Consider the following 54,590-nt stretch of genomic DNA (forward strand, 5'->3'; position numbering starts at 1 on the left):
GAGTCAGTTCGCGATCGCATGGAGGCGAGAAACCCGGTTTCTACGAAAATAAAAGGTTTAGTAAGGAGAAATATATGAAGAAACCGGGTTTCTGAGATTTGCGCGCACAAGTCATAAGATCGTAAAACTGTCATAAATGCCAGCGCTTGTTTCCCTTCGATCGCATTGACATACTTTATGTATTTTCACTGATGTAGGGTTCGCCGTGCAGACCTTACTTAAATCTAGGGTGTACCGTGTTTCCTGCAAAATTTACCTCTGATATTAAATATTATTAATATCAAACCAAGTATCGCTTAAGATGTAATTATATAGTTAAAACCAGGAGTGACAAGATGTTTTATAAAGAGCGAGTTCAAGTAATTAAAAGATTAGGTCTAGTTATAGCTGGCATTAGCGCGATTCCCTTCGGGATAGCTTCGCTTCACGGCTTTTTGACTCCCCCAGCAGAAGCAACAGCACTAAATCAACCCGCATCTTCCAGTTTACCGCATTCTCGATCGTTCCAAATTGCTCAAGTTGAGGGATGTCCCAAGGCCGAAATGGTGGAATCTTTCGCAACAGCCAACTTTTCCGTATACATTTGCAAAACCCAGGAAGGCGCTATTTTTTACCGAGGCCTCAGCAAAAGAAATGGCAGCCAAATTAATGTGATGCAAGTAACTACAAGTGACGACGGAACTTATGAAGCGACTAACGGCAATATTATCTATTCGATTAACCCCGATCGCCTGCAAGTCCGGCAGAATGGTAAGCTAATCTTGACCGAAGCTGTCATCAAGTAACGCGAACTGTTATTCAACGATCGGATAAATTTAGGGTGCATTTGATTCAATTAAAAATTTCAAGACAAGCAAAAACCGATTGATTCCTTAACAATCAAAGAGAATCAGCGGTAACGGTTATACAATTGACTAATTTTTGTTCAAATATCTTTCAATTAGGACGATCGCCACTATATCATCTACAGGCCGCGGCGGAGTCCGCATTCCCTGCGGAATCAAGCGAGAAAGTCCCGTCGGAGGGTACATTTCCCAGTAGCGCTCCTTTGCTTCTAGACTGCTGAATCTCTCATCAACTCGCACAATTTTGAGCGAAGGCGGCAAACTCTGCGTCAGTTTTTGTTTCCAACTCTTAGAAGTAGTTTGATCTCCCATCACCAATAACTCAACGGGAAACTGTTCGCACAAAGATTGAATAGTCGAAATTGTACTTTCGGAGGGTACAACTTGATGGTAACAGATGTTTCTGTCTCTACTCACGACGGCAATGCCGCACTTGTCTTTACCCGGATCGAAACCTAAAATCATATTTATTAGTTCTGTATTAATAAGTTTGTAGTTGCGCTGTTGTAGTCGAGGAAACCCAATCGCCAACCTATATCTAATCTGACACTTGCATTCTTGAATGTCTCAAAATCTTTTTGGGCGATCGCACTTATTTTACTTGACTTTTTTGCAGGATTGACATATTATATCATCATGGGAATCCGTGCGGCCATATAATGGCTTAAATCAAAAGCCGGGTTTTTGTCACAATATTTGCTTCCCCGTTTTGATTTATCGAAAAAACCCGGTTTCTTGGACTCCCCGCGCACAAGTCAGAAACCGGGTTTTTGTCACAATATTTGCTTCCCCGTTTTGATTTATCGAAAAAACCCGGTTTCTTGGACTTCCCGCGCACAAGTCAGAAACCGGGTTTTTGCCACAATATTTGCTTCCCAGTTTTAATTTATCGAAAAAACCCGGTTTCTTGGACTCCCCGCGCACAAATCAGAAACCGGGTTTTTGCCACAATATTTGCTTCCCAGTTTTAATTTATCGAAAAAACCCGGTTTCTTGGACTTCCCGCGCACAAGTCAGAAACCGGGTTTTTGCCACAATATTTGCTTCCCCGTTTTGATTTATCGAAAAAACCCGGTTTCTTGGACTCCCCGCGCACAAGTCAGAAACCGGGTTTTTGCCACAAAGTCGATCGCACTTATTACTTAACTTTCACATCTGAGCCGCCCGGTGGTTGTTGCCCGGTGCGGAAAACCACGGCTCCGTTTGACAAAGCAACTAAATCTATCTTAAGCGGGCCGGCGATGTAGGTGACATCTGCGGCGATCGCCCGAACTTCCAGGGATTTCTCGTACTGCTGCAATCGATCGATAAAACCAGCCAAAGTTTCAATCCGACTGTCGGCAACTTGGACTCTACCGCCGACAATACCGATCGATCGAGCGCGAAATTGAGAAGCTTCGATCAATTGCAGCAACTGCTGCCGCACCTGTTCGTCTGTCAAACTCACCGGATCGATAGCAACCCCTGCAATCACATCTCCAGCCCGGAAAACCACTCGATTGATTTCGGCTTCTGCAAATACCTTAATCAGCTTTTCTTGCCGCAGGTAATTAGCGCCGGCGACTATTCGCACCACGTAGTCTTTACCGTCTTCGATCTGACTGATTAATCGATCGATTTCCGCTTTAGTAATTTGAATCACCTGTTTGCGAAGCTTGGTATTTTCCGGCTGCATTAGTTCGACGGTGGTTTTATTGGCTTCTTGCAACAGTCGATCGAGCGCGCGGCTTGCCGTACCCGGTTCCAGGATGCGAACCACGCCAGCAGCTAAAATTTGACCGCGCCGGACCGCAACTGTTCCCTCGCGGATGGCTTGAAAGTCCCTTTCCAAAACCTGCACTTGCTGCTGCAAGATATTTTGTTGCTTTTCGAGTTGAGCTTGTTGCTGCGCGAGGGTTTCTAAGAGTGCTTCCCTCTCGGCAATTACTTTGTCTCTCTCGACAATTATGCGATCGCGCTCGGCAAGATTTTGCGCCCGCTGGGCAATTTCCTTGTCCCGCTGAGCAATTAGTTCGTTGCGATCGACAATTGCTGCATCTCGCTTGGCAATTGCTGCATCTCGCTTGGCAATTTCTCCCTCTCGCTGGGCAATTTCTGCGTCTCGCTGGGCAATTTGAACTTTCACCTGCTCTCGCTGCTCGATTAACTCTTGGCGTTCCGCTTGCAGTTGAGCGATTTCCGAGCTCAAAGTTGTTTTTTGAGCAGAAACTGTTTTCAATTGGTTCTCAGTGCGATCGAGCTGAGCTCTTGTAGTCGCTCTGGCAGTTTCCACAAGTTTCAACTGTGCTTCGGTGCGGGATTTAGCTGCTTCCACCGTAGCAAGCTGTTCTTCCGTTTCCGATTTAGCTGCTTCTACCTGACTTAACTGCTCTTGGGTTTTAGACTTTGCTGCTTGCACGCTGTTGAGCTGGGCCCGCAGCGAGTTTAATTTTGCTTCTGTCTGAGCTTGCTCGGCATTAGCAGTTTGCAGCGATTGATTAATTTGCTCTAATTTGGCTTTAGCTTGCCCTTGAGCGGCTCTGGCTCCATCTAATTCAGTTTCAACTCGTTTTTTTTCTTGAGTGGTTTCTTTGAGTTCTCTGCGGGCTTGGTTGAGCCTTTTTTGAATCTCGTCTATTTGAAAAACCCCGGTTCGCAGAGGCTTGCTGGTAGCAAACAAAATGGCCAAAGTAATTGCTGACAGGATGCTGCCGGCCATCACTGTCACCACAACAGCAGTGTCGCGGGGGCGAAGTTTGAACAAACTCAACCTTGCCTTGCCGACTTTTGTCCCAAGACGATCGCTGACAGTGGCGATCGTACCCCCCAACACTAAAATTACAAATACTAAGATGTATCCAGCAGTCATTCCGATTTTAGATTTGGGATGGTGGATTTTGGATTGAATCTAAAATCCAAAATCCAAAATCCTATACTTTCTCGGCATCAAGTGAATTGCTGGCTTAAGGCCACTGGGTTGTGGACTGTGATCTTTTTCTTGTGGATCGAAATCATTGTTTCTTGTCTGAGATCCCCGAGCAAACGAGTCACAGTTACCCGCGTCGATCCGATCGCTTCGGCGATCGCCTGGTGGGACAGCTTCAAATCAATCGTAATCCCATCCGCGCCCGGCACGCCAAAATCCCGGCACAGAATTAGCAAAAAGCTGACGAGTCTCGAACCCATATCTCGGTGTGCGAGCGTTTCGATCATCATCTCGGTTTGCAAAATCCGAGAAGAAAGTCCCCGGAGCAAAACCATAGGCAATTCTGCGTCTTCCTTGAGAGCTTTCTCGACTTGTTCGATCGGCAGCGATATCAATTCTACCGGCGTAAAAGCTACCGCGTGGTAAAACCTGTCCGAGCGGTGTCCCGTAATCAGAGACAGCACGCCGAATACACTGTTTTCCCGCAGCAGCGCCACGGTAATTTCTTCCCCTGCTTCATACACCCTAGAGAGCTTCACAGCACCTTTAATGAGAACGTAGACACGCTCAGCCGGGTCTCCAGGGAAAAAAATTGTCTTGCCCCGTTCAAAGTTTTCCACAATGGGCGGAAACGCCCCGCCACTGATTTGGCGGAACACGGCTGCTAGCGGTCTATCATTTGTCACGACTAGATCCTTTGTACTAATCAATAGTTTGTAACTTGCCGATTAAGCTTATTGAGTAAATATACTGACCGACCTCCAATGTCTAGGGATTCTGTTACTGCCATCTAATGTTAAGGTAAACACACGCTGTATGATATTAAATCTAGCCTTTCTCTTAACTTTTTCAATTCCGCCCCGATCTAGCTCCACAGCAAAATTAATCTCAATTGCGTCTCAATTGTGTCTGAATCAGTTAAATCTGAATCAGTTGTGTCTAAACTGGCGGGGTTGTCGGATCTAGCGAATGAGAACGGTGCAAGTTGCTGAAGAGAAAAAATACAGATGATAGATTTGACCGGAAAAAATGCTCTTGTTACGGGCATTGCCAACAATCGCTCGATCGCCTGGGGCATCGCTCAGCAGCTCCACAAAGCAGGGGCCAACCTCGGCATAACTTTTTTGAAGGACGAAAAAGGCAAGCACGAGCGCAAAGTCGCCGAACTTGTAGAACCGCTCAATCCCAGTCTGTATTTGCCCTGCAATGTCCAAGACGAAAGCGAAATCGAGTCTACTTTTAAAACCATCGCCGACAAATGGGGCAAGTTAGATATCCTGGTTCACTGTTTAGCCTTTGCCGGCAAAGACGAACTTTCAGGAGATTTCACCAACACCTCCCGCCAAGGCTTTTCCAATGCCTTGGATATTAGCGCATACTCGCTGGTGAGGCTTTGTGCTGCTGCTAAACCGCTGATGGTAGAGGGCGGGAGTATTATCACCCTGACTTATTTGGGCGGCGTGCGGGTAATTCCTAATTATAATGTGATGGGAATTGCTAAGGCAGCTTTGGAGATGAATGTTCGCTATCTGGCGGCGGAACTGGGCCCGTTAAATATTCGGGTAAATGCGATTTCTTCGGGCCCGATTCGGACTCTGGCTTCGTCAGCAGTTGGCGGCATTCTGGACATGATCCACCACGTTGAGGAAGTGGCACCGCTGCGGCGGACTGTGACTCAGCAGGAAGTGGGAAATGCTGCGGCTTTTCTATGCAGCAATCTCTCTAGCGGGATTACGGGTCAGGTTTTGTATGTGGATGCGGGTTACGAAATCATGGGAATGTAGCAGTTGACAGTTGACAGTTGTAGGGTGCGTCGCTACCAACCATCGCAAACAAAAATCAACCATCGATGAGCGACGCACCTGACAGTTGACACTTGACAGTGAGGTTTTTAGAAAGTTGACAGTTGACAGTCAGGTTTTTAGACTCTCGAAAAAACAGTCCGCTGTTCGGTTTCGACTGTCTGCTGAAAAAGTGCTAATCCCAAATTACTAATTATCAATAACTATGAATGACCAATTGGGAATTATGGAAATAATCGATCGCCCTCCTCTTCCTCCTACAAGTTCGGTTCAACCAGCCAGGGCCGCGTTGGTGAAACGCACAACATTGGAAACGGATGTCAATGTCAGCCTGAATCTCGACGGTTTGGGAACTTGCAAAGCGTCTACGGGGATTCCGTTTTTAGACCATATGTTGCACCAAATTGCTTCTCACGGATTGATCGATTTGGACGTACAGGCGATCGGCGATTTAGCGATTGACGACCACCACACCAACGAAGATGTGGGAATTACCTTGGGCCAAGCGCTAGCAAAAGCTGTCGGAGATCGATCGGGCATTTCTCGCTTCGGACACTTCATCGCCCCGCTGGATGAAGCATTAATTGAAGTAGTCCTAGACTTTTCGGGACGGCCTCACCTAAGTTACAACTTGGAAATTCCCACCCAGCGGATCGGCACCTACGACACCGAATTAGTCAGAGAGTTTTTTTCAGCGGTGGTGAACCACACTCACATGACGCTGCACATTCGACAGTTACAGGGCGGAAATTCCCACCACATTGTAGAAGCCGCATTCAAAGCCTTTGCGCGAGCTCTGCGGATGGCCGTAGAAATCGATCCCCGACGCGCCAGTCGGATTCCGAGTTCTAAAGGAGTTTTGTAGTTTGGGGTTTTGCAGTAGCGCAGAAGCGCTACTGCAAACTTGTAAATCAAAATATATCTGCTATGTAGTTAAAAACACCTTGACTTCCCTCGCCGTACTTGCCGATAAATCGATCGATTAGTCGATCGCTACATTTTTCTATAGCATCAGCAATAGAACTTTGTGCTAAAACTTGACTGGCAGACTGACGCAAAACTTCAAACAGATTCACAGTAAAATCAGTATCTTCACTGACAAAATCCCACAGTTCTCGATCGATCAAAGTGCTCATTTCAGAATTCGGCAGAAGTTGCTTCAGCAGACCAAAAGTTACAGTTTTATTAGTTCTCTTGCCGTAAGCTATACCAATATAAGCGCGATCGCCTGCATTAATTTTTTCCTGAATTTTGTCAGCCCAATATACTATCTGGTCTTTATCCATATCATTCGGACCGCTTTTGACCTGTATCCAACAGCGATCGCCATCAATGGTAGTTTTGATGGCATCCCATCCTGACTTACCGGGCGGACTTTCTGCACTTTCAGAACAAGATATCAATAGTTTTTCAATAAAAAACCCCATAGAAGTAACAATAGACCTAGTGGCTGCCATATAAACATTAATTCTGACAACTTCTGCTGGAGTATCGAGATTTAACGCCCTAATTAAAAAAGGGTTGGGATGAATTTTTTCTAAAGTCAGATTTTCCACCATAGCTAACTGCCGCCTTGTAAAGTCCCGACAGATACTAGCTAGAAAATTTTCAGCTATAGTAAGTTGCAGCGAAAGCTTATCTGAAGATATAAATGCTAAAATGCGTTCAATCTCATCGGAAGTAAATCTGAGCAGTCTTTTGCCAGAGATGCTGCTGATGCCGTTTCTGAGTATTTCTGCTTGTAAGTTTAAAAATTCTTCTAACTCCGCAAAGTGACTGGCGAAAGAGCGAGACTTGCTGGCAGGCATTCCCACTTCTTTTTCTAAAACAAATGCTAATAATTCATGAAGTTGCTCTGACACTTTTATTTCTCCTAAACTCGGCTTTAAATATTACTTAAATTCAAAGAGAAACCTGAGAAGAAACTCGTACTTTACTAAAATCCAAAAGCCAGAGCATCAAGCATATACTTACCCTTCTCCCGTCCGACTTCTTGATATATATCCAAAAGTTCTTCATAAGCAGTCTCTCCCCCTATAATATGCCAAAACTCATGCCCCATAATGACAGCTTGTTCAAAAGGCGTATACATCCTGGCCACTGACCATTTATAATCAGAACGATTTGGCCCGTAAGGATTGTAAGCCATAGCATAATAACATTGAGCATCGGGGCGAGACTGCCCGCACAGTAAATGATATCTCAGCAGCCGTTGAATTACCTCCAAACATTGTCCTTTGTTGGGTTTCGATCCTTTAATTTCAAAGAAAAACTTGCTCCCGTCACGGGATAGCACGTACAAATCTGCTTTGACCGATCGCCTAACTAAATGATTGTTTTTTTGAGCCTCAAGAACAGCTTCGATCATTTCGTCAAAACTAGGTTTATTGGCATTCTTGTCTGCTGACTGCTCAAATAGCGCTATCTGACGCTCAATTTCATGGATAGCCTCTATGCTAACTTCGCCATAAATTTCATAGCTTCTGCTTGCTTCTTGGTGATGTTCCAAAGCAATCAGTTTTGCACATTCTTCATAAGTTGTGCCCAAGCTGCTGATGCAAAATCTTTCAAACTCGTTAATCCGCAGCAACTCTGAGGGCATAATAGCAGCCTGAAACGGTTTCAATTGACCTTGAGAGGATTTGCATGATAAATATGCTGCTGGAATATCAAGTTTCGGTATTAGCCGTCCTCTGTATTCATTGACAAGATTTTCGATGAAAACTTCTAAGTATGCTTTGATGATGGCGCGTGTAATTGAGCTAATAGCTGACATTATTTTACTGCAAATATTCAGTTTACTTGACTTGTTGAAAAGTGTAATACCAAATCAAGCTTAAATATCCCCCCTTATTTCTTAGTCCGCGGAGGCGGACTTTGTTTTTGTAGTTGCGGTTTCAACCGCCGAACTATCTCAATCTATCCAAACTTCGTCAAGAATCGGAAAGCATCCAGTACGTGACTCGCGCAAACGTAGGGCGAAGTATTGTAAAATCCTTGCCACGCCGCCGCCTTATCTTCATCGTATTTATCCGTTCTTTCCGGGTGTTTTCCTTGCCAATTCAAGCGCACCGCGTGACCGATTAAGACATCTAAAACGATGTACTCTTCAACTTTTAATTCAGGATTGCGCTGGCCAATTGCTGCCAACTCCATCAGCGCCTCAATATTGACTTGTCGGTATTCTGGTGCCACAATTTTATTCAGCAAATGCTCGATTTGGAGCGCAAAATTCTTTTCGCCTGGGGTCATCTCCGATAAAATTATATCGCTATCTAACCGATTTCGACGTTCTAATTTATCGCCAATAATCAAGCCCTTGCAGTGCCGCAGCAGTCCCCAAACACTCGGATAAAAATCCTTCGGCACGCGATTGACAGTACCTTCCATCTGCCGCTTCCGCCGCCATCCTCCCGCAGGCATTTGCGGTTCTTCGGAAACTGGCGCTACTACCCATTCAATATCTTTTTCCGGCTGTTTGACGCGCAGGGATTCTTGCTGTTTGAGAATTTGATTCATTTCCTCGTATTCTGTCAATACTTGGCGCAGCCGATTTTTAATTTCAAAGGGACTTAGCTGCATTAAATATTCGTAAGCTTCATTTTGCGTGACTCCCAATTCGCGGGCTAATTCGCTGGTTAACAACAAAATAAAGTAGCTAACTCTCAGTGTCAGAAGACCTTTAAACAACTGCGGTTCGGATTTAATTAGGACGCTGAGATAGATAATAATTTCTTGGGTGAGAACTCTGTCGCGAACATCTTCTCCGCAGAATTCCCGAATTTTGTCCATCACTTCTGTATAAGAACCAGGCCGCGAAATCACCGAATCTTCGCTGTAGGCTTTCCCCACAGCAATCTGTTTTTGCCGCACCAAAATATCTGTCACGCCATCTGACAAGCTGATATCAACTTTGTCGAGCAAACCTGCGGCATAGCGGATAACTGCCCATTGGATTTTTGATTGCGAACTTTCGCCGGATTTTGTATAAACTTCGTTCAGCAAATCCACAACTTGTACTGTTGCTGCCGCACCTCCAAATCCTGTATCGAAATAGAGTCCTTTGAGGCGAACTAACGTGTGCAGCAACTCAATTTGTTCGTACAAGTTTTCTGAATCTCGCAGGCTATCTAGCAAGAATTGAGTATTGGTTTCGCACTCTAATTTGAATTCTTGGGTGTGACCCAACGGCCAAGTCTTTTCTGGATTGTAACTCAGATAGCTGCGGGTTTCTGCTGCACCTGTCACCGGAGATTCCGTGAATTTAAAATCGTGCATGAAATCTATTCTTTCGGTGCCTGCGGTCAGCATTAACTGCTTGAGATTTCCCAATTTGACTGGGGTGTTGTTGCAGTGTCCGTCCCGGAGTTCTTTCATCAATTCTAACAAGGCTTCGGGGCCGGTTTCCAGCATCGTGCGAGTCAGCATCAGCGTTACCGTGGGGCGTCCCAACTGATACCAGTGGCAGTGAATGTGAGCTATTTCGCTCTTAATTTTAGATACTAGAAAATGGTAGTCTAAAGTTAGGTAAAACTCTTGTCTGTCTAAGAATGAAGGGAGAAATACGATCGCCTCTTCGCGAATTTTAAACACCCGGGAAGTTGTCAAACTCCTCAGCCTGCGGACGGGGCGGCCTGTTAAGCCTAGTGGGTCGTTGCGTCCGATTTGCGTGTAAATAGCTGATAATTCTTTACTCTGGCGGACTTGAATTGGTTCTAGCTGTTTGGGGGTTTGTGTTGCAATGTTATTAGTGGCTAATTGTGCTTGCAAATCTTCGTCTTCTGCTAATAGGGCAATTTGCACTAAAGGTTCTCTGTGTTGGCCCACTGACAGGTGCCTTCCCAGCGGGTCAATATCACCAACTGCGATTAATCCTTCGTTAAGCAATTGACCGAGAAAATACAAACTTTGCGCCCAAACTAGGGGAATATTTTCATTGGGAAAGCGCTGCTGGCTGCGGGGGTTTAATTTTTCTGCTTCTATATTTTCGGCAGGAACGTAATACAATTCGGGTAGTAGTGGCAAACCAGATATATCGACTGCCAGAGATGCCAAACGCTGCTGGTACTCTTCGATTTGGGCTTGATTGTTTTCAAATATGCCGTCCAAGAACAAATAAGTGAAAAATAGCGGCCACTCGCATTCTATATGCTCGAACTGCTTTAATTCTGTGGGTTCGTAATGCAGGCGATCGACATCTTCTAAAACTGTTTGATGTCCGTCTCGCAAAAATCGCTTGCAGCCATATTTTCCTTGCAATTTGTCAATTATCTTATTTCTGGTTCGCGCTACTAATTCTTTGTCTTCAACTGCAAAAGCCGGAAAACTAATCGCGCTCAATAAAGCTGCGTCTACTTCTTTTGAACTAGATTCGCGAGGCAAAAGCGATTCCAAAGTTACGCGGCTTCTGGCAATTTCATCCGGCAAAACATGAATTACCGATGCTTGAGAACCGTTAACCCCGAACAAATCCAATCCATTTATTGCTTCGAGGGCTGCTTTTGCCATGCCAACGGAACTAGCATTCAATTCGGCATTACCGCGATTAATTTTATTGCCTCTTTCCCAAATTCCGTAATCGGGAGTGCGGTAAGTTCTGCCAATGTAGTAAACTAAATTTTGCACGAAATTGACTTCATCAATTGTAAAAATTATATGCAATCCTGAAGCCGTCATTTGAGCCAAAATTAACAAGAAAATAGATGTAGCGTCTAGCTGCAAGTGTCCCCACTCGTCATCGCCAACAACAATACTGCCAGTTTGAGTGTTGTATTTAGCGTGCAGGGCGTCTAGCGGCAACTGAGTATTTTTAAAACTTTCGACTTTGGTCGATTGCTGCATCATCGCAAACAGCAAACCCCGCATTAGTTTGACTGTGCTGTGTTCGAGTTCAAATGTTCTACCGCGATCGCCGTCGATTTTCCGGTAAGCTAAACCCAAACCCCAAACTGCCAAAATACTGTACACGTTATCGCGCACCCAAGCATCGGTGTAGTCGCCGTGAGCGTTAACAGCCGTACTCGCCGGCAGCAAACCAGTAATTGGGTTCTGGCGCTTGAGGATGACGTTTTTGATTTGCTGGTAGTAATAATCTAACCTGGTTTGCCGCTCGGTTGTTGCGATCGCCATTTGGTTTTCCTTGGTTTTCCTGATGCAAGCAGAATTGCTGTGAATAGACTTTTAAATATATCAGAGATTACAGGATCTATCAAGTTCTGCAAACAAAACAAGGTGATTGCCATGTCTAGCCGCAACAACAATAATAACCAGGTTTCTTTTGTAAAAGTTGTTTACTCTACAGTGAAAATTAATGGCAAAATTGAGCTAGTACCGATGGCATGGTACGCTGACGGCTCTGTCAAGAAAATTGAACGTTAATGAGCGATCGCGCCGTCAGCATTATAGCGCTAGGCATACCAAAAATCCTGTTTTTTGGCCAGAGAATGATGACTTAAGCTGTCGGACAAATAAACATTGTATGTTCAGGGCGGGCCCGACACCCCACCAGACTTTAATTGTGGTTTGACATATAATTTAGATGCGTAACAGCTTAGCAGACTGTTGGTGGGAGAAACCGGGTTTTTTGGGTCCAAAAGTGGTCTAGCATCGATCGCCAAACTAAGCTAATTTAAACAACTAGGTGTGTAGGAATCTCACAGAAAGAAATATGGATCGATCGCAGCCGCAATTTTCAGTGCTGGGACTACCAGTTCACATATTAGACGATTACGCAGGTTTGCTGATAGAGCGCCTGCATCAAGGGTTGGGAAGTCACGTCGTCACGCTGAATGCTGAAATGGCGATGCAAGCCGAGAAAAATACGGCTTTAGCTGATGTAATTCGCAAAGCAGAACTCGTAATACCCGACGGATCGGGAGTAGTGCTGTACTTGCGAATGCGCGGCAAATCGGCAAAGCGCTATCCGGGAATTGAACTAGCAGAATCGCTGCTGCAAGAAGCCGGAAAATTGCCGGATTCGGAACCAATATTGTTCTTTGGGGGTTCGCCGGGAGTGACAGCGAAGGCGGCAGAAACTTGGCAGCAAAAAGTTAACGGCTTGTCGATTTCTGCTCAACACGGCTATCTGACAGCAGATGAAGAAAAAGACTTCCGTGATAGCCTCAAAAAAATGCAGCCAAAACTAATTTTTGTCGGCTTGGGAGTGCCTCGCCAAGAGTTTTGGATTGCCGAGAACCGACACCTTTGTCCGCAGTCTATTTGGGTGGGAGTTGGCGGCAGTTTCGATATTTGGGCGGGAACAAAAGACCGCGCGCCGGCTTGGTTTTGCGACCATCATTTAGAATGGTTGTACCGGCTTTATCAAGAACCTTGGCGCTGGCGACGGATGTTGGCTTTGCCACAATTTGCATTGAAAGCTTTGGGGAATTTTCGAGGTTAAAAGATCGGGCGGGGGTCTTCAAAATCCCAAGCCAACAGCCAATCTGCGTCGGCATTACCGCAGCCGATCGAATATATTTGGCTGTGTTTGAAATGCTGGAAAAACTCCTGACATTTTAAATAAAACAAATTTACTGAATTAACCGCCCAACGATCGCTAGGCTTGTCCGTGCGCTATCATGGAAGGATTCACAGAAAAGCCTAGCGATTGGGAGTCAACCTATGCAAGCAATCCTTTTAAGCCGTGAAGAAGTTGCGAAACGTGCCTATCGAATCTATGAGGGTGGAATTCGTCAGAAGGTTGAGATAGAGGAAAATATTGGCAAAATGGTCATCATCAATGTTGAGACAGGTGACTGTGAAGTCGATGCAACAGGGCTACAAGCAGCTAAAAACCTCCAAGCAAAGTCTCCGTATGCACGACTCTTTGGCATCCGCATCGGCTATAATGTAGCGGCTTCTTTCGGCGGTGTGATGGAGCGGGTGAGTAGTGATTTCCGGTATCGTGACTGATAGACACGCGATCGTCTAGCTGACATTTCTCTTGGTGAATGGCGCAACTTTTCCGATCGAGTTTGTCATCGATACAGGCTTTACGGATCATCTTTGCCTCCCGCCAGAGGCTGTAAACTGGTGTGGTGTTGTATTAATAGAAATTCAAATCGAACAATTAATCAAGATGAGCGATTGAGTATCAATTCGGGTCTTTCCTCTTCTTTGATAAAAAAATACTCGATTACTATCATTATCTTGATCGTATTAAGCGTACTCAGCATTTTTCTTAAATCGGATAAAGTTAACAGCAATATTTGGAGTTTTTCAGTTGAATTAAAGGTTACATCGCTAACTTTAGTTCTTCTCTTTCTTTTTTGGCTTCCTATTTTACTTCCTTGGACTCTTTCTCAAGTTCCGCAAGTGCAAGGTTCTCTAAATTGGTTGCGCGAACAAGGCATTGAGGAAATTGAGACTAATCTACTGAGAATTAAACTAAAATACGGTGTTCAAGAAGCATCAGAAAAATACGAAGAAAAAATATCAGATATTGGGGCTATAAATCTAACATCTCAGGAAACGCAGCAGCAGCTTGAGGGACGCTATCGAGAGGCCATAGCTTTAGTTGATGCTGCGAGCGATATAGATTCAACGGAAGCATTGAACCGGATAGATCAATTGGCTGGCTATTACGATAGGGTTAGAGATGAAATGCCCTTTGGACGTAACCGTACAAAATTAATGCACGAAATTTCCTCAACAATGTGGACTTTAATTCCTAAAGTTATAAATTTTCCTGTTCATGAAAGATTAAATAGCTACAAGGGGGGAGAGCGTTTGTCTGCTTACCAGCACATTGAGTGGAACACATCAACTGATTATATAAATTTGTTAGTTTCTAGAGCAGTTGGTATTCTGGAGAGACCCTACACTCAATACAGTGCTTTATTGGCACTAAGAAGAGTGGTAACAAACAATCAATTTGCTCCCAGTCAATCAGCAGAAATCATAGATATTTTGAACTGGTCAGCAAATCTTGATTATATCAAGCCAGATCGCCGAGAATTAATGATTGAAATTGCCTCGCTACTAAAGACAAAGGCATAAAGCCTGCTAGTTCCGCCGTATAACAACTCACTTGCACCAGACCGAATCAACTTTATCGGGTTAGGCACGAAAGGTTATTGGCAGCCGCTGAAAAGCAACGTTAGAACGAGCGACGCACCATACCCTCGATCGCGACAATAGCTCACCCGGATTTGGTATTACAAACCGCAAAAACTGCAAAAAACCCGGTTTCTTCAAGAAACCGGGTTTTTATCTATTCGATATCATAGGAAATAAAGGTTGCAGGTGCGATCGCACTCTACCCTAAGTTTTCGATCGCGTATCATAGAGTTAGTCTTAGGAGAAACGTAGAATATGACTCTGGTATCAAATGAACAAGCAGCGATCGTTCGCACAGAACGCGGGCTGACGATCGCAGGTACACGCATTACGATTTACGATGTGATGGACTACGTGACTGAACACTATCCATCAAAGTTTATTCGCGCTATGCTTGATCTTACCGAAGAGCAGGTGGCTGCTGCGCTGTCTTATATTGATTCCAACCGTGCAGAGGTTGAAGCGGAGTATAATCTTGTTGTTAAGGAAGCAGAAGAACTACGGCAGTATTACGAAGAACAAAATCGGGAGCGTATTGCCCGCATTGCTGCTAAGCCTCCAAAACCAGGTACAGAAGCTATTAGGGCAAAACTTAAAGCGGAAAAAGCCAAGCTTGCATCACGAGCATGAATTTTCTAGTCGATCATAATTTACGCGGACATTCTGTTGTCCTAGCTGGAAGTTTGGCTGCAAGCGGTTGGCTTGAGTTGATATCAATTCGATTTGTTCTGTTTGAAGAGGTTGGGTTAGCAGTCACGAGCGACGACCGTGTTGTTTGGCGGTATGCTCAAGCTAATCAAATGATTTTAATCACCGCCAACTGAAGCATGAAGGGCAAAGATTCTTTGGAGCAAGTGATGCGCGAGGAAAATACTCCTACATCATTACCAGTTGTCACGATTGGCAATATCGATCGGCTACTTGCAGATCCAGATTATCGGAATCTTTGTGTCAACCGTTTGGTTGACATTGTAGTTGATATCGAAGATTACCAGGGCGCAAGGCGTATCTTTATTCCGTAACACTTAACATTAGAATAGTAGGAGTCGTATCTGTGGAGACATGGCATAGCAACGCAGCGAAAAGGAGCGTCAACCTCAAATCTCGAATCGATCGAGGTAATTTACGTAAGTTTACAAAATCGTGTCACTTTTTCTTGCCGACAGGGCGATCGGTAAGGTTTATTTTTTGAATTAAAGCAGACAACAAGCTGTTCAGAATGTTCGGAGTTAAACCGCAGATGTGCGGTATAATCCAACTAGGAATAGTATTGTACCGCATCTGCGACACAATTATAAGTTAGGCCTCAAAATCCTAAATCATAGGATCGATAAAGATGGAAGCCTCGACAACAATTAGAAAAATGATGGCTGGCAACAAAATTGTTGTGCCGACTTATCAGCGGGCTTACTCGTGGGATACTCCCTTTCCAAAATCAGATCGAAATACTCAAACAAATGTATTCCTGGAAGACTTAGAAGAATACAGTAAGAGCAATGCAAGCACCCCCTATTATTTTGGACACTTCCTTTTTGAGGAGAGAAATAAGGAATTCAATGTTATAGACGGACAGCAACGCCTCACAACTATTGTCATTTTCCTATCTTCTCTTTTTGCAAAAATGAAAGATATAAGAAATCTTACAGATTCAGAAGAAATTTGTTACGAAGACATGGTGAAGAGGCGTGACGTAATACGCTTTTCCACTGTTGATTACGACAACCAATTGTTTATTGACTATGTAATTGAACGAACTAAAGTTGATCATAATGGTCTCGACACAGAATCATCAAGGCGGATTGTTAGGGCATTTGATTTTTTTAATGAACGACTTGCAAGCAAAGATGAAGAATATCTGACTAAAATGCTCTCAATAATTAGTGAGGCAGCTTGTAGTACCCATCCGGTTCAAAGTGAATCGGAAGCAATCCAAATGTTCATATTTCAAAATAATAGAGGAAAGCGACCTTCAAATCTGGAAATCATAAAAGCTCAATTTATGTACAATGTCCATTTGCACGGCAATGAAGATAGAGATGCGCTTACAGTAGAGATTAAAAATCGCTTTGAAAGAATCTACAGGTCTATATCGTCTATCGAATATCGTATTAATGAAGATGATATTTTACTGTATACTTTGCGAGTTCATTTCAACTCACTTTGGGAAGTGAATTCGATAGAAAGAATCAACAAGATTTTGACAAGTGGAGATCCTATCGATTTCATTAAGTCCTTCACAAGATCTCTCTCAACAAGTTTTGAACATCTCTCTCTTTTTTTTGGAAGACATGAACGAGAGAATTTCGCAATCCATTCCTTAATCACACTTGGCAGAATTGCGATTGCACTTCCGTTTATCATAAAGGCATATAAATATGCCCTAGCTACTGATGAAATTAGTGTGCTGTGTTCTTCTTTGGAAGATTTGGTGATTCGTCATCGGCTGATCGGTACTCGTGCCGATATGACCTCAAGAATAAATGATGTTTTTGAAAAGTTTACTGAAGAGAATAAAAAAACTTCTCCGATAATTGAACGTATAGAGTGGATGAAAACGACATCAGAATGGTGGTGGGCTTATTGGAACAACGAACAGCTTAGAAATGCTCTCCAACGTGGAATAGATCATGCAGTCGCCAAATATCTGCTTTGGAAATATGAAGTACATTTAGAGCAGCAAGGCAAAAGCGGTTATTTGCCTACTCGGTTTGACAGAATCATCAGTCCAGAAGTTGAACACATCGCTCCGACAACTGAACCTGAAATCAAGCCTCATGGCTATGGCAATTACGATGAAGAGTTCAGGAATCAATATTTGAATTGTCTGGGCAACTATCTGTTGTTATCGAAATCGCATAATTGTGCGGTTGGCAATATCTCACTTAAACAAAAATTGGCTACCTATATGCACAACGAACAACAGAGAGAAGTGAAGAGCTTAGTACCTGAGGATGGAATATGGAGCAAAGAAATAATACAAAAACGGAAAGATAAGATTATCGCTGCACTCATAGCTATGTGTTGAATAAGGCATAACAATTCAAATGCAGCGGACGGTCGAGAGCTGCTCGTGTGGAGTTTGAGGTTGTCTGCCGCCGCTGATTTGAGCCGTTAGACCGCAAAAGTTACCGAGTGATAATGAGCGACGCACCATATCCTCGATCGCGACAATAGCTAATCCGGATTTGATATTACAAACCGCAACAACTGCAAAAAACCCGGTTTCTTGAAGAAGCCGGGTTTTTAATCTATTCGATCGCCCTCAACCGAATCTACAATTACAATCGATCGAGGTAATTTACGTAAGTTTACAAGAGCGTGTCACTTTTTCTCACCGACAGGGCGATCGGCTTAAATCATAGCAATTAAAAGTAAAATTGAGCCTTTAGTTTCTATAGGCAAAACCGTTTTGAGCCAGATTCAAGTCTTAAACCTACAGAGCCTCGATCGGGGACTTCCCGCCATTACACCAGCTTTTGGAGCGGCACTCGCAGAAGCAGGTGCGATTTGTTTAACAGATGAAGATCATCAACGCGGAGTAACACTCGAAGTCGAGGGAGAATTTTCCACCACATTCATATTGGATTGGCAACCCGTCACGGAACAAGCACGGCGATGTTGGAATGATCAAGAATATGCAACGGAGCAAGCTGCTTATGCAGTCGCGTTTCTGTTAATTCTTCAATTAACCAATCTCACAGTCATTGAGCGTTCTCGCAAAGGAACTGGATTTGACTACTGGTTAGGAATTCAAGATTCAACCGCCACATTGCCATTTCAGCGAATGGCACGTTTGGAAGTCTCTGGAATTCGCCAAGGCAATCGAAGCCAAATTAACGCCAGAGTCAAGCAGAAAATCGAGCAAACCCGCGCATCTGATGCACAAGGTTTACCAGCGTATATCATTGTAGTAGAGTTCAGCCACCCGATTTCCGTCATTAGTGCCAAGCATAACCCTGAAGGAGCCAGAGCCCAATGAGTCAGATTCAAGCGCTCCACCAAAAAGCAATGGATTTAGCCGAAGCCGCAGCAGTTGCCCGTTTGAGGGGAACTCCAGAACAGGCTGCCCAATTGACGCGCCAAGCCTTTGAAAAAGAAACCCAAGCTGCTGCATTAATTGCTAACTCTCTTGATGCCGAACCTACTCGTTCTGTCCTCCACCGCAGTGCAGCATCTCTCGCGATCGAATGTGGTGAATTACAAGTCGCAGAACGTTTGATTACAACTGCATTATCTGGCAATTCTCCTCTGGAAATTGCTGAAGAACTCAAGGATTTATTCATCCAGATCAATTTGAGCCAATATCTGAAGCGCCAAGGAATTCATATCGATCTCAACCAACTGCAAGGACTGGTAAATCAATGAATTGAACGCCCAACGATCGCCCTGTTTGTCCGTGGGATATCATGGAAGGATTCACATAAAAGCGTAGCGATGTCTCCGTGTGCAGGACTCTTTGGCATCCGCATCGGCTATAATGTGGCGGCTTCTTTCGGCGGTGTGATGGAGCGGGTGAGTAGTGATTTCCGGTATTGTGACTGATAGACACGCAATCGTAAAGCGGAATGTTAAAATCAGGCTAGTCCCTTGGAGCCAAACGAGCCAATGCTAACCCTAGACCAACTCATTTCAGAGGCAACTGCATTACCAGATGCAGCCAAAGCTATCCTCATTGACAAAATTGTGGAAAGCATGACAAGCCAAATCGAACAAGATATTTTGATGGCAGGAGTAAAGAAAGCTCAAGAACGGATTGCCGAAATTGATAGTGGCGCAGTCCAAACCATTCCTGGAGATATTGCCTTGGCCCAAATACGGCAACTCTCAAAGCAATGAAATATGAATTTCACCCAGCCGCCCTGCAAGAATATGCAGAGGCTGTGCAATTCTTTGCCCAACAAGATAGACACCAGGATTTCATCGACACGATAGAAAACGCCATATTTAAAATTATTGGAGCACCAGAACGCTGGCCGCTTATTGAAAGTCAGATTCGTCGTTATTTGACCCTCAAGTTTTCCTATGCCATATTATATCGAGTCTATCCCGATCGAATCGTGATTGCGGCGATCGTGAGTTGTCGTCGCGATCCAAGCTACTGGAAAAATCGCCTCTGAAAATGGACTTCAGCAATAATAATTTAAGTACAAACCTGTCAATAACCCATTCACCGCCGAAAAATCATGACAGCCGCCGAAAAACTTTACCAACTAATCCAAGCCCTTCCAGAAAACCAAATCAACGAAGTCCTCAACTTCGCTGAATTTCTCTACCAAAAAAAACTCTCCCCCCGTCAAACTATCTCCCCCGGCACTCTCACCGGACTTCGGGGTATTGCCAAACGGTCTGGAGCAGCCCCAAACGATGAGGACTTACAGGCAGAATATACCGACTATCTCACTCAAAAATACCAGTAACTCTTCCCGTGAAAATTCTCATCGATACCAACATCGTCCTGGACTTAATCCTGGAACGGGAACCCTTTGTCGAGAGTGCGATCGCCCTTTTCGAGCAAATTGAACGGGGCAACGCCAGAAGGCTATATCGCCGCAACTACCATCACCAATATTTTCTACATCATCCGCAAAACCGAAGGTCGTGAAGTCGCTCTTGCTGCCATTCATCGACTACTAACTGGACTCCGATTTTGTGCTGTCGATCGCCAAACCGTCGAAACTGCTCTCAGTCTTGGACTGAAAGACTTTGAAGATAGTATCCAACTCGCCTGCGCGACGATCGATCGACTTGATGCGATCGTCACGCGCGATCGGAAAGACTTCATTGGTAGCAACCTCCCCATTTACTCCCCCACAGAACTCTTAAACCTGCTATAGCAGAAAAATATCTAAAAAAATTCCTAACTCCGAGCATAAGGATCGTCAACCTCAAGTCTCAAATCGATCGAGGTAATTTACGTAAGTTTGCACGATCGTGTTACTTTTTCTTGCCGACAGGGCGATCGGAGTAAGATTTCAAAGTTGTATTAGAAGGCGATCGTAAAGTTGATGTTCAACTATTAAGTAATGAGTGAGATTGCATTTCGTAAAATTAATCTTGTGGCTATTCATGCTAGGATTCAGCCAATTGTTCCACTCACTATAGACGATCGTGCTGACTGATCAACATATTGCTGAAGCTTTGAGTCGTGCATACGTCCGTGCGATCGCTGGACGTGCCGGACTCAACTTAGCTATTCGGGAATACGACTATGGCGTGGATGGCAGTTTTGATGAGGTTGTGGTACGCCAAAATCGTCGGGTTGAATCTGGCTTTTCTCTCAGTTTTCAACTCAAAGCCTCGACCCAATGGCAACTCGATGATATTCAGGTTGTCTATGACTTGGAGGTGAAGACCTACAATGATTTGATTCTCAGACGCAGCATGAGAAGCGCAACACCCTGTATCCTGATTTTGTTAGCCCTGCCCTCGGATTCTATGCAATGGCTCATTTGTGAAGAAACAGAACTCAGATTGCAAGGAACCTGCTACTGGGAGTACCTCAGTGGTAGCCTCAGCGAAAATCGCCAGTCTGTCAGGATTAGAATTTCACGATCGCAACGCCTGACCCCAGAATCTTTGCTAACCTTAATAGAGAACGTCAAAACAGGAGAATGGTGATGACCCCTGAAGTTTTATCAAGTTACCCCCAAATCCAGGAGCTTCATATTGCTGAAGTGGTTAGCTATCTCCAGGAGAATCACTGGATATCGGTCAGTCATCCCAGTACACGGTTGCTTGTGTTTGAAAAAGGAGTTGACGATCGGGGCAAACCAATTCAGATTGTTCTGCCAAGCAAGGATGATTATGAAGATACGCCCTACTTACTAGCTAAAGCAATAAATCTTCTATCTTTTCTGCAATCTGTATCATTTCAGGAGATCGTGAAAGCGATCGGTGCGTTTGCAAATGTCAGTTAGATTGAGATCTTGTCATTTTTTCTTGCCGATAGGGCGATCGAAGTAAGATGTCAAAGTTGTGTTAGGAGACGATAAAGCCCACCCACCCTCTAAAAGCCATGACAGCCGCCGAAAGACTCTATCAACTGATCCAAACTTTCCCAGAAAGCCAAATCAACGAAGTCCTCCACTTCGCTGAATTTCTCCAGCAAAAACAACTCGCCACTCCTCAACAGGCTATCCCTCCTGGCACCCTCACCGGACTTCGGGGCATCGCCAAACGGTCTGGAGCAGCCCCTAGCGAGGAGGAACTGCAAACAGAATATACCGACTATCTCACTCAAAAATACCAGTAAGCCATCCCGTGAAAATTCTCATCGATACCAACATCGTCCTGGACCTAATCCTGGAACGGGAACCCTTTGTCGAGAGTGCGATCGCCCTTTTCGAGCAAATTGAACGGGGCAACTTAGAAGGCTATATCGCCGCAACTACCATCACCAATATTTTCTACATCATTCGTAAAACCGAAGGTCGTGAAGTCGCCCTTGCTGCCATTCATCGACTACTAACTGGACTCCGATTTTGTGCCGTCGATCGCCAAACCGTCGAAACCGCTCTCAGCCTTGGCCTGAAAGACTTTGAAGATAGTATCCAACTCGCCTGCGCGACGATTGATCGACTTGATGCGATCGTCACGCGCGATCGGAAAGACTTCATTGGTAGCAACCTCCCCATTTACTCGCCCACAGAACTCTTAAACCAGCTATAGTAGAAAAATATCTAAAAAAATTCCTAACTCCGAGTATAAGGATCGTCAACCTCAAATCTCAAATCGATCGAGGTAATTTACGTAAGTTTACAAAATTATGTAACTTTTTCTGACCGACAGGGCGATCGGGGTGGTTTATTTTTTATTTTTGAGTTAAAATCAAAGCAGACAACAAGCTGTTGAGAATGTTCGGAGTTTAAACCGCAGATATGCGGGATAAGCCAACTAGAAATGTAATTGTACCACATCTGCGGTACAATTATGCGCTATCTCGCTGCTCACTGAGGTTTTCTAGATCCGAAATGTGTTTCATGTTTGATAAACAGAAGAAAGCTATGAAGTTTCCTGGTTCTAAAGGTGAACACCAAGCTCAAGAGGAATTTGGTACTACAAGTCGAGCAATCGCTTTTTACAACAAGCAGATGTTGGATTATCTGAACCCTCTAATGCAACAATTTATTTCAACTCAGGAGATGGTATTCATAGCTACATCAGATGCTAGTGGTTCGTGTGATTGCTCATTCCGTGCTGGTCTTCCTGGTTTTGTTCGAGTTCTCAATGATAGAGTGATTGCTTATCCTGAATATCGTGGCAACGGTGTAATGGCAAGCATTGGTAACATGATGGAAAACCCGTCCATCGGCATGATTTTTCTTGACTTTTTTCAGAGCACAGTGGGTCTGCATGTTAATGGAAAGGTGCGAATAGTTGAGAATCAAGAGTTGCCCAATCAATTAGATATGGCAAGGGCAATAATGGAAGACCTTCAGCCAACCAATGGAAGATATCCAGAGCGCTGGGTATTTGTTGAAGTAGAAGAAGCCTACATACATTGTTCAAAGCACATTCCTCTTTTACAAAAGCTTGACAAAGAAATTCATTGGGGTACAGATAGCACGAAGCATAAGAGTGCTGATTTCTTTAAGTCTAAGGATTGTCCACGAGTATGGAAGGAAGATGAATAAACTAACATTACTTCCAGCTTTATCTGAGCCTGTTCTAGAAAGAATCGATGGATCAGAATATAACATCAAGTATTTATATTGTTTGAGAAGCCATATGAAATATATATGCACCACTTGCAGTAAGGAGAAGAGACACGACAAGGCATTACTGCCTGCGAATCAACGATATATAAGTGGGCGAATTAGCTTTGTTATTAGCGAAAGTCAAAGGCTAAGTACGTCGCTCCTTATATTATCAGGAAAGTATGGTTTGATAGATGTTGAACGTGAAATACCTTGGTACGATCAAAAGCTGGTTGCTGGAGATTTAGAGACTTTAGTGAATATTCTGGTCAAGCAGCTTCAAGATAAACAGGTTTCAGAAATTATATTTTATGGTAGATCGCGCGAGATACCTGACTGGAAACCATATTATGATGTTCTTGAACAATCTTGTCGTCAACTTAATGTGACAATATCTTACGTGTACCTTAGCTAAAAACCAAAGCTATCTTCACACCAATCTATGAAGTTTCAACCCTAGTGAGCAAGAAATATGAAAGTAGCTTTAATTAATCCTCCAGCTTCTAGAATTATTTATGGAAATGAGTATAAGCTGAAAAGTATTATTCCTTGTTTGGGTCTTTTCTACTTGCAATCGTACTGTAAGGACATTGCAGACATAGAAATTTTTGAGGGAGAGTTTTACTCTGATCTAGAACATTTTATCAATGCGATAAAAGCTTTTAATCCAGATATTATTGGAATAACAAGCAATACTTCTACATATCCACTATGTGTACAAATTGCGGAAAGCGTAGATGCAAAGGTTAAAGCGGTAGGTGGTCCCTATTCTAGCTTTAGAGTTTCTGAATCTCTAGAAACATTTGATGTTGTTTTCATTGGTGATTCAGAAGTTTCTTTCCGAATGCTTCTTGAACGTCAACCTCTGGAGACAATTCCATCAATCGCCTTTAAAGAACCAACCGGGGCAGTAGTTAGAACCGACAATGCTTGTCTTCCTCCTTTAGATTCAATCCCATTCCCCGATCACTCAAAGATCCAACTAGGCTTGTATCAAGCCTCTCCACATCGGAAATTGCAAGAACCTTTTGCAACAATGATTACAACTCGAGGATGTGGTTTTAAATGTTCATTTTGTCTATCGGCTAAAGGAGGAATGAATGATGGCAAATATAGGGAACGCTCAGTCGCTAATGTTGTCCAAGAGCTAGAACTCCTAACAACTGAATTTGGAGTGAAAAGTGTTCAGTTTTGGGATGACACTTTCACTATGAGACGAGATAGAACAAAAGAGCTTTGTTCGGAAATTAAAAAGCTAGGGATAGAATTCGTCTGTAACACGAGAACCGATAAAATTGATTCTGAAATAGCTAATTGGTTAGCAGACGCTGGCTGTCGTGGTGTATTTTTTGGTGTTGAATCTGGAGATCAATACATACTCGATCTAGATATGCATAAAGGTGCTAAAAATGAACAAGTCAAGAATGCTATTGAGTACTGTAAAGAAACAGGTATGTGGAGTACTGCTAGTTTTATTTTTGGATCAATAAACGATACTGAAGAGTCTATACAGGATACTGTAAATTTTGCAGTAGAACTAGACGCTGACTATGTTTTATTTAACATTTATACTGCTCACCCTGGAACATACGGTTATATGGAAGCGCTCCGGCAATCAATTATTGATGAATATAAAGTAGATCTTGAGCGTTGGCTAGACGAGCCTGTTGGAATTCCAACTATCTGTAAAAATCTTTCTCGGCAGCAGCTTCACAAGCTGAAGGCAGAAGCATACGTTAAGTATTATACACATCGAGGAGCCGACAAGTATCGTGATATTATCAAAACCTATCAAGAAGAGATTCTTCGATTAAGTAATGCTCTAGCTTAGTATCAACCCGAAGACTATCCTATTTAGATTTTAATACAGAAAAGTATCATGACTATAGAATTAGCGCTTGAGTCTCCTATCTCGATGATGAATGAATTATGCCCTTTGGGCGATATAGAGTTGTGCTTTGTTCATCTTTTTAAAGAAAACTCTGTGTATAGAGACTACTATCTTGACGCAAAGAAGAAAGGACGTTTCTTAATTCTTGATAATGGAATCATGGAACTTGGCTATTCAATGTCGTCAGATGACTTAATCACAAGTACATCCGAGTTACAGCCAGATTTAGTAACACCTCCAGAAATACTAGGTGATGGGGACTCTACTCTTAAGTTGACCTATGCTTTTGCTGAGGCATTTGAGCGTAGTAAGCTTTATCCTAGTACAAAAATTTTAGGTGTTGCTCATGGCTCCAGTCTTCAAAGTTGGTGTAAAACATTTCAAGAGCTTCTACAAATCCCTTATATTTCAAGAATTGCTGTTCCATATCGAATTCCATTTGATGTAACTCAGAGTACGAGAAATTGCTCTGAATTAGAGGCTTTCGTGGTGAGAAGAGTCGATATCTGTAACTGGATTGATGAAAAATATCCAAATACGGAAATTCATTTATTTGGACTTGCCCACCCTAGCGAAGTTAATTACCAAGCAAAACATAATTTCATTAAGAGTATTGATACTTCCTTGCCAATAATGGCAGCCACTAGAAACATAAGATACGATGTCCTTGACTTTGGTTTATATGAAAAAGATAGGTTAAACATACAACTACCTTACAGTAAAAAACTTATTGACTGTGCAGAACGAAATATAACTGTATTAAAGCAGGTTTTAAAATGACTATAAAGTTCGCATTCGATTTTGACGGAGTATGTACAGATCTATCATTTTTGGCTGAGAAAGAAGTTGATAGATCAGAGTTTTTATATTCACCTATTTCTTTTTTTATCTGTCCGATTCGCACAGGAATTGTTCAGTTGATGTCAGTCTCTAGTTTTTTTAGCAATATTTTTATCCTAACTTCGAGACCTGAAGAGGCTAAACCTTTCATAAAAAAATGGTTGCTAGAAAACCAGCTATTAGATCTTGTGGAAGACATCATATGCTGTAATGGGAGACCAAAAATTAACGTAATGAAGGAGCATAAAATAGATGTGCTTGTTGATGATGAAAAAAGAAATCTGCCAGATCATATTGTAGATTTTAAATTTATCCTTTGGCAGGATCAATACTGGATAGATCTGTTAAAGAATATACTGGAATACTTCATTGCTTCTCGCGCAAGACTCAAAAACAACCCAAGAAGTTTCTTAAAAGAGTTTAAGCTTTCTACTGACATTGGAGCCTCACCAGTCTTCATCTTAACTTTGAATGATCGTAGAAATATAAAGCTAAGATTATGCTCAAATAATCAGACTAGAGATAGAATCATCAGCTTTTTGAGAATTACAGAGGAGAATAGATATTCTCATGTTGCTGTTTTAATTGCCGTGAATGGTTTAGCTATTTTGAAAACTTACATTGAAGGAGTCAACGTTTCATCTTTGAGAGAACAGGATAGGATGGACATGATATTCAAAGTTGGTGTTGCATTAGCTAAGTTACATTCAATCGAAGTTGATGAGTTTAACTCAGATTTCAGACTAGAGGTGTTGAATGATGGAGTAAGCTTACTCGTGTTTTCTGCCGATAACTACAATATAATTGTTACTGAGACAGGAGAAATTGCGTTTATTGATCTGGAAGCTTGTAATGTCGGTTCTAGATGGGTTGACTACTTCTGGGCAAGAGAGCAACTATGTCAAAGTGATCGGGAAAAGTTAATACTAAAGGAAGGATATTTTTCTGTTTATATGGGAAATCTTCTTTGCCCTGATGAGGAAAAAATGGCAAGACTTAGCTATAAAGTTTGGCTTACATATCAGTTTCAGCAAAGCAAGCTTGCTCATGCATCTAACTTGCAAAAAGTTTCGTTAATCAATAAAGCATTTCAAGATCTGTGGTCTTTAGAGTAAGTCCAAAGCGAGATAACAACCCTGCTGGAGCGGACTGGCAAAAGATCTTGGTTGTGCTGCAAAGGTTACTTGCAGTCGCTCAGCAGGAACTTTATACCGCAAAAACTGCAAAAAACCCGGTTTCTTCAAGAAACCGGGTTTTTATTTATTCGATCGCCTTCAACCGAATCTACAATTACTTCACGGTAGAAGTGCCAGTCAAACCGCTATTCCCTAGTAGATTAACTGGACTTGCAGCCGGAGTGATTAAGAGGCTGTTGTCCTTAGCAGCAGTATTCGCAGTTGGGATAATGGAACTACTAACAATCGCGCCAGTCAAAGGAACGATCGGCTGAGTTTGAGCGCTGGTGAGAGAAGTCAACAAGCTCTTTGTGTCGTAGATTAAGATGTCATCGTCGGTTTCGCTAAAGGTCTTCATGGTTGGGATTGAACCGCCATTTAGCAAGATGTCATTGGTGGTAGTTTTGACAGAAGTTGCTGTTGCACTAGCTGGATTAGTAACTGTTGTTAATGGTTGCAAACTGAGACTTGCTGCTGCCGAAGTCGTGCTAGTTGTCAGACTAATTGGTGCTGTTGCAGTAGCTGGAGTCGTACCTGTTGTTAATGGCAGGTTGAGACTTGCTGCTGCGGTAGTCGTGCTGTTTGATAGAGTAATTGGTGCAGTATTTGTGCTGTTTGGCAGACTAATTGATGCAGGAATAGCGCTTGATAAGCTAGTGCTAGAACCGCTACCGATCGCACTTAGAACATCGTCACTCTCAACAGGTTCGCCAGTTAAAAAATCGACAGGCGAGGGATTATTGAAAACTCCAGGCAGCGGGGCTCCGGGAGTGATGGAAATAAACCGAGAACTGTCGATCGCACTAAATTGAGTATCTTTCACCCAAGCTAAATGTTCGCCGGTGCCTGCGATGCTGATCAAAGCATCGTTAGTATAATTCTCGCCGCCTTGAACGATTTGCAATTGGTCAAAAGTGAGGTCTTGTGTGAGTCCGAGGTAATCGCGATCGGCTTGGAAGTAGAAAATGTTATCCAGTCCCGAACTTGGCGACAGTACAAATATGTCGGAACTGCTGCCGCCAATCAGCGAATCTTGACCGTTGCCGCCCTTGAGCACGTTGTTGCCTTCGCCCCCGTAAACGCTGTCATCGCCGTCGTTGCCGTTGAGGCTGTCGTTGCCACTGCCACCGTTTAAGAAGTCGTTGCCATTACCGCCGTCGAGGGTATCGTTGCTGCTGCCGCCGTCGAGACTGTCGTCGCCTTCGTTGCCCAACAGGTAGTCGCTGCCGGCTTCCCCGGTTAGCAAGTCGTTGCCACAACCGCCGTCGAGGGTATCTTTACCGGCGCCGCCCAGCATGGTGTCGTTGTCGCATTCACCGAACATCAAGTCGTCGCCGTTGCCGCCTCCCATCCAGTCGTTGCCGCTGCCGCCGACGAGGGTGTCTTCGCCGGAGTCGCCGGTGAGAGTGTCGTCGCCGGAGTCGCCGACAACCAAGTCGTTACTCGCGCCGCCGTCCATCAAGTCGGTGTCGTCGCCGCCGTAGAGGGTGTCTTCGCCGACTTCGCCCAACATCGTGTCTTGTCCTTGACTGCCAAACATCAAGTCGTTGCCGGCACCTCCGAAGAGTTTGTCGTCGTCGATGCTGCCGTCAATTTTGTCGTTGCCGGCACCTCCAAGTAATTGGTCGTTGCCGGTACCGCCGAACAGTTCGTCGTTGCCAGCGCCACCGTCGATGGTGTCGTAGCCGGAACCGCCGTCGATTTTGTCGTTGCCTGCTTCTCCAAAAATCAGGTCATCGTCTTCGTTGCCCCAAATGTTGTCGTTGCCAGCGCCGCCGTAAATCGAGTCGTCGCCTGCTTGGGCCCAAATGTTGTCGCTGCCGTCGCCACCGAGAATTGAGTCGCCACCGGAACCACCGTCGATGTTGTCGTCTCCGGTTTGTCCGAGGAGGGTGTCGGCTGCGTCTCCGCCGTAGATTTGGTCGTTGCCGCGGCCACCGTCGATGAAATCTCGGTCTTCGCGGCCGTAGAGTTCGTCGTCGCCGTCGTTGCCCCAGAGGGTGTCGCTGCCGGTACCGCCATCGAGGAAGTCGTTGTCGTCGTTGCCTTCGAGGCTGTCGTTGCCGGATTGACCGAAGATGCGATCGTCCCCTTCACCACCTGCTAAAGTATCGTTGTTCGCGCCGCCGTCGATGTAGTCGTCACCGCTGTTGCCGTCGGCGAAGTCGTTGCCGTCGTTTCCGTAAATTCGATCGCGCCCTGCACCTCCACTCATGCTATCGTCGTCAGCGCCGCCTTCTAAGTAGTCGTCGCCATTGTTACCGGAGAGGGTATCTTTGCCGATTTGACCGAAAAGTCGATCGGCACCATCGCCACCATCGAGGCTGTCGTTGCCGGATTCGCCCCACAGTTGGTCGTCTCCGGTTTGTCCCAACAGCGTATCGTCGTTATCTCCACCCCACAGTTGGTCGTTATCGGCATTTCCTTCTAACAGGTCATTGCCTTGGCGACCGTATAATTTATCACGCCCGTCGTTGCCGGAGAGAGTATCGTTTTCGGTGCCACCGTCCAGAATGTCATCACCACTGCCACCTGCGAGAATATCGCGGCCGGCTTCTCCCAACAGGCTGTCATTATCTTCGCCGCCGTCGAGGGTGTCGTCGCCGTTACCGCCGAACAGGGTATCTGTGCCCGATTCTCCCTGCAAGATGTCAGCGTCGTCTCCTCCCCAGAGAGTGTCGCTATCGTCGCCACCGAACAGGGTGTCGAGGCCGGATTGACCGTAAATTCGATCGCGCCCTTCGTTCCCCTGAAGCAAATCGTTGCCAGAACCGCCGTCAACAATGTCATCGCCGCGGTTGCCGATAACCGTATCATCACCGACTTGTCCGAACAGACTGTCGTTATTATCACCACCGTCCAGGATGTCGTTACCGTCGCCGCCTTCGAGGGTGTCATTTTCGGTACCGCCATCGAGGGAATCGTTGCCGAGTTCGCCAAACAGCCGGTCTGTTCCCGCATTGCCTTCCAGGATGTCATCGCCGCTGCCGCCGTAGAGAGTGTCGCTGTCACCTTGACCCAGCAGGGTATCGTTGCCGTCGCCTGCCAAGAGTGAGTCATCGCCGGAACCGCCTTCTAATAAGTCGTTGCCAGCTTGACCGAACAGGGTATCTCGGTTGTCGCCACCGTAGAGGGAATCGTTGCCATCGCCTGCATCGAGAATGTCGTTGCCGTTTTCGCCGTAGAGGTAGTCATCGCCAGCTTGGGCAAATAAGGTGTCATCATCTTGACCACCCCAGAGGTAGTCGTTGCCGCTTCCGGCATCGAGAATGTCTTTGCCACTGTCGCCGTAGAGACTGTCGTTGCCTTCTGCTGCGTAGAGTGAGTCGTTGCCCGCTTCGCCAAACAGGTAGTCGTCGCCTGCTTCGGCTAATAAGGTGTCATCGTCTTGACCGCCCCAGAGGTAGTCGTTGCCTGCGCCAGCATTCAGAAAGTCTTTGCCACTATCGCCGTCAAGGGTATCGTTGCCTTCGGCTGCGTAGAGGAAGTCGGCCCCCGCTTCGCCAAACAGGTAGTCGTCGCCGGCTTTGGCGTATAGGGTGTCGTCGTCTTGACCACCCCAGAGATAGTCGTTGCCAATTCCAGCATCGAGGATGTCTTTGCCGTCGCCGCCGTAGAGGCTGTCGTTGCCTTCGCCTGCATCGAGGCTGTCGTTGCCACCTTCGCCAAACAGGTTGTCGTCGCCAGCTTTGCCGAATAAGGTGTCGTCATCTTGACCTCCCCAGAGGAAGTCGTTGCCGATTCCGGCATCGAGGATGTCTTTGCCGTCGCCGCCGTAGAGACTGTCGTTGCCTTCGGCTGCATCGAGGGAATCGTCGCCCGCTTCGCCGTAGAGGTTGTCGTCGCCTTCTTTGCCGAGGAGGATGTCGGCATCGTCGCCGCCGTAGAGTTGGTCGTTGCCTTCGCCTGCATCCAGGGTGTCTTTGCCGGTGCCGCCGTAGAGGTAGTCGTTGCCTGTTCCGGCATCTAAGGTGTCGTCGCCTGCATCGCCTGCGAGGGTGTCGTTGCCAGCTTCGCCGATGAGGGTGTCTTGGTCGTCGCCGCCGGAGAGTTCGTCGTCGCCGATGCCACCGTAGATTAAGTCGGTGTCTCCTTCTCCGTAGAGTTTGTCGTTTTCGCCTTCGCCGTAGATGGTGTCTTTGTCTTCGCCACCGTACACAAAGTCGTCGCCAGCGCCACCGTAGAGTAAGTCGTTGCCTGTTTCGCCAAAAATCGTGTCGTTGCCGTAACCCGCGTCTCCTGCCACTGTGTCGTCATCGCTACCGGCGTAGATTAAGTCGTCGGCATCGCCACCTCGGATGTAGTCTCGGCCTGCTTCGCCGTACAGGGTGTCTTCGTCTTGGTTGCCGTAGATGCTGTCGCCGCCGTCGCCGCCGTAGATTAGGTCGTTGCCGAATTCGCCGTAGAGTTTGTCGTCGCCGCCGAGTCCGTCAATGCGATCGTCCCCAGCATCTCCAGTGATAACGTTAACCGTATCGTCGCCGGTAATGTTGTCGTCATGGCGAGAACCGGCGACGTTTTCAATGCCGACAATTTGGTCTCGGTCTCCCCAGCCGTCAGTAGCATCGCCTGTTTGTAAGTTGACAGTAACGCCGTTGGGGTCGCGGCGGTAGCTGAGAATGTCGATGCCTTCTCCGCCGTAAAACGAATCATTGCCGCCATTGCCAACTAATAAATCGTTGCCTTCTAATGCCCAAATTCGGTTATCTTTTTCGTTGCCAATTAAGATGTCTTCAAAGGGAGTACCGATGATATCTTCTAAATTTCTCAAAGCATCGGTAGTGCCAAAACCATCTTTTCCGGTACCGGCCGCAATTTCAAAATCCCGTTCGAGTTCGGTGTAATATTCGCTGGGATTGACATCGGTAACGAATTCTTTGAAACGTTGTTTGGTGTTGGTTTCGTAGTCGCTATTTTCGTCAATATTAACGATAACGCCACGAGGAGAATTGATGTAATTAACGAGGTCAATTCCTTCGCCGCCGTCAATTAAATCGTCGCCGATTTCTCCGATTAACGAGTCATTGCCAGTACCGCCAAATAATTCGTCATTTCCGGCGTTGCCGTTGAGAGTGTCGTCGCCAGCTTGACCTAAAAGTACGTCATCATCGAAGCCGCCAAACAAGGTATCTTTGCCGTCGCCACCATCGATGTAATCTTGGCCTTGACTGCCGAAAAGATTGTCATCGCCAGCTTGTCCGTAAATATCATCGTCATCGGCACCCCCATCAATGATGTCTTGGCCGTCGCCGCCTTCTAGCCAGTCGTTACCTTCGTTACCTTGGATGACATCGTTGCCACCTTGTCCGTAAATTCTGTCATCTCCGGTATTGCCGGAAAGCAAATCTTGGCCGTTGCCGCCATCGATGAAATCGTCATCGGCGTTGCCTTCTATGGTGTCGCTGCCGTCTTGTCCGTAGAGGATGTCGTTGCCTTCGTTGCCTTGGATGAAGTCGCGGCCGCTGCCACCTTCGGCGTAGTCTTCGCCAGTGTTTCCTTGGATGATATCGTTGCCGGATTGGCCGTAGAGTTTATCATCGCCTTGTTCGCCGTAAAGTACGTCATTTTCAGTGCCGCCGTCGATGATGTCGTCACCTTCACGACCGTAGATAATGTCGATGCCGGCGTTGCCGTAGAGAAAGTCGCTATCAATCCCGCCGTCGAGGGTATCTTCACCTTCATTTCCTTGTAGGGTGTCGCTGCCAGCTTCGCCAAGGATGATGTCGTTACCATCGCCACCACGTACTTCGTCGTTATCTGTGCCAGCATAAACAATATCATTGCCAGCTAAGGCATAAACAATATCATCGCCAGCACCACTGGTGATTATATTAACTCCATCGTCACCTTCAATTCGATCGCCAAAGCCAGAACCGACAACATTTTCTAGACCAGAAATATTATCTTGCCCGCCAAATCCATCTGTAGCAATACCATCTTTCAGGCTGACGGAAACACCGCTAGGATCGCGGCGGAAACTTACAGTGTCAATTCCTCCATTTCCTTCTAGTCGGTCGTTGCCAGCACTGCTAATAACAAGATCGTTGCCAGTACCTGCTTCAATGACATTATCTAAACCATTGCCGATTAAAATATCGTTAAAAGAAGAACCAACAATATTTTCAACTGCAACAATACTATCTGCAAAACCAAAACCATCTAATGCTTGACCTGAAGCAATTGCAAAATTAGGTTCAAGGTCAAATATTCCTGCTGTTTGTTGGTGTTGATAGTTATTGTTTTCATCAATGTTGACAATAACACCACTAACTGAATTGGCGTAACTGATTGTATCTATGCCAATTCCTCCATTAAGTAAATCATTGCCTTGTTCACCTTGCAAGAAATCATCTCCTTGTTCGCCATGAAGACTATCACTACCAACCCCTCCATAAATAGTATCATTGTCTTCAGCACCCATGATTCTGTTGGCGTATGAATTGCCGTAAAGGACATCATTACCTGCTTCACCATAGAGATTTTCAACACCAGCAGATTCAGGTAAGCTTAAAATATCATCTCCAGCAGTTCCTACATTGGGGAAGATAGTATTGAAAGGTATTTCTGTTGAAATTCGATTAAATGTAGGATCGCTTCCTGTGATAAGTCGATAAAAATCGTTAAAACGAGTTGCTGCATTACCATTGAAAATAGGAATTTTCTCTGGAGTCTCTGCTAATTCTGGGAATTCATGAAGAGTGAATTCTGCGCCGAATCCAGCAGACCCACCTAATACGTCAGCACCTACTTTAAAATCAATATTTCCAATTTTAGCCTTGATTTTGCGTTGGAACTCTAAATAAGCATTGGCATCGAGAAATATTTCAGGATTAAACTCTAGAGTCAAATCAATCTTGGAATCGTTATCTAAATCTTTTTCTAGCAAGTCGTCAATAACTTCAAACTGGTTATTTACGCTACTAAATTCTCCTCCAACAATTTTAGGATCTAAATCTCTTAGACCAGCCTTCAAACTGTAGTCAAAATTTATTTGTTGTATATAATCTATTGGTAAAACTCGCCACTCATATTTAAAATATGCTTGTTGTCCCAATATATCCAAAGAGCCTTCTCTTGAATCTGCTGCCCATTTCATTTTAGGAATAAGTGCAACTAATTTATCAAGAGCCATTTTACCTTCTAATAAAGTAGTTTTCTCTTCGATTGTCCAAGAATATTCATTCTTGACTTTAGTTATGTTTGCAAGAGATGGAAAATCCGGAGGGTTCATCCCAAAACTGAGTAAACCACCGAATAAATCTACAGCATATTCCCCATTATCTTTGACTTTTACACTATTTTCATTGGGAATTGTTCCAGTTGAGTTGTCACCTGATTTATTAGATGTATTTTCATCTTTTTGGGGTTTTGAAGAAGGTGTATTACTCGCAAAAATGTACGTTTCTAAAAATGGTATATCAATGATTTGTTGGACAAGACGAGTATCTAATTTGATAATATCGAATGACTCTTTCCCTTTTTGTGCAGGAAATAATTGTAAAGCTTGGTTAAAGCCTGCTCCATTTATAAACGCAGATAAACCACCAATATTATAGTCAAGAACAGCAGCTAAAGTAGCATAAGCAAAAGGTGATATGTAATTAAAGCTTCCGTCAACTTTTGGAGTGAAATCAAAAGTAATTTGACTATTGAAAGTATTGGCAGCAGTAGCCTTTATTAAAGAATCAAATGGCAAATCGAGCTTGAGTTCTCCCAAATTGTATCCTGCTTTTGCTTCAAATCCAGCAGTAATCGAACCCCCCTCCAATCCAAAACCAATATTCGCGTCTGTAAAGCCAAGATCTACATCATAAGATTTTGTTGTCCCTCCATAGTTGAAGGTACGTTTGAGTCGATCCTCAGAATCATAATTCCACGAATTACTTATATTGAGTCCCAAGAATTTATTCAGATATTCTGCCGTACTGGCATGAAAAACAAATTTTCCAAAACTAAGATCGCTTGAATAAGTTTTTGTTTCTATTGACTGTTCAACAAAGATACTGGAGTTGCCTAGATTTAAAACAGTAGAGTCATCTTCTTGTCTCATTGAATCCAAAGTGAAAGAATTTAAGCTTTGACCCAAAGCTATAGCTGTAAAGATTGCTCCTTCATCTCCTTCAGTATCTTTATTATTAATCTGCCAATCCACAGAATGACCAATTTCTTCCAATAAAACACTGGTAATCCCTTGAAGATTATCAGTGTTTTGGGTCAAAAAGTTTTCGGAAACATAAATGGTATTGTTTGAACCCGCATAAGCAGCATTAGCCCCTTTGAGTTCAGAACCAGTACGAATTTCGATCGCAGGCAAAGACACAAAATCGCTGTTAATCCACTGCTGGCGGATTTCTTCTAGCTTACCAGCATCAAAATTTGTGCCGAAAATACTTTGAGCTTTGGCAACAAAATCATCACCCTTGGCAAAATTATTTAACGTGGTGTAAACGGCTTGCAGGGAAGTTTCGATCGCAGAATTGAAAGAGTTGTTAGAAGTAGCCATGATTCTTATCCTCGTGTGGTAGATACAATGTGTTCTGAAAATTGACAAAGCGACTCTATCGACAAGCCCGATCGCACTTCCGCACTCTCTAGCTGTCGTAGATCCGTCATTTACCCAAACTGATATCCCTTGGGAATTTGGTTCGGATTGCGATCGGGAAGTTACGGGCGATACGACTTTTGAATAAATCTCAACAAGTGCGATTAGCTTCGTAATTTCCCTTCTATTTACTTATCAGGGTGAACTCAGTGTTTTTATGCAAAACTCTACGGATTTTTTGTAAAGTTTTGTGAACACTGCGTGGAAGTACGGAACAACGGGTGTTTTTGGGGTTTTAGGGGCGATCGCCCCTAAAGCCTGTTTGTTCTTCCTATTTACTTATCAGGGTGAACTCAGTGTTTTTATGCAAAACTCTACGGATTTTTTGTAAAGTTTTGTGAACACTGCGTGGAAGTACGGAATAACTGGTGTTTGGGGAATTTAGGGGCGATCGATAGTACGCATGGGCCCAGAAACCGGGTTTGTTTGCAGAAATTCCGTCGCAGTCGAAAAATTTGGTAAAAACCCGGTTTCTTTGGTAAGAGTGCATAAATCCTGACGCGCTTAGTCCAAGAAACCGGGTTTCTCTGATATTTTTCACATCCTCACCAGATTTCGCAAAGAAACCCGGTTTCTGAGTTATCGCGCGCCCCCACTGCCTTTTTGTTGTTCCTGTTTATTTATCAGGGTGAGCTCGGTGGTTTTATGCAAAAATCTCAAGTTTTTTTTGTAAACTTTGGCAAACACTGCGTGGAAGTACGGAAGGATGGGTGTTTGCGGGGTTTTAGGGGCGATCGATCTTTGGTGTTGGGTTTCGTTCCAAGTTGGTTGGCAAGGTGCGTCAGAACTCGACTTTTTGTGGCGATCAAGAATCTCGCAACTGACGCACCCTACCACTTGTTTGACGGAGGAAATGGAGTTGATTTAGGATGACTCCCAGCGTAGTAAACAAGCACTTTGCGTTTGTCTTCATCCGGTACATAAAATACTCGGTCTGAACCTGTTACTTCATACTCCCACGCACCTTTGTAGAGTTTACCTTTTAAGGGAAAAACTCTCTTTGGTTTTCTCGTCATCGGCGCAGTACATAAATCCTGATAGCACCGACGAGTATTCTCAGGAACACGTAACATTAACGCTTCCCAATCCCGGTTAACCCGTCGGTTTTTCGCTACTACTAACCAGGGCGATGCAGGTATTTGTGCGATCGATTCTGTTTCGCTTTCTTTAACAGATTGCTTGGTTCGCGGTGCTGTCAGCGGTTCTTCAGGAGGTTCTACCAACTCTGACAGCACAGGCGCTAGTGCGGGATTTTCCGCTTCGGCTTCTAGAATTGCCGGTGATGGTGTCGGCTGTTCTTCAGGAGATACTGGGCTTTTTGAATCATCTGGAATAGGTGTAGAGTGCGTCATACCTGAACCGATTCGGTCGTATTTTCTACTAAAGGTTGAGTCAATAAGACCTCATTAATTTCGTCGCTAAAAGCTGTTGCAAGTTCAGGACTAGAAATTGCGATCGCGCTTTCATGCCATTCATAAATCGTTGCCTCAATCCGATCCCAAGCCGCAGGTTCCGACTCCACAAGACGGTAATCTTTCTCTATTTCTGCGCTCAATTCGCTAAGTTCATCCTTGTCAAATACTTTCAGCCACCCATAGGGATGTTCTGAACCAATCTGTTCTCCCAGACGCAACCGATAAGCAGCGGCCGTCACCTCAAAGACTCTCAGGGAAAGGGCGGCGGCTTTTACCAACAGCGACATCTCTTCGCGGCGCAGCAACGCAAAATGCTGGTCGTTGCGAGTGATTGTGATCGGGCGATCGATCGCCAAATCCAGAACTCGACCCGGTTGTCGGTTCAATTCCGTGGCGCTAATTAATCGATCGCCGTACACCAGACGCGAAGATTCACTCAGCATAGCTTTTTCACCTCTATCAACATCGGAATGCTTTTCCATTCATATACGTATAATTATACGTATTTACGAATATTTTCCGTTTTTTACCCACCTCACCAAGCTGGGTGAAAGTACGGAAGGATGGGTGTTTGCGGGGTTTTAGGGGCGATCGATAGTTGAGGACTTACGCATGGGCCCAGAAACCGGGTTTTTTTGCAGAAATTCCGTCGCAGTCGAAAAATTTGGTAAAAACCCGGTTTCTTTGGTGAGAGTGCATAAATCCTGACGCGCTTAGTCCAAGAAACCGGGTTTCTCTGATATTTTTCACATCCTCACCAGATTTCGCAAAGAAACCCGGTTTCTGAGTTGCCGATGCCCCAGTCTTAACAAAAATTTACATCCAATTTTACAGCCAAATCCACCGCACAGCAATACTTTCAACGATTGGCTCAAAAAAACTTCAGAAATTCGCATAAATTCCCCCAGCTCACCCTGATAAGTAAATGTAGGAACAAAGTTGCGGCCGCACTGAACTATGAATGATGAGTACAACCCCTCCCAGGGGGAAGACCACCCATCCGATCGCCAATTGCTATATCAAGAGTTAGATATTCTTGTCACCCAAATTTGCCAGGAAATCTCGAACCCTTGGAAGCAAAGACGTTTGTTGAATCAGCTTATTGTTAAGATGGAAAACTCCGGTCTGATCTGGAAGGAAGATGTACCTTACTATGAAGATGCTGTAGCAGAACAGTGGGGGTTTTTCTGTAGCAATTTGTGGGAATCCCGCACGGGTACTCAGTACGATCGTACTCGCAGTAACCCGATTACTTGGTTCAATAATCGTTTGCGGTGGCGACTGTTAACTTTGGCTCAAAATCTAGCTGAAGAAAATGGTAGGAGATGTCAGAATGAAAAAAGATTAGAACAGTTGCCCGTTGAGGATGAAACTCATATCATCGAATGTGTGCAATTCTTTGAAATCGTTCAAAGCTGGATTGAGACTAATCCTGATGGCATATTAAACGAACATATTCGAGGACGCAAGGATCTAACTTGTCAAGTTATCTTGAGCAGTATGTTGTCTGGCAAAAAAATTACCCAAATGGCAGCCGAATATGGCTGTGCTTATCAGACAATTTACGGCTTTTGGAAAAACAAATGTCGTCCTCGTTTGTTGGAAAAATTTGGCAAAAATTATGGTTGTTAATCTTACAAGGAGTTAAAATAGGCAGATGAAGAACAATAGTACCGGAACCCAATCATTGCCAATGCCAATTACCCAAAAGGCAATTCGTTTAGCATGGCAATTTGCTTCGGAACACAAACATCCGCAAAAGGTGGAACAAATTTATATCAACACTTTGGCTGTGTTGGTAGTTTGCGATTATTTAAAATTGTTAGATATTGAAACTGACTTGAGTCAATGCGATAGCTGGAATCCGGTAATTCGCTTGTTTGAAAATGTGGCAGATTTGTACATTAAAGGATTGGGTAAAATTGAGTGTATCCCCATTAGAAGAGTACATCAAAATACCCAAAATGGCAATGCAGTTTCGGCTGCAAATTTACCGGAAACCTGTCCCATTCATACTGAAGCTAGGGATGAACGCATCGGTTATATTGCGGTCGAAATTGATGAAGAAGAAAAGCAAGCAAGATTGTTGGGCTTTTCTCCGACTGCGGCAACGGGCGAGTTAGTATTGAGCGATTTGTATTCCCTGGATGACTTCTTGATTCACCTAGAAAAAATACATGAATCTAAAGTCGATCTGCGTCAGTGGCTGGAGAATAAATTTACAGCGAATTGGCTGTCTGTTGAATCAATCTTCGATCCGCAGCCGGAGACTGAACCGACTGAGATTGAAAACCCAATCAAATCTAATTTAGGCAATTGGTTGCAGAATGTTGCCGAAGCAGGTTGGCAGAAATTTGAGCAAGGTAAACAAAATTTAGAAGACCTGATTTTTCCTGAGGATAACCCAAGTTTTGTATTCCGAGGAGGTGGCAATTCCACTACAGAATCTGGCGCGCGTATAAGTAGTAATATTAATAGGTTTCCTGAAGCTGATGTCACGCGGGCAAAGTTGATTGATTTGGGAATGCGTTTGGGCTCAACAACTGTGGCTTTGTTGGTGGCGATCGCCCAAGAGGACGATCGCACTTTCAGAGTTCACGTGCAACTGCATCCGGCGATTGGCGATCGTTATTTGCCGCGTCACCTTAAACTGTCGTTAATATCTGATGCTGGAGAAATTTTACAGGAACTTGAATCTACTGTTCAACATCAGTGCATTTCACTGGAATTTTACGTTGAACCCGGAGAATGTTTTGGTATTCGACTGGCGATCGACGATTTGAGCATAACAGAAAATTTTATGGTATGATTCTCTGATTACTGTTACCGCAGCAAATTTATGACTTGGACTGTCATATTGGCTTTAGGGTCTGGAACTCTTCAAGAAGGCTTTCCTCTCGTCACGGCGAAGTTGAAAAACCAAGCAAGACCTATCAATATTCAATTCAAAGGAAGCTTGCTACCAGTACCAGACCTTGAGGTACTGCAAAGAAGATGGAAAGTTTGTTGTTCTGGGTTCCAATCTAGCCGCAGCAATTCTCGGATAAAAATCAAGCCTACAAGCACAGCGTATGTTTCGGAAAACAATCCTCGCGCTATATATGAAGGGTTGAAAGAAGAGATGCAAAAATGGCTGAATGCTGACGAATTTTACCGAAAAATTGAGGTAAATCTTAGGACGCAAATCGGCAATACATCTGAATACATTCAAATATTTCTAGAGTGCGATGATTCTGAGATTTGCGAGTTGCCTTGGGATGCGTGGAATTTTCGGGAAGCGTACTGCAACAGTGAAATCATCAGCAGTCCGTCAGAGTATAGAATACTACCTCAGCAGGAAACTCAAGCAGGAATATATCTGCCTTCTCGGGGCAGAATTTTATGTGTTTTAGGTAATAGTAAAGGCATAGATGTTAAAAAAGATACTAAAAGTATCGCACAAAGTTTGGGCGATCGCTGCCAATTAGAATTTTTAGATAACCCGACACCGGAAGAGTTTAACGATCATCTTTTTGATGAAAAAGGCTGGCAAATTTTCTTTTTTGCAGGACACAGCGATAGCGATAATAATGCTACAAACGGACGGCTGCATATAAATCAAAATCCTGCCAACAATACTATCACAGTAAATGATTTTAAAATAGGTGTAAAGCGAGCGAGTTTTAAAGGGTTGCAATTGCTAATTTTTAATTCTTGTTCGAGTTTGGGATTGGCAGCGGATTTGGTGAGCCAGAATTATTCTTTGCCGTCAATAATTGTAATGCGCGCACCAATTCCCGACCCAATTGCTCACGATTTTGTAAAGTCATTGTTTAGATATTTGGCGGATGGAGAACCTTTGTTTTTGGCAATGCGAAAAGCTAAGGATGATTTGCTGCACTGGGAATCTCGATTTCCGGGCGCTAGCGGGATTCCGGTGCTGTGTCAGCATCCAAATTTTGAGGAATTGACGTTACCGCGAAGAGACGCAACTAAACCTTTGATTTCAGCAGCGGATGGTGTGTCAAATCGCCCAAACCACCCGCAATTTACGATTCCAACTAAAGTTATGCAGCGTACAAGCATCAGTTTAGCTGTTTTGGCGATCGGCTACATATTAATCGGCCCGATCGTTGCCAGTGTTGCCAATAAAATTGGCATGAAAAATCATAAAAAGGGTCAACTCTTTATTGCCGAAAAATACTACCAATTAGCAAATTTATTAAATCTAAACTATGCTGCTTCTTACTATAATTTAGCCGACTTGTACGAGAGCTTGAATGAAAAAGAATACGCCGAAAAAGCAATGAAGGAGGCGGCGCGGCGGGGTTCTACTGAAGCGAATGCTGAAATATCCCGATCGCTAATTCTGAATAATCAACCTCAAGAAGCTTTAAAGTTTGTCGCCGCTTGTTTAGAAAATACTCAATACGACGGAGTAAAAGCCGCTTGTTTTAAAAATCGCGGCTGGGTGCGGTTGACACAAAAGCAATATGATGCTGCGGAAGCAGATTTAAGAATAGCAATAAAATTCAGAGACGATAGCCCTGAAGCTCAATGTCTGTTAGCAGAGGTACTGGAAACTAAAGGTAAGTCACAGGAAGCATTAGAAGCCTGGAATAAGGCGCTTCAATATTCTAATTACCGCATACCGAAACAAGATGAATGTATCCAAATTGCTCAGCAACGTTTACAAGCAAAAGGAAATATCAAATGAAAACCAGGATGGCAATTTTTATCGGTTTAAGTTCGATCGCAACTACCGCCCTAGCAGCCAGCAACCGAATATCCAACGGACTGATTATCCATACTAGCGGGGAAGTTGCGATCGAGCGCCAAAACGGCTTAATTGTTCGCCCTACCAGCGGTACGCCGATTTATCCGGGAGACAAATTGCGAACAGCACAAAACGGACAACTTACCCTCCAATGTGCAGATTTGGGAATTAAGTCGATCGCACCTTCTCAAAATCAATTGAATAGCTGTTTGTTAGCCAACAAAAAAGCTGCTTGCAGTGAGGATGTAATTAAATGTCCCCATCGCGGTGACGGTAAAATTGCTTGGCACAGCGCGCCGATTCCTTATATTATCAGTCCGCGCAGCACAAAATTGCTGAACGACAAGCCAATTTTGCGGTGGAATCCGGTAGCTGGTGCGACTAGCTATAAATTGAGCCTCCGCGAAAACGGAGCGCAATTAAACTGGGAAATGACTGTTAGCGGTACTGAGGCTGTGTATCCAGGGGAACCGGCGTTGAAACCGGGTGCTAACTACAAGTTGATTGTGGATGCAAATACGGGCGCTTCTTCCGAAAGTGCTATCGGGCAGGGGAATATCGAGTTTAGCTTGCTGGATGAGGGTGAGGTGGAAAGGGTGAAAAGTGAGGTTGGGGCGATCGACAAACAAGTACCTAATGAAAGCGCCAAGAAATTAGCAATCTCTAGCATTTATCTTAACACAAGTGCGATCGCAGAAGCAATAGAAATTTTAGAAAGTTTACCAAAAACCGGAGTTGAAACACCGCCAATTTATCGTACTTTGGGCGATTTGTATTTGGAGAGATTGCAACTGGTTCCGCAGGCTAAATATTACTATTCAAAGGTAATTAGTGGGGCAAAACCTGACGACATCGAGGAGTTAACAGTGGCCCGCTACGGGTTGGGGCAAGTGCATTCAGCGATGAGAGAAAACCAGGAAGCAATGGGTTATTTGCGAATCGCCAAAGATGGATTTCAAAATTTAGGAGATTTGCCAATGGTGGAAAAAATTGATAAGCAATTGCGGGATTTGCAAAGGAGGGAAGACAGAAAATAGTCATGTTAGCGGTTGAATTGGCGATCGTATTCGTAGAGGCGGGATGGTGAAAAATATCAGATACAACTCACATCTTGCAGCATTCTCGCTTAACAGGCCGGAGAGCCTGTTCATAAAAGGCTAATTGAAAATGGTGAAAAATATCAGATACAAACGAGTTTGCCGATGCAAAACCACTCTCTCCCGCGCCCGGTTAATTTATACTACGAACCAGAGAGGATTTTTAAGTAAGCTTGTACTGTGTTGGACAATCCCATTTCTAGCGCCTCCGCAATTAAAGCGTGACCGATCGACACTTCTAGGATATCAGGAATAGAGCAAAATTGAGCTAAGTTTTGCAAATTTAAATCGTGTCCGGCATTCACTTCCAAACCTGCTGATTGAGCGGCTTTAGCTGCTAACCTATATTGTTGCAAAACAGATTCTGCTTTACCTTCGCGAAAAGCAGTTGCATAGGGTTCCGTGTACAGTTCTACGCGATCGGCTCCCACTTCTTTTGCTAGGGGCATAAGAGCAGGATCTGCGTCCATAAACAAGCTGACTCTGATGCCGTTATTTTTTAATTTTTCAATTATTGGTAACAGGCGAGATCGATTTTCGGGAATGTTCCAACCGCTATCCGATGTTAGCACGTCGGGAGCGTCCGGCACCAAGGTACATTGAGCTGGTTTTACGTCGCAAACTATATCCATAAAAGGAGGCTGAAACGGGTTTCCTTCGATATTGAATTCGACGGTTAGCATTTTGGCTAAGTCGTAAACATCGGCAGCTTTGATGTGTCTTTCGTCGGGGCGGGGATGAACTGTAACGCCGTGGGCTCCGGCGGCAATGACTGTTTTTGCGGCTTCGGTAACGCTGGGAATCCCAATGTTTCGAGAGTTTCTGAGGAGGGCGATTCTGTTGATGTTGACGCTGAGTTTTGTCACGGGATGTTAATTTTAAGGTTGATACTACTATATTAATCGCTTTCGGTACGAAACCTTGAGCCTATTGCGGTAGTGTTAGCGTGTTATCCAAGTAAAAATTAGCTTCTGTAAGCGGTAAATTTTCTGCAAAAAAATCCTCTGCTATTTGCTGTTTTGCTGCCAAATCTTCGAGATTGGCAATGCAGAAAAGACTGGTGGCGCGATCGAATTTATCACCGCATCGGAGACATTTTATAGAAAAATAAGTAGTTAAGTTAATGGATACATGATGTAGCTTAACTATCTTTACTGTGCAGCAATGCCAAATAATTATTCAAACTTTCGGGGGTTTCAGCATATACCGAAAAAAGACTGATAGCTTGCTCATTACTCAACTTTTCCCCAAAAGTAAACTTTATTTTGTCTTTTATATAGTTTTTAGAATTTGATGAATCCTGTAAAATTAGTTGAATCATTGTAACCACAAACTCCATTTCATATTTGCCTCTAAAAGTTTTATATTGTTCACAACGGGTAAAGTCATCAAGCTTTATGTTTAAAATATCTTCAGAAACTTCCAAGGCTTGTGGGAACTTGTGTTTGATGGTTTCACAATCATATTTTTGTACTACCGAGTCTAGCGTAAAATGAATAAAGTCTTTTGGTAATTTATCGACTAAATTTACACCTGTTTGGTTTCCTGTTTGATTTCTAATCTCTATCAAGCAAGCATACCAAGCGTTAATCAAACTCGTAGCTTGATGAAACTCTTGTTGTCTCTGCGTAAAAAGGCTAATACAAACTTGAAATGCTTCATCACTAACTTCTGATAAATGAAGTTCATTTTTTAGGATTTCTTTGAAAACATCTACTGAAGCGTAAAAATTTTCAATAGAATAACAAGGTGTTTCAAATATAGGTGGGTTATGAGGTGGTAAAGGTTCATTGAAATCCCTATCAATGAAAAAAGCTTTTTTGTATTTATCGTATTCCGCATGAATAGTAATAAGTCGGTAAACCTCTAATACTTTATCTCTGCCACCGCAATTTATTGGGTAATAGTTATCTGTGAAACGCTTGATTCTTGGTACATAGTAAGCATTATCATTTCCCTCAAAAAAGCAAAACAAGCCATCCTTACCTTTTTTGGTATGCAGGGCAAACTCTGCATAAGCAACTTGGGATTTTTCTCGGCTTTTCCTGAGTTTTTCTATGTATGACATTAGGCTGTAATGACTTGTGAAGGTTGAATATATTCGTTTAAGCCAATGGCATATTTATCCAACTCATTATCAAAAATGAATGGGGAATGAGTTACTGCCAAAAGGAATTCACATTTTCCTGAATTGAGAATATCTGGAAGTAATTGCTTTTGCCAAGGCATTGATAATGATAACTCTGGTTCATCAAAAAGCACAACGAATTTTTTGTCACCTTCTGAAAGGTAAATTTTAGAAAATATTGAAATAATTTGCTTTTCTCCTGAAGAAAGTTTACTCAATGGAATGTCAGAAGAATTTCTCTCGGATTTAATAAAAATTTTGATTTCACTTTCATCATAAAATACCTTTTTATTAATCAAATATTTATTGCAAACGTCTCTGAATAGTTTTACGGACTTGTCTAACTCTTTTTGAGACGAGTAAATTTCAATAAGTTTCTTTAGGAAAAAGTTGAGAGAGTTATCTTTTGCTATTAGCTTGGTTTCTTTTGTTAAAAGCAGTTCACTAATTTTTTCTTTTTTTTGTTCTGAAATTCGATTTCCCACTCGTGATAATAAAATTGCAACATCATTATCTTCGATATTTTTCAAGAACTCACTGTCTTTTTCATCTTCTTCATCTTCTATCAGTTGACTGAGAATTTCGGATGACATCTGTGAAAAACCTTCCTTCAAAAATCCATCAATATCATTTTGAATTTTGTTAAAACGTTTTTGGACATCATCCATGCCAAATTGAATAAGTGTATTTTCTTGATTTAAAAGTTCATCATCACTATAACCAAGATTATATAAGTCTTCTTCAACACGCCTATATGTTGGGAAGTACATAATCTCAGTTTCTTCAATACCTGATTCAATGTCTTTTGCACAATCACGAAAAAAGAGGTTGGATTGGTTGTCTCTATTTATTTCTAGTCTCTCAAAAACTCGAAAGATATGATTAACAGGAAACTTGCTAGATTTTAAATTATATTCAAATTCAAGCTCTGCTTCTAATGAGAATTTTCTTCTCTTACCTTTGCTTTGGATAAATCGATTTCTGAGCATCTCCAGTTGAGGATAACCAACTTGATCTATAAAATCTCTAAGCACTGGATGATCGTAAAGTTCCTGAATCAATTCATTTACCTTGTCTTTAGATATTTCAATAGGATTTTTTTGGGAAAATTCTAAAATTAATTTATCAAAGCTGAATTCACCCAGCCTAAAAAAGTTTCTTTTTAAAGTGTAATAAAAAAGGTTTAAGACTTGAGTTTTCCCCAGTCCATTTTCTCCAACGAGTATTTTTGTATTCTCATCAAAGGGAATGTGAACATCATCTGTGCCGAAAAGACCCTGCACTGAAAAAGATTTTATATTACTTGTGTTCATTTTCTTGTCCTATTGATTAGAGCCATCAAATAAAGATTCTAGGGTTTTAATCATGGCATTCCTAGATGTGGGGCAAGCTAGGATTTCCCACCTTAAACAAGGATAGCACAATTTTGAATGTATTGACAATCGCAATTGGGAGATTTAATAAGTAAACGATTAAGATATGTTTGAGTTCAGATTGTAACAGATATTGTTTACTATGCAATACTCCGAAATTTCGCTGCTACCAGCGGTAAGGTTTCAATAAAAAAATCCTCTGCTATTTGCTGTTTTGCTGCCAAATCTTCGAGATTGGCAATGCAGAAAAGGGGTGCAACTTTATTGACTATTTCGGGCGGAAAGTCTCGGCTAAAATATTTTAGTTGAAAGTCGGATCTGTGGGGACGGTAAATCATTCCCAAAAGTTCGATTAAGGGTAGAAGCGTCCAATTGTGATAGTTGCCGATCGCCTCTACTATATTTCCGCGATAAATCTCTTTTTTTACCAGAGGTTGCAGCAAATTAAAACGATTTTTTATTTCGTTGAATCGAATTTGCATTTGGGCAAAATGCTGGTTTGTATCCAAATGAGCGGGTACAATTAAATTGGCTTTGTCAAAGGCGATCGGGACTTTTCCGTGTCTCTCTATTTCGAGAAATTCGTTGCGGCTGCTGCGCCGGAAAACGGCAAAATCTATTAACAAAAAGGGCGGGGTTTCTTTGAGCCGCCAGAAGCACTGCGACTGACCGTGCCAAGCGGGTTCTGGAACTCGATATTTGAGTTCGATTTCGCCAATTTGTGCGAGGGCTTTTTCGACAATTTCAAAGGTTTCTTCCACGCAGTTATCTTCAACCGCAACGGCAATATCGAGGTCTGACCATTCGTCGGTGTATCCGTGGGCTGCTGAACCTCCTTGCCACAAAGCGAGAACAAAATCTAAAGGTTGTAAGGTTGAAACAATCTTTTCGAGAATGATTTGTCTCATTCAATCAAGGTATAGTATTTGTTTTTGTGGGCTTCCATAAGTATAACAAACATCGCGGGTTGAGATTGCTGCGGCATTGTTCTGCGAAAAATTGCTAAATGCGCCCGGTTGTGCACTGCTGTTGAAAATTACATGAAATGGGGCAAGCCACAGCGGTAATCCTTGGGAAAGTCCGATCGCCCGCAATTGAAAATCAGTCTTAAATTCTCACTCATCAGAAACCTGCACGCTGTCGAGTAACATGAGAAAGGATTAATTTTTAACAGCGCGGCATGGCTACTATTTGGGAACTCGACTTTTACAGCCGTCCAATTATAGACGAGCGAGGGAAAAAAAAATGGGAAGTGTTGATTTGCGAAAGCCCGCTGAATGTAGGCGACAAGGCCGAATCTCTGTTTCGTTACTCGCAATTTTGCCCGAGTACAACCGTGAATTCCCTGTGGCTGGCTGGTGCAATTAAAGAGGCGATCGCCACCTCACCGAAACGGCCAGAAAAAATTCGCTTTTTCCGGCGCCAAATGGCGAACATGATTACCAAAGCCTGCGAGGAATTGGATATTCCCTCAGCCTCCAGCCGCCGCACCCTCGCCCTCAGCCTGTGGCTGGAAGAACGGATGCAAGACGTTTATCCCGCCGAACCGGGCTATCAACCGGTTGTGAACCCGAGCGTTCAATTTGTACCCGAAACGCCCGTGGCGCTGCCGGACGCCTTAATCGGCGAAAAATGGGCGTTTGTCAGTTTGCCGATCGCAGCTTTTGATGAAATGTCCGAGTGGGACATCGGATTTGGCGAAGCTTTCGGGCTGCCGATGACACGCCTCGCCCCTGAAACGCAAATTCCGGGACTGATTATCTACTCGTCGAGAGCAACAGCTTTGGCAGGTTGGATGTCGGGTTTAGAGTTGGCTTTTATCAAATTTGAAAGCGGCCCGCCCCCTAGGCTGGTATTAGATACGGGAGCTAACGATCGCTGGATTTTAGCTAATCTCAGAGACGCAGCAACTGAGAGGGAAGCCGCATCATTTGAATCTGCGAAACAACAAGCAAAAAAAGTACATTTCTTGGCAATTCAGTCGAATCCACAATCGGAATCTTTCGATGGATTTTGGCTGTTGCATGAACTAAGTCTTTAGTCAGTTGTTATTTGTCAGTTGTCAGTTGTTATTTGTTAGTTGTTATTTGTGAGTTGTTAGTTGTTAGTTGTTAGTGGAAATTAAGAATTGAAAATTGGGAATTTGCAACCAATAACCAATAACCAATAACCAATAACCAATAACCAATAACCAATAACCAATAACCAATAACCAATAACCAATAACCAATAACCAATAACCAACTACCAATAACCAACTACCAACTAACAACTGCCAACAACCAACAGCCAACTGCCAACTGCCAACTGCCAACTACCAACTACAAAAATGACCAATCACCAATCAGCAGAAAAACTGCTAGAACTAGCCACCAAAGCAGGTGCCGAAGCTGCTGAGGTACTGGAATCGCAATCGCTCTCGCGGCCGGTCTTTTTTGAGGCAAATCGCCTCAAACAGCTAGAAACCGCCCAAGCAGAAGGCATTGCTCTGCGGCTGTGGCGGGACGGGCGGCCGGGTTTGGCGGTGGCTTACGGGCCCGTGGAACCGCAGATTTTGGTCGATCGGGCGATCGCGCTTTCGCAACTCAACGAACCCGAAACGATCGAACTCGGCAGCGGGGACAAAGTTGTTTACCCCGATGGCGGAGTGTCGGTGCCGACTGGACAGCTAGTAAACTGGGGAAAAGAGGCGATCGCGATCGTCCGCGAAGCCTATCCCGAAAGCCTCTGCAGCGCCGAACTCGACTGCGAAATCGAAAGCACCCGCTTGCTGAACACCCTAGGCTTGGATTGCAGCCACACCGACACCACCCTCAGCGGTTACTTGTCAGCAGAATTAGTGCGGGGCGAAGATTTCCTCAACATTTGGGAAGGCGAAACCCAACGCGGCACTCTCGACTTAAACACTAGCGCCAAGCGGGTTTTGCAGCGGTTGGAATGGGCGAAATCTAATGTTGCTCCCGCCACGGGGCGCGTGCCGGTGCTGTTTACAGCCAAAGCCGCCGATTTGCTGTGGGGAACTGTCTGTGCGGCGTTGAATGGCAAACAGGTACTAGAAGGCGCTTCGCCTTGGAGCGACAGGCTAGGTAAACAAGTGACATCGCCCCTTGTCACCCTTTCGCAGCAGCCGGATATCGGGCCCTATAGCTGTCCTTTTGACGACGAAGGCACTCCCACTCGGGCGATCGTCTTTATCAACAGCGGAGTATTGCAGTTATTTTATACCGATCGCACCACCGGTCGAGCCTTGGGCAGCGGCACCACCGGCAACGGATTTCGCCCGGGTTTAGGCAGCTATCCCACACCGACTTTGTTCAATATTTTGATTAAACCGGGTTCTCTTTCCCTAATCGATTTAATCGTTCAACTAGACGACGGAATTGTAGTCGATCAAACCCTCGGTGGCAGCGCCGGAATCTCCGGCGACTTTTCCATTAACGTCGAGCTAGGCTACCGAGTCAAAAAAGGTCAAATAGTCGGTAGAATCAAAGATACAATGGTAGCAGGCAACGTCTACAGCGTCCTCAAACAATTAGTAGAATTGGGAGGAGACTCAGAGTGGAACGGTTCTTGTCACACACCATCTGTAATTGTAGAAGGATTGTCCGTCATCGGCAAAAGCTAATCGGTAATCGGTAATTTGAAATAAAGCTCCTCCGGGTGCGGATATCCAAAAATATTGATCAAATCCCAACTATGTGAGACTGTTTAGTCTTGCACACAGCCAAAACCATTGAATAACATCAAGTCCGGTCGATTCCCCCTAGTATGGTAGGGGCGGGTTCACCAAAAATATCTGCCAATAATTGAAAATTCCAAAAATCCGCCCAGGCTTTTACTCTCTGTCGATCGACCGGACTCGCTCTCACATCCATGCAACCGCAAACGAGACGATATGACTGCCAAAATCTCTATTGCCAATTATGAATTTTCCAGCACAATTTTCTCCTGCTACAAGTGATAATGTTCAAGGTTCGGCGCACCTACAGGTAGAGGTTCCGCGTAATTCCTGCAAAATCAAAAATCTCAAATAGTTATGCGTATTTGTTTCATCGGCGACTCTTTGGTAAACGGTACTTGCGACCCAAAATGTTTAGGTTGGACAGGAAGAATTTGCGCCGCAGTTTGCAAGCAAGGACAGGATATCACCTACTACAATTTAGGAGTGCGGGGAGAAACCAGTACCGATATACAAACTCGCTGGTTGAACGAAATTTCATGCCGCCTGCCTGACTACTGCGACGGCAGAATAATATTTTCCTTTGGCGTCAACGACACTCACTTAGAAAACGAAAAAATTCGCATAGAAGTAGAAAAATCAATTGAGAATGCCCGCTATATTCTCACATCAGCCAAAAAAATATTTCCAGTATTAATGGTAGGGCCGCCGCCAGTTATCGATGCCGATCGCACAAGCCGGATTGTCAACTTATCCGAACATTTTTCAAAACTTTGCAGCGAATTAGAAGTGCCTTATCTAGATGTTTGCAAGCCGCTGCAAAAATCAGAAATTTGGCAAAAAGAACTTGCCGAAAATGACGGTTCCCATCCAGGCGCCGCCGGTTACGCTGAATTGGCTAAAATAGTTCACAATTGGGACGGTTGGAAAGCTTGGTTTAAAAACATCAATATATCAGATCGAGAGACAGTAACGCTGTTCCGAGCCGTCGGGAAAAAAGAAATGGAACTGATTAAAGAAAGCGATTTTCTGGCATTTCCGCCGCGCTTATCCTTTCAGCCTATTTTTTATCCCGTACTGCACAAAGCCTACGCCGTACAAATCGCCCGAGATTGGAATACCAAAGATGCAGCATCGGGATATTTTGGCTATGTAACCAAGTTTCGAGTTTTGGCTGAATTCTTAAAAAAATATCCCTTGCAAACTGTCAGCAGTTCGATTCATCAAGAATATTGGATTCCCGCCGCAGAGTTGGCAGAATTCAATCGCAATATTGTTGGAAAAATTGAGATTTTGGCTGAATATCAACCGTAAACTAGGAGTACACTATGCTTGATTTCAATCAATTTGAAGTGGTTAGTTTTGATTGCTACGGCACTCTCATCGATTGGGAAAGTGGCATATTACCAGTGTTGAGAAAATTGCTGTCTGCCCGCGAAATCGATTTCAGCGATGACGCAACTTTAGAAATGTTTGCTGAGTTTGAATCGGCACTGGAAAGCCACCAGATAAATTATATGACCTATCGGGAGATTTTGCAAGAAATAGTGAAAAAAATTGGTCAAAGATTTAATTTTGAACCAACAGGAACAGAAATTAAAAGTTTGGCTGATTCTGTGAAAAATTGGGAGCCATTTTGCGATACAGTCCCAGCTTTGACCACACTCAAACAAAAATATAAACTGGCGATAATTTCTAACATTGATGACGATTTGTTTGCAGGTACTGCCAAACATTTAAAAGTTGAATTTGACTGGGTGATAACTGCCGAACAAGTGCGATCGTACAAACCGTCAACTCGCAACTTTGAAATTGCCATGCACAGCATGGGCGCAGCACCGGAAAAACTCCTGCACGTCGCTCAAAGCCTGTATCACGACATTGTACCGGCCGCATCGATGGGAATACCGACAGTTTGGGTAAATCGGAGACAGGGAAAAGCAGGATTTGGGGCGACACTGCCAGCCAGCGCCCAACCCGATTTAGAAGTGCCGGATTTGAAAACGTTGGTGGAGGCGATCGGATAAATAACCGCAGATTGATGTCAAAATAGTTGTTAAAAATTACAGAAATGTGGAGATTACCATGAATCACCAAATATTGACGGGATTGTTGACGGGGTTAGTTGTTTCTATGACCCCAAGTTTGATAAATTGTCAACCCAGCTATGCGCGAAACAACAAATTTTCAGGGGAAATTCCGAGCAGTCTAAATTTGAGTTTCTTGGCTTTAGCGAAGGTGGATTTGGGAGTGCAGGTGGCGAGGGATAGTGTGGGGGCAGAACCGACAGCCGAAGATTTTTACAATCAGGCTGGGGATAAGTATGACAAAGGAGATTTTCGGGGTGCTATAGAGGCTTACGATCGATCGATTCAGCTTAATCCTAATTATGTTGCTGCGTACATCGGCCGAGGTAATGCCCGCGACGATTCAGGAGACAAACAGGGTGCTATTGCCGATTACGATCGAGCCCTGAAACTTGACCCCAACAATGCCAGTGCGTACTACAACCGCGGTATTACCCGATCGAGGTTAGGAAACGCGCAGGGTGCTCTTGCCGATTACGATCAATCACTGAAAATTAACCCCAACTATGCCAGTGCTTACTACAACCGGGGACTTGTCCGATCGAGGTTAGGAGATACGCAGGGTGCTCTTGCCGATTTCGATCGAGTCGTACAAATCGAGCCCAACAATGCCACTGCTTACAACGAACGGGGTAATGCTAGCTATATATTAGGAGACAAGCAGGCTGCTCTCGCCGATTTCGATCGATCGTTGAAAATTAACCCCAACTATGCTGCCGCCTACACAAACCGAGGTAATGCCCGCGATGACTTAGGAGACAAACAAGGTGCTATTGCCGATTACGACCAATCCCTAAAAATTGACCCCAATAATGATAATACCTACTACAATCGGGGTGTTACCCGATCGAGGTTAGGAGACAAGCAGGGTGCTCTTGCCGACTACGATCGAGCCGTACAAATTAACCCCAACTATGCCAGTGCTTACTACAACCGGGGAATTGTCCACTATGACTTAGGAGACAAGCAGGCTGCGATACAAGATTTCCAAAAAGCCGCAGACTTGTATCAGAAACAAGGAAACACAGAGAGATACCAAAAAATATTAAACATAATTAAAAAACTTCAACTAGACGGCAAAACTCCCGCACTCTAACTATACTCCGTTCAGTGACGGGAGGAATGCGCGTGAGGCGTACCCGCTGAGCAAATCTTCGACTCCTATTGCAATATTAAATTTCACGAGATACGATAACACCAGAGTTTGTCAATGTAATGTCCCAAGTGCTCACCGCCAAGCTAAAACTCAAACTGACTACCGAGCAAAAAGCTGTGGTGTCTCAGAGAGAGAGACGGTTTATCGCTGACGTCAACCACAAAATCAGCAAGCATATTGCAAAGCCTAACACCCTGATTAAACTAGAAAACCTCACCGGAATCCGGGACAGAACTAGAACTAAATCGGGCAACAAGGCAAGCAAGAAGAGACGACTAGCTAATCGAAATAAAGCTAAAGGGTCTTATGCCGAATTGCAGGGATATATTGACTACAAAGCAAATCTAAATGGTTCGTTAGCAACGAAAGTTCCGGCTCATTACACATCGAAAAGTTGTCCTAAATGCGGACATACTTCGGATACGAATAGACCGAACAAAGGACTATTGTTCCGTTGCGAATGTTGTGGACATGAGTTACACGCTGATTTGATTGGTGCGCGAAATATTGCAATGAGAGCGTTGCTTGTTCGACAAAACTGGACGAGTACGGGGAGCTTGTCAGCATCCCCTGATGTATCGAACGGTGAAACTAAAGCTGAGATTCTTTCTAGACTCTCGGAATTGCGGTGGAGTCCAGATGCAAGCCCGCATCTCCGGCGGTACTCCGCTTGATGCTGGGTAGTTGACTTTTAATTCCTTGCATTTTCCCAAAAAACCAAGCAATTTCTTGCTAAACTCTAACCGAGCAGACAATTTGCAGGCAATAAACGCTATTTATGCCGTACATTACTATCCCTAAACAATTTAGGGAGCCTTCCAGAGTCATCAAATCTCAACTATTTTTAAAACCGAGACGACTCGCTATTTTTGAAGCTTGTCTGATTGGCTTGGTTGCCGGACTAGCAGGCGTTTTGCTCAAATCAGGAGTGGGATGGCTCGGTAGTTGGCGAGTTGCTACCTCAACAGTAATCCCAGTTTGGATACTGCTTCCGAGCGTCGGTTTATTGGGCGGTTTCCTAACAGGTTTGTTAGTAGAACGTTTGGCTCCAGAAACCGCAGGTAGCGGCATTCCCCACGTCAAAGC

50 protein-coding genes and 1 pseudogene are annotated in these 54,590 nt (G+C 44.1%); 36 read left to right on the forward strand and 15 right to left on the reverse strand.

Annotated features, from left to right (window positions below):
* The first annotated feature begins 335 nt into the window (after positions 1–335).
* A complete protein-coding gene (locus IQ270_RS03635) occupies positions 336–785 on the forward strand; it encodes a hypothetical protein (RefSeq protein ID WP_193971899.1) in 450 nt (149 codons plus the stop codon).
* Between the two features lie 129 nt (positions 786–914).
* On the opposite strand, the gene IQ270_RS03640 is transcribed toward IQ270_RS03635, so the two are convergent.
* From IQ270_RS03640 to ntcA, 3 genes are all read right to left on the reverse strand, one after another.
* The gene (locus tag IQ270_RS03640) at positions 915–1,310 is read right to left on the reverse strand and encodes a pre-16S rRNA-processing nuclease YqgF (protein ID WP_193971900.1); all 396 of its coding nucleotides are present in this window, start codon (positions 1,308–1,310) and stop codon (positions 915–917) included.
* A gap of 673 nt (positions 1,311–1,983) precedes the next feature.
* Positions 1,984–3,693, reverse strand: coding sequence for a DUF3084 domain-containing protein (locus IQ270_RS03645; protein ID WP_193971901.1), 1,710 nt, complete (start codon positions 3,691–3,693; stop codon positions 1,984–1,986).
* A 77-nt stretch (positions 3,694–3,770) separates the two neighbouring features.
* Positions 3,771–4,436, reverse strand: a complete 666-nt coding sequence (gene ntcA / locus IQ270_RS03650) for a global nitrogen regulator NtcA (RefSeq protein ID WP_193971902.1) — start codon at positions 4,434–4,436, stop codon at positions 3,771–3,773.
* Positions 4,437–4,757: 321 nt separating this feature from the next.
* Here ntcA and fabI point away from each other — a divergent pair, with 321 nt between their 5' ends.
* Together fabI and hisB are read left to right on the forward strand one after the other, a co-directional pair.
* Positions 4,758–5,534 (forward strand): enoyl-ACP reductase FabI, encoded by a 777-nt coding sequence (fabI, locus tag IQ270_RS03655; protein ID WP_193971903.1) that lies wholly within the window; start codon positions 4,758–4,760, stop codon positions 5,532–5,534.
* 223 nt (positions 5,535–5,757) lie between these two features.
* On the forward strand, positions 5,758–6,417 hold the full coding sequence (gene hisB, locus IQ270_RS03660) for an imidazoleglycerol-phosphate dehydratase HisB (RefSeq protein WP_228056054.1): 660 nt from the start codon (positions 5,758–5,760) through the stop codon (positions 6,415–6,417).
* Positions 6,418–6,463: 46 nt separating this feature from the next.
* Here hisB and IQ270_RS03665 read toward each other — a convergent pair whose 3' ends face one another.
* The 3 genes from IQ270_RS03665 to IQ270_RS03675 all read right to left on the reverse strand — a co-directional run bounded on the left by IQ270_RS03665 (position 6,464) and on the right by IQ270_RS03675 (position 11,681).
* Positions 6,464–7,414 (reverse strand): PmeII family type II restriction endonuclease, encoded by a 951-nt coding sequence (locus tag IQ270_RS03665; RefSeq protein WP_339384263.1) that lies wholly within the window; start codon positions 7,412–7,414, stop codon positions 6,464–6,466.
* 74 nt (positions 7,415–7,488) lie between these two features.
* Positions 7,489–8,328: a TdeIII family type II restriction endonuclease gene (locus tag IQ270_RS03670; protein ID WP_193971904.1), complete on the reverse strand. Its 840-nt coding sequence runs from the start codon at positions 8,326–8,328 to the stop codon at positions 7,489–7,491.
* Between the two features lie 143 nt (positions 8,329–8,471).
* Positions 8,472–11,681, reverse strand: a complete 3,210-nt coding sequence (locus IQ270_RS03675; protein WP_193971905.1) for a glycoside hydrolase family 15 protein — start codon at positions 11,679–11,681, stop codon at positions 8,472–8,474.
* A 538-nt stretch (positions 11,682–12,219) separates the two neighbouring features.
* On the opposite strand from IQ270_RS03675, the gene IQ270_RS03680 reads away from it, so the two are divergent.
* Positions 12,220–12,951, forward strand: a complete 732-nt coding sequence (locus IQ270_RS03680) for a WecB/TagA/CpsF family glycosyltransferase (protein ID WP_193971906.1) — start codon at positions 12,220–12,222, stop codon at positions 12,949–12,951.
* Here IQ270_RS03680 and IQ270_RS31785 read toward each other — a convergent pair.
* On the reverse strand, positions 12,948–13,079 hold the full coding sequence (locus IQ270_RS31785; protein ID WP_255532361.1) for a hypothetical protein: 132 nt from the start codon (positions 13,077–13,079) through the stop codon (positions 12,948–12,950). The genes IQ270_RS03680 and IQ270_RS31785 overlap by 4 nt on opposite strands.
* A 93-nt stretch (positions 13,080–13,172) precedes the next feature.
* Here IQ270_RS31785 and IQ270_RS03685 point away from each other — a divergent pair, with 93 nt between their 5' ends.
* The 21 genes from IQ270_RS03685 (at position 13,173) to IQ270_RS03780 (ending at position 27,151) form a co-directional block, all read left to right on the forward strand.
* Positions 13,173–13,463 (forward strand): hypothetical protein, encoded by a 291-nt coding sequence (locus IQ270_RS03685; protein WP_193971907.1) that lies wholly within the window; start codon positions 13,173–13,175, stop codon positions 13,461–13,463.
* 174 nt (positions 13,464–13,637) lie between these two features.
* Positions 13,638–14,549 (forward strand): hypothetical protein, encoded by a 912-nt coding sequence (locus IQ270_RS03690; RefSeq protein WP_193971908.1) that lies wholly within the window; start codon positions 13,638–13,640, stop codon positions 14,547–14,549.
* A gap of 315 nt (positions 14,550–14,864) precedes the next feature.
* Positions 14,865–15,239 carry a DUF433 domain-containing protein gene (locus IQ270_RS03695; protein ID WP_193971909.1) on the forward strand — a complete coding sequence of 125 codons (375 nt, stop codon included), beginning with the start codon at positions 14,865–14,867 and terminating at the stop codon, positions 15,237–15,239.
* On the forward strand, positions 15,236–15,433 hold the full coding sequence (locus IQ270_RS32200) for a DUF5615 family PIN-like protein (RefSeq protein ID WP_339384264.1): 198 nt from the start codon (positions 15,236–15,238) through the stop codon (positions 15,431–15,433). Before IQ270_RS03695 ends, IQ270_RS32200 begins: the two co-directional genes overlap by 4 nt.
* Before the next feature lie 3 nt (positions 15,434–15,436).
* The gene (locus tag IQ270_RS32205; protein ID WP_339384265.1) at positions 15,437–15,631 is read left to right on the forward strand and encodes a hypothetical protein; all 195 of its coding nucleotides are present in this window, start codon (positions 15,437–15,439) and stop codon (positions 15,629–15,631) included.
* Positions 15,632–15,945: 314 nt separating this feature from the next.
* Entirely contained in the window at positions 15,946–17,634 is a 1,689-nt protein-coding gene (locus IQ270_RS03705) for a DUF262 domain-containing protein (RefSeq protein WP_193971910.1), read from the forward strand.
* Between the two features lie 384 nt (positions 17,635–18,018).
* Positions 18,019–18,588 (forward strand): hypothetical protein, encoded by a 570-nt coding sequence (locus IQ270_RS03710; RefSeq protein WP_193971911.1) that lies wholly within the window; start codon positions 18,019–18,021, stop codon positions 18,586–18,588.
* Positions 18,585–18,974, forward strand: coding sequence for a hypothetical protein (locus tag IQ270_RS03715; protein WP_193971912.1), 390 nt, complete (start codon positions 18,585–18,587; stop codon positions 18,972–18,974). Before IQ270_RS03710 ends, IQ270_RS03715 begins: the two co-directional genes overlap by 4 nt.
* A 240-nt stretch (positions 18,975–19,214) precedes the next feature.
* Positions 19,215–19,445, forward strand: coding sequence for an addiction module protein (locus IQ270_RS03720; protein WP_193971913.1), 231 nt, complete (start codon positions 19,215–19,217; stop codon positions 19,443–19,445).
* On the forward strand, positions 19,442–19,726 hold the full coding sequence (locus tag IQ270_RS03725) for a type II toxin-antitoxin system RelE/ParE family toxin (protein ID WP_193971914.1): 285 nt from the start codon (positions 19,442–19,444) through the stop codon (positions 19,724–19,726). The genes IQ270_RS03720 and IQ270_RS03725 overlap by 4 nt, the downstream gene beginning before the upstream one ends.
* Positions 19,727–19,792: 66 nt before the next feature.
* Positions 19,793–20,026: a DUF2281 domain-containing protein gene (locus IQ270_RS03730; protein ID WP_193971915.1), complete on the forward strand. Its 234-nt coding sequence runs from the start codon at positions 19,793–19,795 to the stop codon at positions 20,024–20,026.
* A 75-nt stretch (positions 20,027–20,101) separates the two neighbouring features.
* Positions 20,102–20,443, forward strand: a complete 342-nt coding sequence (locus IQ270_RS03735; RefSeq protein WP_228056055.1) for a PIN domain-containing protein — start codon at positions 20,102–20,104, stop codon at positions 20,441–20,443.
* Positions 20,444–20,717: 274 nt separating this feature from the next.
* Entirely contained in the window at positions 20,718–21,227 is a 510-nt protein-coding gene (locus IQ270_RS03740; protein WP_193971916.1) for a DUF4365 domain-containing protein, read from the forward strand.
* On the forward strand, positions 21,227–21,526 hold the full coding sequence (locus IQ270_RS03745) for a hypothetical protein (protein WP_193971917.1): 300 nt from the start codon (positions 21,227–21,229) through the stop codon (positions 21,524–21,526). The genes IQ270_RS03740 and IQ270_RS03745 overlap by 1 nt, the downstream gene beginning before the upstream one ends.
* Positions 21,527–21,624: 98 nt before the next feature.
* Complete coding sequence (locus IQ270_RS03750; RefSeq protein WP_193971918.1) at positions 21,625–21,861, forward strand: DUF2281 domain-containing protein; 237 nt, start codon at positions 21,625–21,627, stop codon at positions 21,859–21,861.
* 8 nt (positions 21,862–21,869) lie between these two features.
* Positions 21,870–22,277 carry a PIN domain-containing protein gene (locus IQ270_RS03755; RefSeq protein WP_193971919.1) on the forward strand — a complete coding sequence of 136 codons (408 nt, stop codon included), beginning with the start codon at positions 21,870–21,872 and terminating at the stop codon, positions 22,275–22,277.
* Between the two features lie 311 nt (positions 22,278–22,588).
* On the forward strand, positions 22,589–23,242 hold the full coding sequence (locus IQ270_RS03760) for a pyridoxamine 5'-phosphate oxidase family protein (protein ID WP_228056056.1): 654 nt from the start codon (positions 22,589–22,591) through the stop codon (positions 23,240–23,242).
* Positions 23,235–23,720, forward strand: a complete 486-nt coding sequence (locus tag IQ270_RS03765) for a hypothetical protein (RefSeq protein ID WP_193971920.1) — start codon at positions 23,235–23,237, stop codon at positions 23,718–23,720. The genes IQ270_RS03760 and IQ270_RS03765 overlap by 8 nt, the downstream gene beginning before the upstream one ends.
* A gap of 57 nt (positions 23,721–23,777) precedes the next feature.
* The gene (locus IQ270_RS03770; RefSeq protein WP_193971921.1) at positions 23,778–25,136 is read left to right on the forward strand and encodes a radical SAM protein; all 1,359 of its coding nucleotides are present in this window, start codon (positions 23,778–23,780) and stop codon (positions 25,134–25,136) included.
* A 48-nt stretch (positions 25,137–25,184) separates the two neighbouring features.
* Entirely contained in the window at positions 25,185–25,976 is a 792-nt protein-coding gene (locus IQ270_RS03775) for a hypothetical protein (RefSeq protein ID WP_193971922.1), read from the forward strand.
* On the forward strand, positions 25,973–27,151 hold the full coding sequence (locus IQ270_RS03780; protein ID WP_193971923.1) for a hypothetical protein: 1,179 nt from the start codon (positions 25,973–25,975) through the stop codon (positions 27,149–27,151). The genes IQ270_RS03775 and IQ270_RS03780 overlap by 4 nt, the downstream gene beginning before the upstream one ends.
* Positions 27,152–27,326: 175 nt before the next feature.
* Here the strand turns inward: IQ270_RS03780 and IQ270_RS03785 are convergent, their stop codons facing one another.
* From IQ270_RS03785 to IQ270_RS03795, 3 genes are all read right to left on the reverse strand, one after another.
* Complete coding sequence (locus IQ270_RS03785) at positions 27,327–35,714, reverse strand: calcium-binding protein (RefSeq protein WP_193971924.1); 8,388 nt, start codon at positions 35,712–35,714, stop codon at positions 27,327–27,329.
* 929 nt (positions 35,715–36,643) lie between these two features.
* A complete protein-coding gene (locus IQ270_RS03790) occupies positions 36,644–37,165 on the reverse strand; it encodes a hypothetical protein (protein ID WP_228056057.1) in 522 nt (173 codons plus the stop codon).
* Positions 37,162–37,671 (reverse strand): hypothetical protein, encoded by a 510-nt coding sequence (locus tag IQ270_RS03795; RefSeq protein WP_193971942.1) that lies wholly within the window; start codon positions 37,669–37,671, stop codon positions 37,162–37,164. The genes IQ270_RS03790 and IQ270_RS03795 overlap by 4 nt, the downstream gene beginning before the upstream one ends.
* A 514-nt stretch (positions 37,672–38,185) precedes the next feature.
* On the opposite strand from IQ270_RS03795, the gene IQ270_RS03800 reads away from it, so the two are divergent.
* From IQ270_RS03800 to IQ270_RS03815, 4 genes are all read left to right on the forward strand, one after another.
* A complete protein-coding gene (locus IQ270_RS03800; RefSeq protein WP_193971925.1) occupies positions 38,186–38,860 on the forward strand; it encodes a hypothetical protein in 675 nt (224 codons plus the stop codon).
* A gap of 61 nt (positions 38,861–38,921) precedes the next feature.
* On the forward strand, positions 38,922–40,037 hold the full coding sequence (locus tag IQ270_RS03805) for a DUF1822 family protein (RefSeq protein ID WP_193971926.1): 1,116 nt from the start codon (positions 38,922–38,924) through the stop codon (positions 40,035–40,037).
* Between the two features lie 30 nt (positions 40,038–40,067).
* Positions 40,068–41,924 carry a CHAT domain-containing protein gene (locus IQ270_RS03810; protein ID WP_193971927.1) on the forward strand — a complete coding sequence of 619 codons (1,857 nt, stop codon included), beginning with the start codon at positions 40,068–40,070 and terminating at the stop codon, positions 41,922–41,924.
* Positions 41,921–43,021, forward strand: a complete 1,101-nt coding sequence (locus tag IQ270_RS03815) for a hypothetical protein (RefSeq protein ID WP_193971928.1) — start codon at positions 41,921–41,923, stop codon at positions 43,019–43,021. The genes IQ270_RS03810 and IQ270_RS03815 overlap by 4 nt, the downstream gene beginning before the upstream one ends.
* A gap of 203 nt (positions 43,022–43,224) precedes the next feature.
* Here the strand turns inward: IQ270_RS03815 and IQ270_RS03820 are convergent, their stop codons facing one another.
* The 4 genes from IQ270_RS03820 to IQ270_RS03835 all read right to left on the reverse strand — a co-directional run bounded on the left by IQ270_RS03820 (position 43,225) and on the right by IQ270_RS03835 (position 47,490).
* On the reverse strand, positions 43,225–43,947 hold the full coding sequence (locus tag IQ270_RS03820; RefSeq protein WP_193971929.1) for a pyridoxine 5'-phosphate synthase: 723 nt from the start codon (positions 43,945–43,947) through the stop codon (positions 43,225–43,227).
* Between the two features lie 275 nt (positions 43,948–44,222).
* The gene (locus tag IQ270_RS03825; protein WP_193971930.1) at positions 44,223–45,149 is read right to left on the reverse strand and encodes a DUF4435 domain-containing protein; all 927 of its coding nucleotides are present in this window, start codon (positions 45,147–45,149) and stop codon (positions 44,223–44,225) included.
* Entirely contained in the window at positions 45,149–46,522 is a 1,374-nt protein-coding gene (locus tag IQ270_RS03830) for an AAA family ATPase (RefSeq protein WP_193971931.1), read from the reverse strand. Before IQ270_RS03830 ends, IQ270_RS03825 begins: the two co-directional genes overlap by 1 nt.
* A gap of 200 nt (positions 46,523–46,722) precedes the next feature.
* The gene (locus IQ270_RS03835; protein WP_193971932.1) at positions 46,723–47,490 is read right to left on the reverse strand and encodes an aminoglycoside 6-adenylyltransferase; all 768 of its coding nucleotides are present in this window, start codon (positions 47,488–47,490) and stop codon (positions 46,723–46,725) included.
* A 272-nt stretch (positions 47,491–47,762) separates the two neighbouring features.
* On the opposite strand from IQ270_RS03835, the gene IQ270_RS03840 reads away from it, so the two are divergent.
* The gene (locus IQ270_RS03840) at positions 47,763–48,623 is read left to right on the forward strand and encodes a Tab2/Atab2 family RNA-binding protein (protein ID WP_193971933.1); all 861 of its coding nucleotides are present in this window, start codon (positions 47,763–47,765) and stop codon (positions 48,621–48,623) included.
* Positions 48,624–48,686: 63 nt separating this feature from the next.
* Here IQ270_RS03840 and IQ270_RS03845 read toward each other — a convergent pair whose 3' ends face one another.
* Positions 48,687–48,896 (reverse strand): hypothetical protein, encoded by a 210-nt coding sequence (locus IQ270_RS03845; protein WP_228056058.1) that lies wholly within the window; start codon positions 48,894–48,896, stop codon positions 48,687–48,689.
* A gap of 15 nt (positions 48,897–48,911) precedes the next feature.
* Here IQ270_RS03845 and IQ270_RS03850 point away from each other — a divergent pair, with 15 nt between their 5' ends.
* From IQ270_RS03850 to IQ270_RS03875, 6 genes and pseudogenes are all read left to right on the forward strand, one after another.
* Positions 48,912–50,207 (forward strand): TldD/PmbA family protein, encoded by a 1,296-nt coding sequence (locus IQ270_RS03850; protein WP_193971934.1) that lies wholly within the window; start codon positions 48,912–48,914, stop codon positions 50,205–50,207.
* A gap of 411 nt (positions 50,208–50,618) precedes the next feature.
* Positions 50,619–51,575: a GDSL-type esterase/lipase family protein gene (locus IQ270_RS03855; RefSeq protein WP_193971935.1), complete on the forward strand. Its 957-nt coding sequence runs from the start codon at positions 50,619–50,621 to the stop codon at positions 51,573–51,575.
* A 14-nt stretch (positions 51,576–51,589) separates the two neighbouring features.
* Positions 51,590–52,288: a haloacid dehalogenase type II gene (locus IQ270_RS03860; RefSeq protein WP_193971936.1), complete on the forward strand. Its 699-nt coding sequence runs from the start codon at positions 51,590–51,592 to the stop codon at positions 52,286–52,288.
* A 58-nt stretch (positions 52,289–52,346) separates the two neighbouring features.
* Entirely contained in the window at positions 52,347–53,444 is a 1,098-nt protein-coding gene (locus IQ270_RS03865) for a tetratricopeptide repeat protein (protein ID WP_193971937.1), read from the forward strand.
* Positions 53,445–53,563: 119 nt separating this feature from the next.
* Positions 53,564–54,178: a zinc ribbon domain-containing protein gene (locus IQ270_RS03870; protein WP_228056059.1), complete on the forward strand. Its 615-nt coding sequence runs from the start codon at positions 53,564–53,566 to the stop codon at positions 54,176–54,178.
* Positions 54,179–54,282: 104 nt separating this feature from the next.
* A pseudogene (locus IQ270_RS03875) lies at positions 54,283–54,590 on the forward strand (chloride channel protein); the annotation flags it as partial.

Source organism: Microcoleus sp. LEGE 07076 (genome assembly GCF_015207455.1).
In the GTDB taxonomy this organism is placed as follows: Bacteria; Cyanobacteriota; Cyanobacteriia; order Cyanobacteriales; family Microcoleaceae; genus Microcoleus.

What these genes read in the sequence shown, in the direction of transcription:
- IQ270_RS03860 (WP_193971936.1), top strand. Translation starts at nt 51,590, where the DNA reads ATGCTTGATTTCAATCAATTTGAAGTGGTTAGTTTTGATTGCTACGGC.
- IQ270_RS03685 (WP_193971907.1), top strand. Translation starts at nt 13,173, where the DNA reads ATGCAAGCAATCCTTTTAAGCCGTGAAGAAGTTGCGAAACGTGCCTAT.
- IQ270_RS03865 (WP_193971937.1), top strand. Translation starts at nt 52,347, where the DNA reads ATGAATCACCAAATATTGACGGGATTGTTGACGGGGTTAGTTGTTTCT.
- IQ270_RS03785 (WP_193971924.1), bottom strand. Translation starts at nt 35,714, where the DNA reads ATGGCTACTTCTAACAACTCTTTCAATTCTGCGATCGAAACTTCCCTG.
- IQ270_RS32200 (WP_339384264.1), top strand. Translation starts at nt 15,236, where the DNA reads ATGAATTTTCTAGTCGATCATAATTTACGCGGACATTCTGTTGTCCTA.
- IQ270_RS03850 (WP_193971934.1), top strand. Translation starts at nt 48,912, where the DNA reads ATGACCAATCACCAATCAGCAGAAAAACTGCTAGAACTAGCCACCAAA.
- IQ270_RS03750 (WP_193971918.1), top strand. Translation starts at nt 21,625, where the DNA reads ATGACAGCCGCCGAAAGACTCTATCAACTGATCCAAACTTTCCCAGAA.
- IQ270_RS03805 (WP_193971926.1), top strand. Translation starts at nt 38,922, where the DNA reads ATGCCAATTACCCAAAAGGCAATTCGTTTAGCATGGCAATTTGCTTCG.
- IQ270_RS03810 (WP_193971927.1), top strand. Translation starts at nt 40,068, where the DNA reads ATGACTTGGACTGTCATATTGGCTTTAGGGTCTGGAACTCTTCAAGAA.
- IQ270_RS32205 (WP_339384265.1), top strand. Translation starts at nt 15,437, where the DNA reads ATGAAGGGCAAAGATTCTTTGGAGCAAGTGATGCGCGAGGAAAATACT.
- IQ270_RS03840 (WP_193971933.1), top strand. Translation starts at nt 47,763, where the DNA reads ATGGCTACTATTTGGGAACTCGACTTTTACAGCCGTCCAATTATAGAC.
- IQ270_RS03795 (WP_193971942.1), bottom strand. Translation starts at nt 37,671, where the DNA reads ATGCTGAGTGAATCTTCGCGTCTGGTGTACGGCGATCGATTAATTAGC.
- IQ270_RS03790 (WP_228056057.1), bottom strand. Translation starts at nt 37,165, where the DNA reads ATGACGCACTCTACACCTATTCCAGATGATTCAAAAAGCCCAGTATCT.
- IQ270_RS03695 (WP_193971909.1), top strand. Translation starts at nt 14,865, where the DNA reads ATGACTCTGGTATCAAATGAACAAGCAGCGATCGTTCGCACAGAACGC.
- IQ270_RS03715 (WP_193971912.1), top strand. Translation starts at nt 18,585, where the DNA reads ATGAGTCAGATTCAAGCGCTCCACCAAAAAGCAATGGATTTAGCCGAA.
- IQ270_RS03825 (WP_193971930.1), bottom strand. Translation starts at nt 45,149, where the DNA reads ATGTCATACATAGAAAAACTCAGGAAAAGCCGAGAAAAATCCCAAGTT.
- fabI (WP_193971903.1), top strand. Translation starts at nt 4,758, where the DNA reads ATGATAGATTTGACCGGAAAAAATGCTCTTGTTACGGGCATTGCCAAC.
- IQ270_RS03815 (WP_193971928.1), top strand. Translation starts at nt 41,921, where the DNA reads ATGAAAACCAGGATGGCAATTTTTATCGGTTTAAGTTCGATCGCAACT.
- IQ270_RS03780 (WP_193971923.1), top strand. Translation starts at nt 25,973, where the DNA reads ATGACTATAAAGTTCGCATTCGATTTTGACGGAGTATGTACAGATCTA.
- IQ270_RS03675 (WP_193971905.1), bottom strand. Translation starts at nt 11,681, where the DNA reads ATGGCGATCGCAACAACCGAGCGGCAAACCAGGTTAGATTATTACTAC.
- IQ270_RS03670 (WP_193971904.1), bottom strand. Translation starts at nt 8,328, where the DNA reads ATGTCAGCTATTAGCTCAATTACACGCGCCATCATCAAAGCATACTTA.
- IQ270_RS03760 (WP_228056056.1), top strand. Translation starts at nt 22,589, where the DNA reads ATGTTTGATAAACAGAAGAAAGCTATGAAGTTTCCTGGTTCTAAAGGT.
- IQ270_RS03855 (WP_193971935.1), top strand. Translation starts at nt 50,619, where the DNA reads ATGCGTATTTGTTTCATCGGCGACTCTTTGGTAAACGGTACTTGCGAC.
- hisB (WP_228056054.1), top strand. Translation starts at nt 5,758, where the DNA reads ATGAATGACCAATTGGGAATTATGGAAATAATCGATCGCCCTCCTCTT.
- IQ270_RS03730 (WP_193971915.1), top strand. Translation starts at nt 19,793, where the DNA reads ATGACAGCCGCCGAAAAACTTTACCAACTAATCCAAGCCCTTCCAGAA.
- IQ270_RS03680 (WP_193971906.1), top strand. Translation starts at nt 12,220, where the DNA reads ATGGATCGATCGCAGCCGCAATTTTCAGTGCTGGGACTACCAGTTCAC.
- IQ270_RS03720 (WP_193971913.1), top strand. Translation starts at nt 19,215, where the DNA reads ATGCTAACCCTAGACCAACTCATTTCAGAGGCAACTGCATTACCAGAT.
- IQ270_RS03830 (WP_193971931.1), bottom strand. Translation starts at nt 46,522, where the DNA reads ATGAACACAAGTAATATAAAATCTTTTTCAGTGCAGGGTCTTTTCGGC.
- IQ270_RS03745 (WP_193971917.1), top strand. Translation starts at nt 21,227, where the DNA reads ATGACCCCTGAAGTTTTATCAAGTTACCCCCAAATCCAGGAGCTTCAT.
- IQ270_RS03645 (WP_193971901.1), bottom strand. Translation starts at nt 3,693, where the DNA reads ATGACTGCTGGATACATCTTAGTATTTGTAATTTTAGTGTTGGGGGGT.
- IQ270_RS03635 (WP_193971899.1), top strand. Translation starts at nt 336, where the DNA reads ATGTTTTATAAAGAGCGAGTTCAAGTAATTAAAAGATTAGGTCTAGTT.
- IQ270_RS03800 (WP_193971925.1), top strand. Translation starts at nt 38,186, where the DNA reads ATGAATGATGAGTACAACCCCTCCCAGGGGGAAGACCACCCATCCGAT.
- IQ270_RS03775 (WP_193971922.1), top strand. Translation starts at nt 25,185, where the DNA reads ATGACTATAGAATTAGCGCTTGAGTCTCCTATCTCGATGATGAATGAA.
- IQ270_RS03725 (WP_193971914.1), top strand. Translation starts at nt 19,442, where the DNA reads ATGAAATATGAATTTCACCCAGCCGCCCTGCAAGAATATGCAGAGGCT.
- IQ270_RS03770 (WP_193971921.1), top strand. Translation starts at nt 23,778, where the DNA reads ATGAAAGTAGCTTTAATTAATCCTCCAGCTTCTAGAATTATTTATGGA.
- IQ270_RS03835 (WP_193971932.1), bottom strand. Translation starts at nt 47,490, where the DNA reads ATGAGACAAATCATTCTCGAAAAGATTGTTTCAACCTTACAACCTTTA.
- IQ270_RS03640 (WP_193971900.1), bottom strand. Translation starts at nt 1,310, where the DNA reads ATGATTTTAGGTTTCGATCCGGGTAAAGACAAGTGCGGCATTGCCGTC.
- IQ270_RS03765 (WP_193971920.1), top strand. Translation starts at nt 23,235, where the DNA reads ATGAATAAACTAACATTACTTCCAGCTTTATCTGAGCCTGTTCTAGAA.
- IQ270_RS03705 (WP_193971910.1), top strand. Translation starts at nt 15,946, where the DNA reads ATGGAAGCCTCGACAACAATTAGAAAAATGATGGCTGGCAACAAAATT.
- IQ270_RS03870 (WP_228056059.1), top strand. Translation starts at nt 53,564, where the DNA reads ATGTCCCAAGTGCTCACCGCCAAGCTAAAACTCAAACTGACTACCGAG.